At 70.3% G+C, this 56,080-nt stretch carries 56 protein-coding genes and 1 pseudogene (2 of these 57 only partly in view); 33 read left to right on the top strand and 24 right to left on the bottom strand.

Annotation, left to right across the window (positions count from 1 at the left end; all coding sequences use genetic code 11):
- Both FHR32_RS36815 and FHR32_RS36810 read right to left on the bottom strand, forming a co-directional pair.
- Positions 1-921 carry the 5' portion of a glycoside hydrolase family 113 protein gene (locus tag FHR32_RS36815; RefSeq protein WP_184759135.1) on the bottom strand. 21 nt of this gene lie to the left of the window's left edge, so only the first 921 of its 942 coding nucleotides appear in the window; the start codon lies at positions 919-921; its stop codon lies beyond the left edge, outside the window.
- A 13-nt stretch (positions 922-934) separates the two neighbouring features.
- The gene (locus FHR32_RS36810; protein WP_184759134.1) at positions 935-1,531 is read right to left on the bottom strand and encodes a TetR family transcriptional regulator; all 597 of its coding nucleotides are present in this window, start codon (positions 1,529-1,531) and stop codon (positions 935-937) included.
- Positions 1,532-2,108: 577 nt separating this feature from the next.
- On the opposite strand from FHR32_RS36810, the gene FHR32_RS36805 reads away from it, so the two are divergent.
- A complete protein-coding gene (locus FHR32_RS36805; protein ID WP_184759133.1) occupies positions 2,109-2,594 on the top strand; it encodes a GNAT family N-acetyltransferase in 486 nt (161 codons plus the stop codon).
- A 368-nt stretch (positions 2,595-2,962) separates the two neighbouring features.
- Here the strand turns inward: FHR32_RS36805 and FHR32_RS36800 are convergent, their stop codons facing one another.
- A complete protein-coding gene (locus FHR32_RS36800; protein ID WP_221466738.1) occupies positions 2,963-3,430 on the bottom strand; it encodes a helix-turn-helix domain-containing protein in 468 nt (155 codons plus the stop codon).
- Between the two features lie 403 nt (positions 3,431-3,833).
- On the opposite strand from FHR32_RS36800, the gene FHR32_RS36795 reads away from it, so the two are divergent.
- The gene (locus tag FHR32_RS36795) at positions 3,834-4,121 is read left to right on the top strand and encodes an iron-sulfur cluster assembly accessory protein (RefSeq protein ID WP_184759132.1); all 288 of its coding nucleotides are present in this window, start codon (positions 3,834-3,836) and stop codon (positions 4,119-4,121) included.
- Positions 4,122-4,375: 254 nt separating this feature from the next.
- Here FHR32_RS36795 and FHR32_RS36790 read toward each other — a convergent pair whose 3' ends face one another.
- The 8 genes from FHR32_RS36790 to FHR32_RS36755 form a co-directional block, all read right to left on the bottom strand.
- Positions 4,376-6,691: a phosphoketolase family protein gene (locus FHR32_RS36790; protein WP_184759131.1), complete on the bottom strand. Its 2,316-nt coding sequence runs from the start codon at positions 6,689-6,691 to the stop codon at positions 4,376-4,378.
- A 244-nt stretch (positions 6,692-6,935) separates the two neighbouring features.
- Positions 6,936-7,220: a DUF427 domain-containing protein gene (locus tag FHR32_RS36785; RefSeq protein ID WP_184759130.1), complete on the bottom strand. Its 285-nt coding sequence runs from the start codon at positions 7,218-7,220 to the stop codon at positions 6,936-6,938.
- 273 nt (positions 7,221-7,493) lie between these two features.
- On the bottom strand, positions 7,494-8,171 hold the full coding sequence (locus FHR32_RS36780) for a phosphatase PAP2 family protein (RefSeq protein ID WP_184759129.1): 678 nt from the start codon (positions 8,169-8,171) through the stop codon (positions 7,494-7,496).
- Between the two features lie 53 nt (positions 8,172-8,224).
- On the bottom strand, positions 8,225-10,825 hold the full coding sequence (locus tag FHR32_RS36775) for an ABC transporter permease (RefSeq protein ID WP_184759128.1): 2,601 nt from the start codon (positions 10,823-10,825) through the stop codon (positions 8,225-8,227).
- Positions 10,813-11,475, bottom strand: coding sequence for an ABC transporter ATP-binding protein (locus FHR32_RS36770; RefSeq protein WP_184759127.1), 663 nt, complete (start codon positions 11,473-11,475; stop codon positions 10,813-10,815). The genes FHR32_RS36775 and FHR32_RS36770 overlap by 13 nt, the downstream gene beginning before the upstream one ends.
- Positions 11,472-12,125 (bottom strand): ABC transporter ATP-binding protein, encoded by a 654-nt coding sequence (locus FHR32_RS36765; protein ID WP_184759126.1) that lies wholly within the window; start codon positions 12,123-12,125, stop codon positions 11,472-11,474. The genes FHR32_RS36770 and FHR32_RS36765 overlap by 4 nt, the downstream gene beginning before the upstream one ends.
- Positions 12,125-12,640, bottom strand: coding sequence for a hypothetical protein (locus FHR32_RS36760; protein WP_221466737.1), 516 nt, complete (start codon positions 12,638-12,640; stop codon positions 12,125-12,127). The genes FHR32_RS36765 and FHR32_RS36760 overlap by 1 nt, the downstream gene beginning before the upstream one ends.
- 147 nt (positions 12,641-12,787) lie before the next feature.
- Positions 12,788-14,086, bottom strand: a complete 1,299-nt coding sequence (locus tag FHR32_RS36755; RefSeq protein ID WP_184759125.1) for an MFS transporter — start codon at positions 14,084-14,086, stop codon at positions 12,788-12,790.
- Between the two features lie 120 nt (positions 14,087-14,206).
- On the opposite strand from FHR32_RS36755, the gene FHR32_RS36750 reads away from it, so the two are divergent.
- Complete coding sequence (locus tag FHR32_RS36750) at positions 14,207-15,520, top strand: sensor histidine kinase (RefSeq protein ID WP_184759124.1); 1,314 nt, start codon at positions 14,207-14,209, stop codon at positions 15,518-15,520.
- Here FHR32_RS36750 and FHR32_RS36745 read toward each other — a convergent pair.
- A complete protein-coding gene (locus tag FHR32_RS36745) occupies positions 15,515-16,204 on the bottom strand; it encodes a response regulator transcription factor (protein WP_184759123.1) in 690 nt (229 codons plus the stop codon). The two genes, FHR32_RS36750 and FHR32_RS36745, sit on opposite strands and share 6 nt — an antisense overlap.
- 192 nt (positions 16,205-16,396) lie before the next feature.
- Here FHR32_RS36745 and FHR32_RS36740 point away from each other — a divergent pair, with 192 nt between their 5' ends.
- On the top strand, positions 16,397-18,469 hold the full coding sequence (locus tag FHR32_RS36740) for a catalase (RefSeq protein ID WP_184759122.1): 2,073 nt from the start codon (positions 16,397-16,399) through the stop codon (positions 18,467-18,469).
- A gap of 179 nt (positions 18,470-18,648) precedes the next feature.
- Here FHR32_RS36740 and FHR32_RS36730 read toward each other — a convergent pair whose 3' ends face one another.
- The 3 genes from FHR32_RS36730 to FHR32_RS36720 all read right to left on the bottom strand — a co-directional run bounded on the left by FHR32_RS36730 (position 18,649) and on the right by FHR32_RS36720 (position 21,203).
- Positions 18,649-18,921 carry a WhiB family transcriptional regulator gene (locus tag FHR32_RS36730; protein ID WP_221466736.1) on the bottom strand — a complete coding sequence of 91 codons (273 nt, stop codon included), beginning with the start codon at positions 18,919-18,921 and terminating at the stop codon, positions 18,649-18,651.
- Positions 18,922-19,155: 234 nt separating this feature from the next.
- On the bottom strand, positions 19,156-20,814 hold the full coding sequence (locus tag FHR32_RS36725) for a catalase (RefSeq protein WP_184759437.1): 1,659 nt from the start codon (positions 20,812-20,814) through the stop codon (positions 19,156-19,158).
- 158 nt (positions 20,815-20,972) lie between these two features.
- Positions 20,973-21,203 (bottom strand): Rho termination factor N-terminal domain-containing protein, encoded by a 231-nt coding sequence (locus FHR32_RS36720; RefSeq protein WP_184759121.1) that lies wholly within the window; start codon positions 21,201-21,203, stop codon positions 20,973-20,975.
- Between the two features lie 193 nt (positions 21,204-21,396).
- On the opposite strand from FHR32_RS36720, the gene FHR32_RS36715 reads away from it, so the two are divergent.
- Positions 21,397-22,038, top strand: a complete 642-nt coding sequence (locus tag FHR32_RS36715; protein WP_184759120.1) for a response regulator transcription factor — start codon at positions 21,397-21,399, stop codon at positions 22,036-22,038.
- A 142-nt stretch (positions 22,039-22,180) separates the two neighbouring features.
- On the opposite strand, the gene FHR32_RS36710 is transcribed toward FHR32_RS36715, so the two are convergent.
- Positions 22,181-22,936 (bottom strand): hypothetical protein, encoded by a 756-nt coding sequence (locus FHR32_RS36710; RefSeq protein WP_184759119.1) that lies wholly within the window; start codon positions 22,934-22,936, stop codon positions 22,181-22,183.
- Between the two features lie 111 nt (positions 22,937-23,047).
- Between FHR32_RS36710 and FHR32_RS36705 the strand changes: the two genes are divergently transcribed.
- The 21 genes and pseudogenes from FHR32_RS36705 (at position 23,048) to FHR32_RS36620 (ending at position 38,375) form a co-directional block, all read left to right on the top strand.
- Positions 23,048-24,052: an AAA family ATPase gene (locus tag FHR32_RS36705; protein WP_184759118.1), complete on the top strand. Its 1,005-nt coding sequence runs from the start codon at positions 23,048-23,050 to the stop codon at positions 24,050-24,052.
- Positions 24,049-25,008: a DUF58 domain-containing protein gene (locus tag FHR32_RS36700; protein ID WP_184759117.1), complete on the top strand. Its 960-nt coding sequence runs from the start codon at positions 24,049-24,051 to the stop codon at positions 25,006-25,008. The genes FHR32_RS36705 and FHR32_RS36700 overlap by 4 nt, the downstream gene beginning before the upstream one ends.
- A complete protein-coding gene (locus FHR32_RS36695; protein WP_184759116.1) occupies positions 25,005-25,952 on the top strand; it encodes a VWA domain-containing protein in 948 nt (315 codons plus the stop codon). Before FHR32_RS36700 ends, FHR32_RS36695 begins: the two co-directional genes overlap by 4 nt.
- 32 nt (positions 25,953-25,984) lie before the next feature.
- Complete coding sequence (locus tag FHR32_RS36690; RefSeq protein ID WP_184759115.1) at positions 25,985-26,611, top strand: class I SAM-dependent methyltransferase; 627 nt, start codon at positions 25,985-25,987, stop codon at positions 26,609-26,611.
- Positions 26,612-26,699: 88 nt separating this feature from the next.
- Positions 26,700-27,260 (top strand): RNA methyltransferase, encoded by a 561-nt coding sequence (locus FHR32_RS36685; protein WP_184759114.1) that lies wholly within the window; start codon positions 26,700-26,702, stop codon positions 27,258-27,260.
- Positions 27,261-27,340: 80 nt separating this feature from the next.
- Entirely contained in the window at positions 27,341-28,138 is a 798-nt protein-coding gene (locus FHR32_RS36680; protein WP_312882871.1) for a glycerophosphodiester phosphodiesterase family protein, read from the top strand.
- Between the two features lie 40 nt (positions 28,139-28,178).
- Positions 28,179-29,531, top strand: a complete 1,353-nt coding sequence (locus FHR32_RS36675) for an MFS transporter (RefSeq protein ID WP_184759112.1) — start codon at positions 28,179-28,181, stop codon at positions 29,529-29,531.
- Between the two features lie 146 nt (positions 29,532-29,677).
- Complete coding sequence (locus FHR32_RS36670; protein ID WP_012892001.1) at positions 29,678-30,022, top strand: RNA polymerase-binding protein RbpA; 345 nt, start codon at positions 29,678-29,680, stop codon at positions 30,020-30,022.
- Positions 30,023-30,294: 272 nt separating this feature from the next.
- Positions 30,295-31,098, top strand: coding sequence for an isocitrate lyase/PEP mutase family protein (locus tag FHR32_RS36665; RefSeq protein ID WP_184759111.1), 804 nt, complete (start codon positions 30,295-30,297; stop codon positions 31,096-31,098).
- 126 nt (positions 31,099-31,224) lie between these two features.
- Positions 31,225-31,668: a type II toxin-antitoxin system PemK/MazF family toxin gene (locus tag FHR32_RS36660; protein ID WP_184759110.1), complete on the top strand. Its 444-nt coding sequence runs from the start codon at positions 31,225-31,227 to the stop codon at positions 31,666-31,668.
- 78 nt (positions 31,669-31,746) lie between these two features.
- Complete coding sequence (locus FHR32_RS36655; RefSeq protein ID WP_184759109.1) at positions 31,747-32,289, top strand: RNA 2'-phosphotransferase; 543 nt, start codon at positions 31,747-31,749, stop codon at positions 32,287-32,289.
- A 300-nt stretch (positions 32,290-32,589) separates the two neighbouring features.
- Positions 32,590-33,351 (top strand): DeoR/GlpR family DNA-binding transcription regulator, encoded by a 762-nt coding sequence (locus tag FHR32_RS36650; protein ID WP_184759108.1) that lies wholly within the window; start codon positions 32,590-32,592, stop codon positions 33,349-33,351.
- Positions 33,348-33,848 carry a 1-phosphofructokinase family hexose kinase gene (locus tag FHR32_RS36645; protein ID WP_312882870.1) on the top strand — a complete coding sequence of 167 codons (501 nt, stop codon included), beginning with the start codon at positions 33,348-33,350 and terminating at the stop codon, positions 33,846-33,848. The genes FHR32_RS36650 and FHR32_RS36645 overlap by 4 nt, the downstream gene beginning before the upstream one ends.
- 114 nt (positions 33,849-33,962) lie before the next feature.
- Entirely contained in the window at positions 33,963-35,027 is a 1,065-nt protein-coding gene (gene mtlA / locus FHR32_RS36640; protein ID WP_221466734.1) for a mannitol-specific PTS transporter subunit IIC, read from the top strand.
- A 3-nt stretch (positions 35,028-35,030) separates the two neighbouring features.
- Positions 35,031-35,339 (top strand): PTS sugar transporter subunit IIBC family protein, encoded by a 309-nt coding sequence (locus FHR32_RS43540; RefSeq protein ID WP_221466733.1) that lies wholly within the window; start codon positions 35,031-35,033, stop codon positions 35,337-35,339.
- The gene (locus tag FHR32_RS36635) at positions 35,320-35,793 is read left to right on the top strand and encodes a PTS mannitol transporter subunit IIA (RefSeq protein WP_312882869.1); all 474 of its coding nucleotides are present in this window, start codon (positions 35,320-35,322) and stop codon (positions 35,791-35,793) included. Before FHR32_RS43540 ends, FHR32_RS36635 begins: the two co-directional genes overlap by 20 nt.
- Complete coding sequence (locus FHR32_RS47490; protein ID WP_345004722.1) at positions 35,790-36,641, top strand: alcohol dehydrogenase catalytic domain-containing protein; 852 nt, start codon at positions 35,790-35,792, stop codon at positions 36,639-36,641. Before FHR32_RS36635 ends, FHR32_RS47490 begins: the two co-directional genes overlap by 4 nt.
- Complete coding sequence (locus FHR32_RS47485) at positions 36,536-36,820, top strand: MDR/zinc-dependent alcohol dehydrogenase-like family protein (protein ID WP_345004746.1); 285 nt, start codon at positions 36,536-36,538, stop codon at positions 36,818-36,820. The genes FHR32_RS47490 and FHR32_RS47485 overlap by 106 nt, the downstream gene beginning before the upstream one ends.
- A gap of 60 nt (positions 36,821-36,880) precedes the next feature.
- Positions 36,881-37,165 (top strand): HPr family phosphocarrier protein, encoded by a 285-nt coding sequence (locus FHR32_RS36625; protein ID WP_184759107.1) that lies wholly within the window; start codon positions 36,881-36,883, stop codon positions 37,163-37,165.
- 107 nt (positions 37,166-37,272) lie between these two features.
- Positions 37,273-37,405, top strand: a pseudogene (locus tag FHR32_RS45270) (poly(ethylene terephthalate) hydrolase family protein); the annotation flags it as partial.
- A 226-nt stretch (positions 37,406-37,631) separates the two neighbouring features.
- A complete protein-coding gene (locus tag FHR32_RS36620; RefSeq protein WP_246468394.1) occupies positions 37,632-38,375 on the top strand; it encodes a DUF3152 domain-containing protein in 744 nt (247 codons plus the stop codon).
- Positions 38,376-38,380: 5 nt separating this feature from the next.
- On the opposite strand, the gene FHR32_RS36615 is transcribed toward FHR32_RS36620, so the two are convergent.
- The gene (locus FHR32_RS36615; protein ID WP_184759105.1) at positions 38,381-39,268 is read right to left on the bottom strand and encodes a LysR family transcriptional regulator; all 888 of its coding nucleotides are present in this window, start codon (positions 39,266-39,268) and stop codon (positions 38,381-38,383) included.
- Positions 39,269-39,395: 127 nt separating this feature from the next.
- On the opposite strand from FHR32_RS36615, the gene FHR32_RS36610 reads away from it, so the two are divergent.
- Positions 39,396-40,337, top strand: a complete 942-nt coding sequence (locus tag FHR32_RS36610) for a quinone oxidoreductase family protein (RefSeq protein ID WP_184759104.1) — start codon at positions 39,396-39,398, stop codon at positions 40,335-40,337.
- Positions 40,338-40,395: 58 nt separating this feature from the next.
- On the opposite strand, the gene FHR32_RS36605 is transcribed toward FHR32_RS36610, so the two are convergent.
- Positions 40,396-41,457, bottom strand: a complete 1,062-nt coding sequence (locus FHR32_RS36605) for a LacI family DNA-binding transcriptional regulator (protein ID WP_221466732.1) — start codon at positions 41,455-41,457, stop codon at positions 40,396-40,398.
- A gap of 322 nt (positions 41,458-41,779) precedes the next feature.
- On the opposite strand from FHR32_RS36605, the gene FHR32_RS36600 reads away from it, so the two are divergent.
- Both FHR32_RS36600 and FHR32_RS36595 read left to right on the top strand, forming a co-directional pair.
- A complete protein-coding gene (locus tag FHR32_RS36600) occupies positions 41,780-43,756 on the top strand; it encodes a glycoside hydrolase family 32 protein (RefSeq protein ID WP_184759103.1) in 1,977 nt (658 codons plus the stop codon).
- Positions 43,757-44,160: 404 nt separating this feature from the next.
- The gene (locus tag FHR32_RS36595; RefSeq protein WP_184759102.1) at positions 44,161-45,924 is read left to right on the top strand and encodes a PD-(D/E)XK nuclease family protein; all 1,764 of its coding nucleotides are present in this window, start codon (positions 44,161-44,163) and stop codon (positions 45,922-45,924) included.
- A gap of 181 nt (positions 45,925-46,105) precedes the next feature.
- On the opposite strand, the gene FHR32_RS36590 is transcribed toward FHR32_RS36595, so the two are convergent.
- The 5 genes from FHR32_RS36590 to FHR32_RS36570 all read right to left on the bottom strand — a co-directional run bounded on the left by FHR32_RS36590 (position 46,106) and on the right by FHR32_RS36570 (position 51,605).
- Positions 46,106-47,092, bottom strand: a complete 987-nt coding sequence (locus FHR32_RS36590; RefSeq protein ID WP_184759101.1) for an ABC transporter permease — start codon at positions 47,090-47,092, stop codon at positions 46,106-46,108.
- Positions 47,089-48,045, bottom strand: a complete 957-nt coding sequence (locus tag FHR32_RS36585; RefSeq protein WP_184759100.1) for an ABC transporter permease — start codon at positions 48,043-48,045, stop codon at positions 47,089-47,091. Before FHR32_RS36585 ends, FHR32_RS36590 begins: the two co-directional genes overlap by 4 nt.
- Positions 48,042-49,577, bottom strand: a complete 1,536-nt coding sequence (locus tag FHR32_RS36580) for a sugar ABC transporter ATP-binding protein (protein WP_184759099.1) — start codon at positions 49,575-49,577, stop codon at positions 48,042-48,044. Before FHR32_RS36580 ends, FHR32_RS36585 begins: the two co-directional genes overlap by 4 nt.
- A gap of 56 nt (positions 49,578-49,633) precedes the next feature.
- Entirely contained in the window at positions 49,634-50,713 is a 1,080-nt protein-coding gene (locus tag FHR32_RS36575) for an ABC transporter substrate-binding protein (protein WP_184759098.1), read from the bottom strand.
- Positions 50,714-50,837: 124 nt separating this feature from the next.
- The gene (locus tag FHR32_RS36570) at positions 50,838-51,605 is read right to left on the bottom strand and encodes a DeoR/GlpR family DNA-binding transcription regulator (RefSeq protein ID WP_184759097.1); all 768 of its coding nucleotides are present in this window, start codon (positions 51,603-51,605) and stop codon (positions 50,838-50,840) included.
- A 136-nt stretch (positions 51,606-51,741) separates the two neighbouring features.
- Here FHR32_RS36570 and FHR32_RS36565 point away from each other — a divergent pair, with 136 nt between their 5' ends.
- Positions 51,742-51,906, top strand: coding sequence for a hypothetical protein (locus tag FHR32_RS36565; RefSeq protein WP_184759096.1), 165 nt, complete (start codon positions 51,742-51,744; stop codon positions 51,904-51,906).
- A 46-nt stretch (positions 51,907-51,952) separates the two neighbouring features.
- Complete coding sequence (pgi, locus tag FHR32_RS36560) at positions 51,953-53,584, top strand: glucose-6-phosphate isomerase (RefSeq protein WP_312882868.1); 1,632 nt, start codon at positions 51,953-51,955, stop codon at positions 53,582-53,584.
- Between the two features lie 49 nt (positions 53,585-53,633).
- Here pgi and FHR32_RS36555 read toward each other — a convergent pair whose 3' ends face one another.
- Positions 53,634-54,083 (bottom strand): hypothetical protein, encoded by a 450-nt coding sequence (locus FHR32_RS36555; RefSeq protein ID WP_184759094.1) that lies wholly within the window; start codon positions 54,081-54,083, stop codon positions 53,634-53,636.
- Positions 54,084-54,357: 274 nt separating this feature from the next.
- Here FHR32_RS36555 and FHR32_RS36550 point away from each other — a divergent pair, with 274 nt between their 5' ends.
- Positions 54,358-54,882, top strand: a complete 525-nt coding sequence (locus FHR32_RS36550) for a MarR family winged helix-turn-helix transcriptional regulator (protein WP_184759093.1) — start codon at positions 54,358-54,360, stop codon at positions 54,880-54,882.
- Between the two features lie 212 nt (positions 54,883-55,094).
- Positions 55,095-56,080: the 5' portion of a CHAP domain-containing protein gene (locus FHR32_RS36545; protein WP_184759092.1), read on the top strand. Its footprint extends 76 nt past the window's final position; 986 of the gene's 1,062 nt are visible here — the first part of the coding sequence; the start codon lies at positions 55,095-55,097; the stop codon falls past the right edge of the window.

Genomic DNA, 56,080 nt, shown 5'->3' with positions numbered 1-56,080 from the left:
CGCCATCGCGTGGAACACCTCCTTCGGCTCCCAGCGCTTCTGGTCGAGCATCCTGACCACGCCGTAGGAGGCGATGTCCTTGTCCCCGACGTGATGGAAGCCCGCGAAGGTGAACCAGAGCGCGGTGTCCACTCCCTCCGCCTCGAAGACGTCCAGCAGTTGGGTGAGATAGCGCACCTGCTCACCCTCGTCCGGCACGGCGTCCTCCGGCACCTGCCAGGCCATGCCGCCCCGCTCGCCCGCGCCCCGGTAGGCGCAGGTGCCGAACTCGGTCACCGCGACCGGCTTGCCGTGCTTGAAGTGCCCGCGCAGCTCCTCCTGGAAGGCGTCGGCATTGTAGGCGGCCCGGTAGGCGTCGACGCCGACGATGTCGAACGGGTCCCAGTCGACGGACTCCCACGGGGCCGCCGCATAGGTGACCGGGCCGCCGAAGCGGGCCCTGACGGTGTCGGCGCTCTCGGCCAGAAAGCCGTTGAGCCGCTCCAGGACGGGGCCGAGGGAGGTCCACCACTCCAGGTCGGCGGTGGTCATCGCCTCCAGCCGGTCGCGGTATGTGGCCCCGGGGATGAAGCCGGCGCCGAACGCGCTGATCTCGCACCCGGCCACGAAGACCACCTCGGCCCCGCTGCGTCGTAGGGCCTCGGCCCGCTCGGCGCAGTCGGCGAAGAACGAGAGCATCGCCTCGGGCGGGAGGTCCACGGGGAAGGGGGCGAACCAGACCTCGAGTCCCGCGGCGGCGGCGAGCTCGGCGGCGAGGCTCAGCCGCGCGGGATCACCCCCGGAGATCCGTACGGCGTCGCAATGCAGCTCACCGGCGATGACGCCCATGTCGTGCCGGACAGCGTCGGGGTCGAACACCTTGCGGGTGATGTCCTGACCGGGGAGGAAGCCGGTATCGTAGTTGATCCCTCTGGCGCGCATGTCACGGTTCTCCTTATCGATTGATGCCGTGTCCCAGCAGGTCGAAGGCGAGCTCGACGTCTCCGGCCAGGCGGTGGCCGGCCTCTTCCAGTGAGGCGCCGGAGACCAGTCGGCGGAAGAACGTCTCCTGGAGGGTCAGCAGGGAGGCGGTGATCTGCGCGGCCATCAGAGCGGCCATCAGCCCGTCACTGTCTTCGGCCAGCACCCGTGCCAGTGCCTGGCGCTGCCCGTAGAGCAGGTCGTTCGCACCGCTGCTGAGCGCGGGGCTGTCGAAGATCACCCGCATCTGGACGATCAGTGCGTCCCTGTCCACCGCCGCCGCGGGCTCGGCGGCGAATGCCCGATAGTGCGCCCGCAACGCCTCCAGCGGCGACTGCCCGGGGGGCCGCGCGGCGACGATCCCCGCCAGATCCTCCTCGCCCACCCCCTGCAGGACGAGCGACTCCTTGGTCGGGAAGTATTTGAACAGCGTCACCTTCGCCACCTCGGCGGCCTCGGCGATCTCGTTGATCGTCACCGCGTCGAAGCCGCGCTCGGCGAACAGCCGCAACGCCGCCGCGGCGATCCGCCGCCGCGTCTGCTCCTTCTTCCGCTCCCGCAGACCTGTCATGCGAGCAGCATAAACATGAACCGGGTTCAAAAACAAACCAAGTTCACTTTTTTGTAGCGGACAAGGCTGAGCCGTGACACCTCAGATTCAGCGGTGGGGCCGGCAGTTCGGCATCATGCCTGTTGCGTCTCATTGAGAATGAGGCACGGAGACGCGCTCACCTGCTGTGCCTCAAGTTGAATGAGACGTGTCAAGGGAGGACCGTCTCACTGATCATGAGGCATACCCTGGTTTCGCCGGCGGCGGCCGGATTGACAGGAAGGTGGCGCGCTTTGCGGCAAGACGCACGCAGGATAGGCCCGGATGCGGTGGCTGAGGCGGCCGAGGTGCCCACCCGGTGTCGAACAACCTGACACCGAGTAGCCGATCGACCATTCGCATTCGGAGCTTTCGCCGTAGAACGCGATATTCTTGTACGCCTGGCGACCAGCCTCGGCCTTCCAGGTTGAACAGCCCTCGCACGCAGACGGCGCCAGCCTCGCGCGGCCGCGGCTTGCCGTCGTTGGTGTGCTTCGGCAGGCGAGGATCGCCCGGCAGCCACTCCTCGTACTCCTCAGCCCATGACACCCACGTCTTCATGTCGCGGGAGAAGACGCCCTTCGGACGGCGGGCGCGCGAGTCAGGCATCGGGTTCACGACGATGGCCGAGCTCGGCGACACGGCCGACCACCGGCGAGCGCTCTACAACCTCAACAGGACGTGCTCGGCCTACATCCCGGACCGGGGAGGGTTCTACACGTACGACGAATACGTCGCCCAGCGCATCGAGGTGCCCACCTTTGACCCGGGCGGCGTCATCCTCGCGACCCGCGAGGGCGCGTGGATCGGAATGTCCACGACTTCCCTGCACCCGACCAAGGGGTACGCGTTCAGCGAGATGACCGGCGTGCTCGGGCCCTACCGCGGGCAGGGTCTGTCGCTGGCGTTAAAGCTAATGGCGATCCGTTTCGTCCGGTCATCGGGCTACCGGTGGCTCGCGACGTTCCACCACCCGCGTAATGCGTCCGCGATCGCGATGAATCGGCGCCTCGGCTTCGTCGACCAGATCAGCGAGGAGTCGTAGGCGAGACAGTCGAGATCAAGAGATCGTGCCGTTGCGTGCCCGGTCGGACGGGGAACCACGGTCACTCACGGGGATGCATGATTACTCCCCACGTCCTGACCCGCATCCCTCACGGCGACCACCAGATCATCTACGCGGGCTCCGGAGTCCCGGCCGTCACCACTGACGCCGGCACCTGGTTCGCCCCCGGCACCCGCGCCATCCGGGTGCCCGCCGGATGCGTCCACGCCCACCGACCCCGCCTCGCCGCCCTCTGCGGCCTCCTGTACAACAACCCCGCAGACCCGCGCGCTCCGGCCGCCTTGGCAACCACAGCAGGAGCCGGTGAACGACCCTGTCTGGGCTGGGGGGCGCCACCCGGTGCAGCGCTACGCGCGGGCCACCACCTGGCAGGAACTGGTCGACGGCCGCTGGATCGCGAGCAGATTCCAGTACCGGTCCTGCAGCACCGCGGGCCGCGGCGTCCACGCGTCGAGCAGGTGCCGCAGCTCCGGGGTGACCGCGGCACCGCGCGCCCCGCCGACCCGTGGCGGATTGAGACCGGCCAGCAGATACAGGTGCGCACGCTCGGGCTCGGTCAGGCGCAGCGCCCCGCTGATCGCGTTGAGTACCTCGGGCGAGACGTTGATGTCGCGGCCCTGCTCGAGCCAGGTGTACCAGGACACGCCGACCCCGGCCAGCACGGCGACCTCCTCACGCCGCAGACCCGGTGTCCGGCGCCTGCCCACCGTCGCCATCCCGACGTCACCGGGCGTGAGCCGCGCCCGGCGGGTGCGCAGGAATTCGCGGAGCTGCTCGCGGCGACGCCGCGTCACCGCAGGGGATCCGCTGGTCATACGCCATGGTAACAACGGCCGGAGTGCCGCTCCTGTAGGGCGGGGTCGGGTCCGCGATCACTGCGGCCTGGTCATGGCGGAGCTCGACGGCGAACGGTACGAGATGTGGGCCGCCTCCTGCGGCGGCCGCGGTGATCCAGTCGTCGAGCAGGTGGCCTTGACGCTGGGGCATCATGACGGCGAAGCCTCGTACATGACGGGCCGAGGATAGACCCTGGACTAATCCTTGAAGATCGTAGGTCCGCAGTCCGGTATATCCGCCGTCCGGCGATCCCCCGGGATCACACCGGATTCCCGCCCCGTCGCCCGAGGACTGTCCGAACGCAGACCGGAGAGATGGTTGGGTCGCTTCAGAGCGGGCAAGGGCGTAGAAATCCCAACCCGATCCCGACAAGGAGTCACAATGCTTACATTGACGGACACCGCAGCCCAGGTGATCCGGGACCTCAGTTCTCAGGTAGCGGACTCCACCGACACAGGTGTCCGCATCTCCTCACAGGCTGACGGCACAGGATCTCTTCTGCTCTCGGTCGTGGACGGCCCGGAGGCCACCGACAAGGTGGTCGAGACGGAAGGCGCGAAGATCTTCCTGGACGCCACCGCCGCGGACATGCTCGACGACAAGTCCCTGGACGCGGACATCGACGAAGGCGGATCGGTGGCCTTCCTCGTCACCGAACAGCGTCCCTGACATGGATCCCCGGCAACGCCGGGAAAACGCGCGGCCCCGGCCTCTGAGCGGCCGGGGCCGCGCGCCTGACTCCCGGCGGGTGTTGATGCCCTCATACCCAGATGGCGGGCTCAACCGGATCACCTCCGGCGAGCCGTCTCCCGCAGAGGTGCGAGCTCCTCTCGCGCACCGCCCGGCCACACGCGTCCGCTCGCCGGCCTGTTCCCTCACAGCCCCTTTCCCGCTACGGCCATCCCCCGACCCGGTACAGCGACTCAGTACGGCCAGGTCCAGTCGCGGATCTCCGGCCGGTCCTCGCCGTACTCCCGGGTGTGCATGCGGGCGCGCAGGCGCTCGTCCTCCATGTGCTGGCGCAGGTGCGCGGCGCTGGCGCCGAGGCCGGGCACCCGGTCGATGACGTCCATCACCAGGTGGAAGCGGTCGATGTCGTTGAGCATGACCATGTCGAACGGCGTGGTGGTGGTCCCCTCCTCCTGGTAGCCGCGCACGTGGATGTTGTCGTGGCCGTGCCGGCGGTAGGTGAGCCGGTGGATCAGCCAGGGATAGCCGTGGAAGTTGAAGATGATCGGCTTGCCGGAGGTGAACACGGTGTCGAATTCGGCGTCGGACATGCCGTGCGGATGCTCCGACGGGGGTTGCAGCCGCATCAGGTCGACGACGTTGACCACCCGGACCCTCAGCTCGGGCAGGTACTCGCGCAGCAGCGCGGCGGCGGCGAGCGTCTCCAGCGTGGGCACGTCGCCGGCGCAGGCCAGCACCACGTCGGTCTCGGTCCCCGCGTCGCTGGAGGCCCACTCCAAGATGCCCAGGCCCCGGGTGCAGTGCGCGACGGCCTCGTCCATCGGCATCAGGTCGAGCACCGGCTGCTTGCCGGCCACGACGAGGTTGACGTAGTCGCGCGAGCGCAGGCAGTGGTCGGCGACCGAGAGCAGGGTGTTGGCGTCCGGCGGCAGGTAGACCCGCACCACCTCGGGCTTCTTGTTCATCACCACGTCGAGGAAACCGGGGTCCTGGTGGCTGAAGCCGTTGTGGTCCTGACGCCACACGTGTGACGACAGCAGATAGTTGAGCGAGGCGACCGGCCGCCGCCAAGGGATCTTCTTCGATGACTCCAGCCACTTGGCGTGCTGGTTGAACATCGCGTCGATGATGTGGATGAACGCCTCGTAGCAGTTGAACAGGCCGTGGCGGCCGGTCAGCAGGTAGCCCTCCAGCCAGCCCTGGCACAGGTGCTCGCTGAGCACCTCCATGACCCGCCCGTCCGGGCCCAGGTGCTCGTCGGTCGGCAGCGTCTCGGCGTCCCAGGCGCGGTCGGTGGCCTCGAAGACGGCCGACAGCCGGTTGGAGGCGGTCTCGTCGGGGCCCATCAGCCGGAAGGTGGCGGGATTGGCGGTGATGACGTCGCGCAGGAAGCGGCCCAGGACCCTGGTGGGCTCGCTCGACTGCGAGGCCGAGGACTTGACCTCGACGGCGTAGTCACGGAAGTCGGGAAGGACGAGCGGCTTGAGCAGCTCACCGCCGTTGGCGTGCGGGTTGGCGGACATCCTGCGCGGCCCGTCGGGCACCGTGCGCAGGATGTCCGCGACGGGCTGGCCTCGCTCGTCGAAAAGCTCCTGGGGCCGGTAGGAGCGCATCCACTCCTCCAGCATGGCCCGGTGGTCGGCGTTCTGGCGGACCTCGGAGAGCGGCACCTGATGGGAGCGCCAGGTGCCCTCCACCGGGAGGCCGTCCACCACGCGCGGGCCGGTCCAGCCCTTGGGCGTGCGCAGCACGATCATCGGCGGCCGCTCTGCCCGGCCGTCCTTGAAGGCGGCGATCTCGTCGAAGACCTCGTCGAGGGTCTCGGCCATCAGCGGGTGCATGACGGCCGGGTCGTCGCCGGAGACGATGTGCGGGCGGTAGCCGTACCCCTCGATGAGCTTGACCAGCTCGTCTTCGGGGATGCGGGCCAGCACGGTCGGGTTGGCGATCTTGTAGCCGTTCAGGTGCAGGATCGGCAGCACGGTGCCGTCGTGCTCGGGGTTGAGGAACTTGCCGGAGTGCCAGCTGGCCGCCAGCGGCCCGGTCTCGGCCTCCCCGTCGCCGATCACGCAGGCCACCACCAGGTGGGGGTTGTCGAAGGCGGCGCCGTAGGCGTGGGCCAGCGAGTAGCCGAGTTCGCCGCCCTCGTGGATCGAGCCGGGCGTCTCGGGTGCGACGTGGCTGGGGATTCCGCCGGGGAAGGAGAACTGCCGGAACAGCCGCCGCATGCCCTCGGCGTCCTGGGAGATGTCCGGGTATTTCTCGGTGTAGGAGCCTTCCAGCCAGGCATGGGCCACCGCCGCCGGGCCACCGTGCCCGGGCCCGGCGATGTAGATCATGTCCTGGTCGCGCTCCCGGATGACCCGGTTGAGATGCGCGAAGCAGAAGTTCAGTCCCGGGGTGGTGCCCCAGTGTCCGAGCAGCCGGGGCTTGATGTGCTCGGGACGGAGCGATTCGGCCAGCAGCGGGTTGTCCATGAGGTAGATCTGGCCGACCGACAGATAGTTGGCCGCCCGCCAGTAGGCATCGATGTGTGTGAATGCATCCATACCTCGGACAGTTCCTCCAGCGCGGGATTCGAACCCTGTGAACCGCCGCCTCTGTGCCACCGGGGCACGCGGCGATCATGGCAACCCGTACCGCGCCGGAGCCCGGCGGCTCCGGCAGGCCCGACCGGACGGGATGGCCGAGAGCTCGCCTGAGGCGGTCGAGGACACGGTGGTCCCGGCGGCCCGCCTCCGCACGGCCACGCCCCCGAGGCCGACCTGGTCCCCTGAGCCCGCGGGAGACGTCTCAGCCGGTGACGTCCACGCCCTTCCAGAAGGCCACGTGGTCCTTGATCTGGGCGGCCTCGGGCTTGGGGTCCGGGTAGTACCAGGCGGCGTCGGGGTTGTCCTTGCCGTCGACGTGCAGGGTGTAGTAGCTCGCCGTCCCCTTCCAGGAGCACACCGTGGTGGTCTCCGACGGCTTCAGATACTGCGAGGACACCGATTCGATGGGGAAGTAGTGGTTGCCCTCGACGATCCGGGTGTCGTCGCTCTCCGCAATGATCTCGCCGTTCCAGCGCGCAGTTGCCATGAACCCAGGCTGGCACATCCGCTTCTCCGGCGCGCACCGGGGTTCCGATCACGTGATGTTCGACGCCCAGAGTGAATACCTGCGTGCCCGGGGGTACCGGGTCGTCACCTGGGACCTGCGCGGCCACGGTCTGTCTCGCCCGGCCGGTGTTCGGTTCACCGCAGAGCAGGCGATCGCGGACCTGTGCGCGGGCCATCCGCCTGGCCACGGTCAGCGATTCCAGGTGCCCGCCGAAGCGGGTCGACCCCACCCGGCGCGCCGTAGATCATTCCGTTAGGACCCGCCACCCGTCCGGGGGGGTGTGAAACGCGGTGGCCGCCCCGGCGGCCTCGGGTGCTCGATCCGGGCCGCCCAGTGCTCGACGGTCTCGCGGTAGACGATCACCGGGTATGTCGCCGCCGTGGTCAGCAGGATCGAGCCCACGGTGTCGGTCGGGTAGTGGGCGCCCAGGTAGATCCGGGCGAGCATCTGCGCGACCACGATGATCGCCCCGACGGCCGCGGCCGGGCGGAACCAGCGGGTCCCGTGGGCCAGCAGGGCCACGGCGACGGCCACCGACAGGGTCAGGCAGACGTGCCCGCTCGGGTAGCTGCCGCTGCCGAGCTCGGGCGTCAGCAGGTAGGCGGCCGGGGGCCGGGGGCGGCCGACGAGCGCTTTGAAGATCGGGCTGACGAGCCAGCCGGCGGCGATCACGGTGAAGGTGAGTACCGCGAGACGGACCCGGCCGAGGACGGCGAGCAGCCCGACGAGGACGGCCACGAGGACCAGCCCCGCGAACGTGCCGAAGACGACGTTCAGCACCTGCGCGATCGCGGTCGGCCAGGGGGCGCGCACCCGCCGGACCGCCTCGCTGACGGCCAGGTCGGCATGCGTCCACCCCGGGGTTCTCGCCACCAGCCCGAGCGCCACGCCCAGGAGCAGCAGCGGGAGCGACGTCCGCAGGACTCTCATGATCATCGGTCCCTTCCCGGTCGTGGCCTGGACGGGCGCACCACCTCGCGTGTTCACAGGTCGCGCAGGATGGCCAGGGGCGGCCGGCGGGCGGCCCGTACGGCTACCGCCCCCGCCACCAGCACGGCGGCGAGGCCCAGCGAGGCCACGGCGCCGAGATAGCCCCAGGGCACCGCGAGCCGGCTGGGCGGCGGGTCGAACACCCCCGACAGCACGGCGACGAGCATGTGCGACAGGGTCCATCCGATTACCCCGCCGAAGAGAGCCGCACCGGCGCCGACGAGTGCGACCTCGGTCCAGACGAACGCGCCGAGCTGCCGGGGCCTGGCTCCGAGCAGATTGGCCAGGGCGAAGGTACGGCGGCGCTCGGTGAAGCCCAGGATCAGCAGCAACCCGGTGGCCGCCACCGCGAGGGTCAGGCCGTAGGCCAGCTCGATCGTGGTCAGGCCGCCGAGGTCCACGGCGGTGAGGCTGGAGCCGACGGCCCGGCGGGAGGTGTCCAGATCGGTGATCTTCACCGCCGGGCCGAGCCGGGCCCGTAGCCGGTCGGCCACCACGTGAGGCGCGGTGCCGTCGGTGGCGACCAGCACGACCGCGGCCGTGTCACCGGTCTGCGCGGCGATGTAGGAGGCGTTCGCGACCAGGAAGCTGTCACGCGGGGCGGTGGGGAACTCGGTGACGACCCCGGCGTAGTGGAAGGGGATGACCTTGCCGCTCTCGGTGCGCAACCGGAGCAGGTCCCCGGGACGGAGCTGGAAGTCGTGGACGGTCTCCTGGCTGACCAGGATCGCGTCGGGCTGCCTGGCCAGCCGCCCGATGAGGTCGGCGGCGGTGCCGCCGACGAAGTAGGCGTCCTGCAGCCGGGTCGCGGGCAGGATCGTGCTGGGGCGGACGCCGTACAGGTCCTGCAGGTCGGAGCCGACGTAGGCGAAGCGGTGCTGGAGCGGCTCGGCGTGGGCCACCCCGGGGACGGCTTCGACCTGCGGCACGCTCGCACCGGTGACGGTGACGTCGGCGCCGTTGGTGAGCTCCGCGTCGACCAGGGCCTGCTGCTGGTAGGTGGCGTCGAAGACGGCGGTGGAGACGGCGAAGACGACGGCGAGCGCGGCCAGGGCCACGGTCCTGCTGAGCGCTCCGCGCTGCCGCTGCAGGGTGGCGGCGACGGTGCCCGACAGGCCGCCCGCGAGCGGCGCGGCGAGCCGCTGGACGACCGGCCTTCCCGCTCCGAGGAACATGGTGGTCAGGCGCCAGATCAGCAGCCCCGCGCCGATCCAGAGCAGGGCGGGCCCGGTGAACGCCCAGTAGTCGACGGAGATCTGCGGGACGCCCTCGGGAGCGAGGACCAGGTGGTAGCCGGCCTGGCTGGTGATCGAGAACACCACGGCCGAGGCGACCAGCAGCCACAGGTCCAGCCCGTAGCGCATCCACGCCGGTGACCGGGAGACACGTCCGAACGATCGGCGGCCGGCGGCCACCGTGCCGGCACGGGCGTCGCGCACGGCCGGAAGCAGCACCGTGGCGGCGGAGATGAGCAGGCCAACGACGACGGCCGCGACGGCCCATCCCGTCGTCGCGACGGGGGTCGCACCGGGAGCCGCCGAGCCGTACAGCGTCCACCGGGTCAGCATGGCCAGGCCGAGCCCGGCCAGCGCGCCCGTGACGCCGACCACCGCCGCCTCGGCCGACGCGAGCCGCAGGAGCGGCCCGAGCGAAGCCCCGCGGGTGCGCAGCAGTGCCTGCTCCGCGCGGCGCCGGGGCGCCCCGGAAGCGGTGATCATGGCGGTGAGGAGAGCGGCGAGGGCCGCTCCCGGCAGGCCGAGGAACAGGAACAGGATCTGGGAGTACAGCGCGTCCTCGCGGGCGGCCCCGAGCGCGGCGCCCAGATTGTCACCCACCAGCCCGGCCCCGGCGAGGCGGACCTCCAGGTTACGCGCGGCCCCGGTGACCTGGTCGTAGGCGGCGGCCGGGTCGGCGGGGAGCCGGTGGTCGATCCGCACGTGGAACTGGGTGCGCACGTGATCGCGGGCGAGCGGGTCGAACAGACGATGCCAGGTCGCCTCCGGCAGCAGCAGGACGTTGTCCGGGGGCGCCTGGGGCTGGGCACCGACCGGCGCGCCCACCTTCTGGAAGAGCGAGTCGGCCTGGGGAAGCTCGACGATGCCGTCGACCCGCACCTGGGCGTCGGGGAGGCCCGCCCGGTGGACGGTGACCATGCTCCCGGGGACGGCGTGCAGGTTGGCGGCGGTCTGCTGGGGCAGCAGACCGCCGGTGGAGGCGCCGGTGAGGAAGCGCAGCTCACCGGGGAAGGTGACCGCGTAGTCGGCGGGCAGGCCGAGCGTCTGGCCCGGCCCGGTCGTCAGCGTCTGGCCGCCGCTCCTGGCCTCGAACCCCTCCACCCGCGCGAAGCCGACCTCCTTGGACGTCCCGGGCAGGGCGGCGGCGACGGTGGCGGGCGGGCTGCCCGGCTCCACCTCCACCTGCCAGTCCACCGGCACGCGCTGGACGGAGCGGGCGGTCATCGTCGCCTTGGCCGCGGTGAGGAACATGCCCAGCGACGCCAGCAGCGCGACGGCCAGGGCGATGCCCGCCGCCGCGCCGACTAGCCTGCCCGCACGGCGGTGGAGCAGTCCTCTGAGCCAGATCAGCGAGAGCATGGCGCGTCCTTGCGAAGAGTGCCGTCATGCATCTCCCAGTGCCGGGAGATGCGCTCGGTGATCAGCAGGTCGTGGGTGGACACCAGCAGGGCCGCGTCCAGCCTGACGGCCGCCTCCACGAGCAGGTCGATCACGTGTCCCGCCATGGCGGAGTCGAGCTGACCCGTGGGCTCGTCGGCGAGGATCAGCCGGGGCGCCGCGGCCAGCACCCGGGCGACGGCGACGCGCTGCGCCTGACCGCCGGAGAGCTCTTCGGGCAGTTTGCGGGCCAGGGACCCGATGCCCACGTCGCGAAGGGCGCGTGTCGCCGCCGCCCGGGTGTCCGTCTCCGTCCGCCCGGCGACGAGCAGCGGCAGCGCGACGTTCTCGAGGACGTCCAGCGGGGGCAGCAGGCTCGGCCCCTGGAAGATGAGGCCGATCCGGCCGTGTGGCTCGTCGTCCAGGGCGGGCCAGGAGACCTGTCCGGCGGTGGGCCGGTCGAGGCCGGCCAGGAGGTGCAGGAGGGTGCTCTTGCCCGATCCGGACGGGCCGGTCACCGCCACCTGCGCACCGGGCTCCAGCGAGCAGGTGATCCCGTGCACGGCGACCACCGCGTCGACGCCCTTGCCGTAGGTGCGGGCCACGTTCTCGCAGCGTACGAGCTCGGTCATGTCACCCGCCCGTCCCTCAGGGTCACGGTCCGGTCGGCGAGACGGCGTACGGCGAGGCTGTGGGAGGCGACGACCACCGCGGTGTCCCCGGCCGCCTGGTCGCGGATCAGTTCCAGCACGGGGGTCTCGGTGTGCTCGTCGAGTTCCCCCGTGGGCTCGTCGGCCAGCAGCAGCGCGGGCTTGTTGGCCAGCGCGACGGCGAGGGCCGCGCGCGCCGCCTCCCCGCCGGACAGCCGGCTGGGCCAGGCTCCGGCCCGTCCCGCCAGGCCCATCCGCTTGAGGATCCCGTCACGCCAGTCCGGATCGCGGCGTTTGACGAGCCGCTGGGCGAGGTCGACGTTCTGGGCCACGGTGAGGTGTTCGATCAGGTTGCCGCTCTGGGACAGCACGCCGATCAGCTCGGCCCGGCGGGCGGCCTTGACGGGTTCGGGCTGGTGGCTGATCCGCTGACCGGCGACCCGGATGATCCCCCCGTCGGGGTCGTCCAGTCCGGCCAGGCAGGCGAGCAGGGTCGACTTGCCCGACCCGGACGGCCCGACGATCGCGACCATCTCACCGGGTGCGACGTCGAGCGAGACGCCCCGCAGGGCCAGTGTCTCCTCCTCGCCCGATCGGTAGAACCGGTAGACGTCGACGGCCTCGAGGATCATCACAGCCACCGGAAGGAGTTCGACACGGTCATCCAGGGGTCGACGTTGTCGGCGTTCACCGGTCCGGACAGCGTGAGCACCCCCTCGTGGCCGTGGCCGAAGAACTCGTAGCGCTCCACCTGGTCACGCACCACCTTGCCGGTCACCGGGTCGGGCTCGCTGTCGGTCCGGTAGACGGCCCGGACCGCGGAACCGCCGTCCCGCTTCACCGTGTCGACCTTCTTGAGCTCGAAGTTCTTCCCCTGGGCCGTCAGCTCCGGCACTTCCCGCGCTCGCGCGGAGGCCTCCGTCGGGGCCGAGGCCGCCGCGACCACCTCGACCTTGACGCTGTTGAGCTTGTCGGTGAAGGCCGCCCCGGTCGCCGTGTCGGTCCGCGCCCAGCCTTCCGGCACCTTCACCTCGTAGGAGCCGGCGGTGTTCCGATAGGGGACGAAGGCGGTGTTGTCCGGGATGTCTCCCGGCGGATTCGACTCGGTGGGGGCCGGAGCAGGGGGCGCGGTCAGGGCGCCCGCCACGGAGGAAGGCGGGACGGAGGACTGCCCGCTTCCGCAGGCGGTCAGGGCGAAGGCAGTGGCGACGCCGACCAGGACTTGACGGTGTATGGCCGTACTCCTTGATAGGAAATCTGGGGCCAGGCTATGAAAAGGCCGGTCAGCGCCCGCTCATCCTTCGGTTAGCGCGGCGCTTACCTTCCCCGGTCCTTGCTGTGGCCCGGACGCGCGGAGCAGACCGGCGCGGTCCAGTACGGCCACCGCCGCCGCGCAGGAGACGCCCAGCAGGGCGAGCCCGGCCCAGGGCAGGCGGGCCAGGCCACACCGGCCGGCCAGCTCCCAGACCGCGCCGGTCACCAGGCCGCCGGCGGTGATCGCGACGCCGGAGAAGGTGGCGTAGAGACCGTAGTGCGTGCCGACGAGACGGCCACGCGCCAGCGCGACGATCACCTCCATCTCGAACGGGCAGACGAGCGTCGTGCCCAGGGCCAGCAGCACCGCGGCCAGCAGGATCGGGAGGATGCCGATCGTCTCGGCGAGTTCCTCGCCGCCGAAACCGGCGGGGGCGGGCGAGGCGACGACCACCAGGGGGACGAAGGCCAGCCCCATCACGAGCAGGCCCCACGCCAGGGACCGGCCGGGTGACCACCGGCCGCGCGCCCACGCGGTGACCCGGTTCTGCCCGGCGATCACCACCAGCGCGGACAGCGCGAACATCTGCCCCATGCCGATGTCCTGCTCCTCGGCCAGGGCGTGCTGCATGGCCAGGGAGAGCGCCAGGTAGACCTGGAACGGCAGCACGTAGGCCCCGGTCATGGCGGCGGCGAAGACCATGAGCCGGCGGTTGCGCACGACCTGCCGCCAGCCGGCCGCCGGCTCTGGCACGGCCGGGACCGCACGGCACGCGGGCAGCGCCGTGGCCTGCAACACGGTGAGCGCCGCGAACAGGGCGGCGGCCGTGAGCGCGACGGCGCGGAAGTCCGCCCCGGACAGGGCCAGTCCGGCCAGGGGCCCCAGCAGCAGACCCGCCTGCCCGGCGACGTTGAACAGGCCGAACGCCTCCGCCCGGCGCTCCCCCGCCTCGCCGGCCAGATACGTGCGCACTCCGGGGTCGAACAGCGCGCCGGCGAACCCGGTGGCGGCCGAGGCGACGACCAGCGCGGGAATGGAGTCGGCCACCCCGAGCAGCGCGAAGCCCGCCGTGCGCAGGGCGCAACCGGCGACGATGGCCCCCTTGCAACCGAACCTGTCCGCCAGGCCGCCGCCGACCAGGCACATGGCCCGCTGGCTGACGTTGCGCACGCTCAGCACCAGGGCCAGGGCCCAGGCGGCGTATCCCAGCCCCTGGGTGAGGTGCCCCGCCAGATACGGCATGAGCATGTTGAACCCCAGCTTGATCGTGAACTGGTTGAGCAGGAGCAGCCGCACCCGCGTGTCGAAGGAGCCGAACTGCCGCCAGGCACCGAACACAATGCCTCCCCGTAATCATGTGAACACAATGAGTAGTGGAGAGGCTATGGACGGATGGGCCAGCGGCGGTACAGGGCGGGGTTAGCGTGACGCTTACCTTGGTCCTGCGACCCTGGTGAGGTGACCGCCGAAACCGGGCAGGACGGCATCCCACTGCGCCGCCGGGTGCTCACTGTGATCATCGCCGTCACGGTGCTGGCCGTGGCGTTGTTCGCGATCCCGCTGGCCCTGTCGGTGCGGCAGCTCTATCGCGACGAGACCGTCACGGCGCTGGAGCGCGACGCGGCCTGGATCGCCGCCGTCCTCCCCGACGACGTGGCGCTGAATCCACGGACCCCGTTCGCGCTTCCCCCCACGGTCTCGGCCGACCTGACCGTCGGCGTCTACACCGTGGACGGACGCCGCCTGCTGGGCGCGGGGCCGGCGGCCTCCGCTCTCGCCAGACGGAGCCGGGACGGGCACGTGCGGGAGGCGGTCGAGGACGACTTCCTGGCCGTGTCCGCGCCCATCCCCTCCGACGGGAGGATGGCGGCGGTGGTCCGGGTGGCCACGCCGTACGACAGGGTGGAGGACCAGGTGCACCGGACGTGGCTGCTCATGGCCGCACTGGCCGCCGTCGTGCTCCTGCTGGCCATCGTCCTCGCCGTCCGCCAGGCGGCCCGGCTCGCCGCCCCCCTGGAGGAGCTCACCGCGGCGGCCCAGGCACTGGGCGGCGGCGACTTCAGCATCCGGGCGCCACGCTCGGGAGTGCGCGAGGCGGACGCCGCCGGCGAGGCGCTGGAGGCGACAGCGAACCGGCTGGGCCGGCTGCTGGAGCGGGAGCGGGCCTTCAGCGCCGACGTCTCCCACCAGCTCCGCACCGGGCTGACGGGGCTGATGCTCGGCCTGGAGTCCGCGCTGGCCAGGCCCACCGGTGACCTGGCACCGACGATCCGCACGGCCATCGACCGGGGCGAGCATCTGCGCACCGTCATCGAGGACCTGCTCCGGCTCGCCCGCGACAGCCGTACCGGCGATGAACCGCTCGACGTGCCCACCCTGCTGGAGGAGATCCGCCGGGACTGGCACGGACCGCTGGCCGCCGCGGGGCGCCGTCTGACCGTCACCGTGGATCCCGGCCTTCCCCAGGTCTCGGCGCGGCCGTCCGCCGTACGGCAGATCCTGCACGTGCTGCTCGACAACGCCACGACCCACGGAGGCGGCGAGGTCACCGTGGAGGCCACCGATCTGGGGACGGGCATGGCGATCGAGGTCGGCGACCAGGGCCGGGGGGTCGCCGACGAGGAAAAGGCATTCACCCGCCGCCGCTCGGCCGGTGACGGGCACGGAATCGGCCTCGCCCTGGCCCGCTCCCTCGCCGAGGCGGAGGGTGGCCGCCTGGTGCTGCGCCGCGGCTCGCCACCGCTGTTCAGCCTGCTGCTGCCGGAGTCATAGATCGGTCTCGTACCGGTAGCCCCGGCCGCGGACCGTGGTGATGCGCCGCACGTCCTCACCGTGATCGGCCAGCTTGCGCCGGAGCGCGAACACGTGCACGTCCAGTGTCTTGGTGGGACCGAACCAGTTGACGTCCCAGACCTCGTCCATCAGCTCCTCCCGGGTGACCACCTCCCCCGCCCGGGCGGCCAGCGCCACCAGAAGATCGAACTCCTTGGGCCGCAGCGCCACCTCGGTGGCGTCCACGTAGGCGCGCCTGGCGGGCAGGTCCAGCCGCAGCCTGCCGACCGCCACGCTCCGCTCCCCGGGCAGGGCCGCGCACCTGCGCAGATGCGCGCGCAGGCGGGCCATCAGCTCGGTCAGCCGGAAGGGCTTGGTCAGGTAGTCGTCCGCGCCCGCGTCCAGGGCGACCACCACCTCGAACTCCTGCGTCCTGGCCGTCAGCACCACGATCACCGTCTCGGGCAGCGCCGTCCGGAGCCTGCGGCACAGCGCCACACCCTCGACGTCGGGCAGGCCGAGATCGAGCAGCACCAGGTCCGGCGGCTCGTTTCCCGCCTCGTCGAGGGCGCGACGGCCGGTGTCGGCCAGAACCGCGCGGTAGCCGTGCACCCCCAGCGCCTCGACGAGCTCGGAACCGATGGCGGGGTCGTCCTCCACCACGAGCACACGGATCGCTGTCATGCGCCGATGGTAACCGCCCATTCACCCGGTGCCGGAAGCCCTGCTGCCGGACCTCGGCCGGAGAGCCACGGCGGCGAGAGAGGAAAACGACCGTAAAGGACGGGAGAGGTCTCACACCTTTCCCGGTGCGCCGGTGAGAGCCGGGTATAGCCGATCTGACGCATTTTCACCCGTTGACCAGCAGGGGGACTCATGACCAGTGACGGCCGCACGGACAAGGACCGGCAACTGGACGCGGTCCGGGTCGACTTCCAGGAGACCGTCCTGACCACCGATCAGGGCATCCGAGTGGACGACACCGACAACTCACTCAAGGCGGGCGAACGTGGCCCGACGTTGATGGAGGACTTCCAGTTCCGGGAGAAGATCACCCACTTCGACCACGAGCGGATCCCCGAGCGGGTGGTGCACGCCCGCGGGGCGGGCGCCCACGGCTACTTCGAGGCCTATGACGACTCGCTGGCCGCCTTCACCTCGGCGGCGTTCCTCACCACGCCGGGGCTGCGCACCTCGGTCTTCACCCGGTTCTCCACAGTGGCCGGATCGCGGGGATCCGCCGACACCGTACGCGACGTGCGCGGCTTCGCCGTCAAGTTCTACACCCCACAGGGCAACTTCGACCTCGTGGGCAACAACATGCCGGTCTTCTTCATCCAGGACGGCATCAAGTTCCCCGACTTCGTGCACGCGGTGAAGCCCGAGCCGCAGAACGAGATCCCGCAGGCCTCCTCGGCGCACGACACGCTGTGGGACTTCGTGCAGCTCCAGCCCGAGACCACCCACATGATGATGTGGCTGATGTCGGACCGGGCGCTGCCGCGCAGCTACCGGATGATGCAGGGCTTCGGGGTGCACACCTTCCGCCTCGTCGACACCGAGGGCCGGGCCACCTTCGTGAAGTTCCACTGGAAGCCCCGGCTGGGCGTCCACTCACTCGTCTGGGACGAGACCCAGAAGATCGCCGGCAAGGACCCCGATTTCAACCGCAGGGACCTGTGGGAGGCGATCGAGAACGGGGACTTCCCCGAATGGGAGCTGGGCGTGCAGCTCGTGGCCGAGAAGGACGAGCGCTCCTTCGATTTCGACCTCCTGGACGCCACCAAGATCATCCCAGAGGAGCAGGTGCCGGTGCGGCCGGTGGGGCGCCTGGTGCTCGACCGCAACCCCGACAACTTCTTCGCCGAGACCGAGCAGATCGCCTTCCATCTCGGCAACGTGGTGCCCGGCATCGACTTCACCAACGACCCGTTGCTCCAGGCGCGCCTGTTCTCCTACCTCGACACCCAGTTGATCAGGCTCGGCGGGCCCAACTTCTCGCAGATCCCGATCAACCGGCCGGTGGCCGAGGTGCGCAACCACCATCGTGACGGCTACGGCCAGATGACCGTCCCCCGCGGCCAGGCGAGCTACCACCCCAACTCCCTCGGCGGCGGCTGCCCCGCGGTGGGCGGCGAGGGCGCGTACACCCATTACCAGGAGCGGGTGGAGGGCCACAAGATTCGCAAGCGCAGTGAGAGCTTCGCCGACCACTACAGCCAGGCCACCCTGTTCTGGAACAGCATGGCCGACTGGGAGAAGGAGCACATCGTCGCGGCGTTCCGCTTCGAACTCGGCAAGGTAAATCACACCCACGTCCGCGAGGGCGTGATCCGCAACCTCAACAACGTCGACCACGATCTGGCCGTTCTGGTCTCCGAGGGTGTCGGGGTCGAGCCGCCGGCCGAACCCGCCACGCCCAACCACGGCCACGGCTCCCCCGCGCTCAGCCAGGCCCACGATCCGGCGAGGAGCGTCGCCACCAGGAAGATCGCCATTCTCGCCGCCGACGGTGTCGACGCCGCTCAGGTGGAGGCCGTGCGGGCGGCGCTCACCACGATGGGGGCGGTGTGCGAGGTACTGGCCGCGCGGGACGGCGCCGTACAGGGCGAGGGCGGCGAACAGGTCGCGGTGACCCGGGCACTGAGCACCACGGCCTCGGTACTCTACGACGCCGTGGTGGTGCCCGGTGGAGAGGCGAGTGTGGGAGTCCTGAGCGAGGACGGCGACGCCGTGCACTTCGTCTCCGAGGCGTTCAAGCACGGTAAGGCCGTCGGAGCCCTGGACGCCGGGGCGGAGCTGCTGCGGGTGGCCCGGGTGGGGACCTCCCCGCAGCCCGGTGTGGTCATCGGCGAGCGGGGAGCCACCGAGGACTTCACCTCGGCCTTCGCCGCGGCGGTGGCCGCGCACCGCCATCCCGCACGCGACACCCGGCGGATACCGGCGTGACGCCTGCCGTAGCGGACGTCGGACAGGAGATCGCCGAGGAGGTCTGGCAGCGGTTCCTCAGCGCACTCAGGCCGCTGCACGGGGCGGGGAAGCCGGGAGCCGTGCTGTTCCAGTTCCCGCCATGGTTCCCGATCGGGATTGAGGCCGCCCCCGCGCCGGCGAGGCCACCCCGCACGACGTCATCTGGCTCCGTGCTTCATCCCCGCCGCGACGGCCCTGCGCTCGTCAGGGGTGGTGCCTCCCCACACGCCGTACAGCTGGTGGGTGTTCACGGCGTAGTCCAGGCAGCGCAGCCGTACCGGGCAACGGCGGCAGACGGCTTTGGCCTGTTCGTACTGCTCCCGCCCGGGCCCCTCGGTGGACACGGGGAAGAAGAGCTCAGGGTCCTCGCTGAGGCAGGAGGCACGGCGGGACCAGTGAATGATGGGAACGACATTGCCCTGGATAGACATCTACGAGATCCAATGAAAGGGAGAAGCACGGCGGTTGACAGCTCGACTTCTGGATCGGGTGCCCGTAAAAAACACATTCATACCTTTTCGGGTGAAAAATAACCCGACTTTGACCTCGGCTTTTCACCCGGCTCCAGGTGCGGGATGCCGTACGGATCTCGGGCCGGCGACGCCCTCATGCCGCCTCCGGTCCCGGCCGGGGGAGAGTCTCCTTCCCCCGGCCGGGACCGGCCGTCACCCGACCGGCTGCGCCCGCTTGTTGGGGACGCCGTGGGTCATCTTCAGGCCGCTCACATCGCGCGGCCCGTTCTTGCCGAGATTGGACAGCCGGTCGCGCTCCTCCTCGCTCAGGACCTGGGTGGCCAGCGGCTCCAGGTGGGCGACGTCCTCGGGACCGATCCCGAGCCCCTCCCCGACACGCAGCCCGAGGTCGTCCTCGACCATCAGGAAGTGCCAGACCATACGCTCCTGGACCGGACGCACGGCCTGCGAGAGCATGGTGACGAGGTTCAGCACGAGATCGTCGCGCTCCCACCGCTCCATCAGCAGGTAGCGCTGGCCCGCCTGGGCGTAGTCGTTGGTCCTCGGGATGCGCTTGCGGGTCAGCCGCCCGGAGACGACCGGCCCCTGCTCGTCATAAGTGGGATACCGTCCCTCGCGCAGCCCTCCGGTGATGGACGGCTCGTAGTTGACGTGCGGGTTCTCCCCCTCGCCGTCGACGTGGTAGGTCATCTGGCCGTCGCGCTGGTTGGTGTGCACCTCGGCGTTCTTGGCCTGGTTGACCGGTAGCTGCAGGTAGTTCGGCCCCACCCGGTGGCGCTGGGTGTCGCTGTAGGAGAACGTCCGGCCCACCAGCATCTTGTCGTCGGAGAAGTCGAGCCCGTCGACCAGGACTCCGGTGCCGAAGGAGATCTGCTCGTTCTCGGCGAAGTTGTTGGCCACGTTCCGGTTCAGCACCATCCGGCCGACCGGCAGAGCGGGGAACTCGTTCTCCGGCCACACCTTGGTGTCGTCCAGCGGGTCGAAGTCCAGCTCGGGATGCTCCTCGTCGGTCATGATCTGCACCAGCAGCTCCCACTCGGGGAAGTCACCGCGGTCGATCGCCTCGTGCAGGTCCTTGGTGGCGTGGCCCAGCTCCTGGCCCTGTATGGCGGCCGCGTCGTCGGCGGTCATGCTCCGCACGCCCTGCTTGGGCATCCAGTGGTACTTCACCAGGCGGGTCACACCCTCGGAGTTGACCCACTTGTAGGTGTTGACGCCGAATCCCTGCATGTGCCGGTAGTCGGCCGGGATGCCCCGCGGGCTGAACAGGTTGACCAGCATGTGCATGCTCTCCGGCGTCTGCGACATGAAGTCGAAGATCCGGTTGGGCTCCTGCCGGAAGGTCACCGGGTCGGGCTTGAGCGAGTGGATCACGTCGGGGAACTTGATGGCGTCCCTGATGAAGAAGACCGCCAGGTCGTTGCCCACGAGGTCCCAGTTGCCGTCCTCGGTGTAGAACTTCACCGCGAACCCGCGCGGGTCGCGTGCCGCCTCGGAGGAGTCCCGGCCACCGATCACGGTGGAGAACCGCACGGCCACATCGGTCCGCTTGCCCGCCTCCTGGAACAGCTTCGCCCTGGTGTAGCGGCTGACCGGCTCGTCGCCCAGCTTGCCGTAGGCCTCGAAGTATCCGTAGGAGGTGACCCCGCGGGCGTGCACCACCCGCTCGGGGATCCGTTCGCGGTCGAAGTGACTGATCTTCTCCAGGAACTGGTAGTTCTCCAGGGTGGCCGGGCCCCGCGCACCGACCGTGCGCTGGTTCTGGTTGTCATAGACCGGATGCCCCTGACGGTTGGTCAGCACCGATCGCTCGTCACCCGGCTGGGGCCCCACGCCCGACACGTCCGTCATGATGATGCTTCCCTCCTTGCGGTGATCATTTCCGGCGTACCAGGACTTGCCGGTACGCATGACTTCCATATCCTCCAAAAAGCGGCTTATAGCATGAAATGAAAAGAATCTCCACAAGAGGGAAGCTCACGTGAACGACGCCCGGCAGGGTCCACCGGTCAGCGGGACTTGGCCGTGGCTTTCCGGTTGGCCTTCTTGATGGCGTCGACGAGCTGGTCCTTGGTCATCGTCGACCGGCCGCCGATGTCCAGGCGCTTGGCCACGTCGTACAGATGGTGCTTGGACGCCTTGGCGTCCACCCCCTCGGCGGTCTTCCCCGGCTTCGGGGTGTGCCTGGCCGCCTGGGCGTCGGAGGGACCCTTGCGTCCCTGTCGGGGTCGCCACGGCATCGGCCGGCAATCTCCGACCTGCGCCGATGTGCCGGACAGCGCGAGCAGCGGACTCGGCGTGGAAGCGGCGGATCTGGTGGCGGCACACCGGCCTCGAACCGTTTTCCGTTGGTCAACCGGACAGGCGGCCGGTGCGGCAGGCGGCGCCGGAGACGGTTTCCGGGCGCGGCGGGAAGCCCTCTAGGGTCGAGTCATGACGCTGCGTGTGGTGATCGCCGACGACGAGGACCTGATCCGTGCCGGCCTGAGGATCATCATCGATTCCGAACCCGACCTCACCGTGGTGGGTGAGGCCGCGGACGGAGCCGCCGTCATACCCATGGTCCGCGAGCTCCGGCCGGACGTGGTGCTGATGGACGTGCGGATGCCGGCAGTGGACGGCATCCAGGCCACCCGGCGGCTGACCTCGATGCCCGAACCGGCCAAGGTCATCGTGGTCACCACCTTCGAGAACGACGACTACGTCTACGAGGCCCTGCTCGCCGGGGCGAGCGGCTTCCTGCTCAAGCGCACCCGCCCCGACGAGCTGGTCCAGGCGATCCGGACGGTGTCCGTCGGCGACTCCCTGCTGTTCCCGGCCGCCATCCGCGGACTCGCCGCGCGGCGCCAGGACAACCGGGCCGTCCCCGGCCTCGACCGGCTGACCTCACGTGAGGGCGACGTGCTGCGGCTGATGACCCGCGGTCTGTCCAACGCGGAGATCGCCGCCGAACTGGTCGTCAGCATGGAGACGGTCAAGACCCACGTGGGCAACGTGCTGGCCAAGCTGGAGGCCCGCGACCGCACCCAGGCCGTCATCACCGCCTACGAGTCGGGATTCGTCTCCCCCCGCTGAGACGGCCCCTCCGTTGACATGGCCCTCCGTGGAAACGCCCCAGCTGAACCGGCCATCGGCGTCGCTCCGCCGAGCTCCCACGCCGCTGCGCGAGCGTTCTCGAACCGGCCCCGCCCACCCTCCGCGCGACACCCCCGCGGACCTAGATCGGCGAGCCCTCGTTCTCGTCACCCGGCTTCGGCCCCGGGGTCGCGGTCCCGCTCCGCGAGGGAGACGGCGACGCGGTGGGCCGTTCCGGCTCCGGCGTCGCGGGGACCGGCGGGGGGGTCGGCACGAACGTCGTCAGCGGCAACGGCCTCGGCAGCGGCTGGGCATCCTCGTCTTGGCGCAACAACAGCCAGGTCATCACGGCCAGCAGCACCAGCAACACGGTCAGCACGACCCCCGCGACGATCACCGACCGGCGGGTCTCGGTGGGCGGCGGCGCGGCCTTGGGCGGTGCGGGCAGCGCGGGCGAACGGTCGCTCACCCAGTAGGGCGCGAAGTCCGGGCCGTGCCGCTCGCCGATGAGCGTGCCGCTCACCAGCACCGGCTCCAGGAAACGCTCCGCCCCCGCCCGGTCCGGTTCGTAGGGCGTGGCCACCCAGGGCGCGCTGCCGCCGTCCATGGCCAGCACCTGGGGGATCGCGCCGACCACCGCGGTACGGCCGCGCGTCGCCCTGGCCATCCAGCCCCGCACGCTCGAACGGACGCTCGCCGCCTCGCGGATGCCGGTGACGAACCGGTCGCGGGCCACCGGGTCGAGCGCGGCCCCCCTGGTCAGCACCGCGACCGAGACCACCCTGCCGTCCGAACCCTGCCCGAGGTAGACCAGCCCCGCCGGCCCCACCCGCAGGCGGGCCTGGAGGACGAAAGGCCCCAGATGGGGCGGATCACCGTACTGGAGCGGACTGGCCACGCTGCCATGAAAGCATATGGCGACGATCACACAGCCCCCGTGTGGGTACTAACAGGAAAATACGCACCCGCAGGTTGTGCGGTCACGCATTTCGTTTGGTGGAATATCAACATGACCGTCGCCGAAGAACTGCCAAGCGAGACCGGTACCGGATTGCTACGCGAGGCCCTTGCCGAGGTCCAGCGGGTCATCGTGGGCCAGGATCACATGGTGGAGCGGCTCCTCGTGGCGCTCCTCGCACGTGGCCACTGCCTGCTGGAAGGCGTGCCGGGTGTCGCCAAGACCCTGGCGGCCTCCACGCTGGCCACCGTGGTCGGCGGCGCGTTCGCCCGCATCCAGTTCACCCCCGACCTGGTCCCCAGCGACATCGTGGGGACCAGGGTCTACCATCCCTCCCGCGAGGTGTTCGACGTCGAGCTCGGCCCGGTGTTCGTCAACTTCCTGCTCGCCGACGAGATCAACCGCGCCCCGGCCAAGGTGCAGTCCGCCCTGCTCGAGGTCATGGCCGAGCGGCAGGTGTCCCTGGCCGGGCAGACGCACCCGCTGCCCAAGCCGTTCATCGTGCTGGCCACCCAGAACCCGATCGAGTCCGAGGGCGTCTACCCGCTCCCGGAGGTCCAGCGCGACCGGTTCCTCTTCAAGATCCGCGTCGTCCATCCCAACGCCCATGAGGAGCTGGAGATCCTGCACCGGATGAGCGTGGCCCCTCCCACGCCCAGAGCGGTGCTCGACCCCGCACGGCTGATCGCACTGCAGGCGATGGCGGACCAGGTCTCGGTGCACCAGCTCGTCGCCGACTACGTGGTCCGGCTGGTGATGGCCACCCGCGCCCCCGGCGAGTACGGCATCACCGGACTGGAGGAGAACATCGAGATCGGGGTCAGCCCCCGCGCCACGCTCGGCCTCGTCGCCGCCGGACGTGGCCTGGCCCTGCTGCGGGGCCGTGACTACCTTCTCCCCGACGACATCCGCGACGTCGCCGTGGACGTGATGTCCCACCGGCTGATGCTCACCTTCGACGCGCTGGCCGACGGCGTCGACCCCGAAGACGTGGTCAGGCAGATCCTGGCCGCCGTCCCCCCTCCCCTGGTGGTGTGGAACCAGGGACCCCGATGACCACGCCCGTGAACACCTCCGAGCAGGCGTTGCGCCGACTCGAGCTGACCATCGTCCGCCGCCTGGACGGACTGCTGCACGGCTCCTACCAGGGCCTCCTCCCCGGACCGGGCAGCGAGTACGGAGACAGCCGGGTCTACGTCCCCGGCGAGGACGACATCCGCCGGATGGACTGGGCGGTGACCGCCCGCACCACGGTCCCGCACGTGCGGGACCTGATCGCCGACCGGGAGCTGGAGACCTGGGCGCTGGCCGACCTGTCGCCCAGCATGGACTTCGGCACCGCCGCCATGGAGAAGCGAGACCTGGTGGTGGCCGCGATCGGAGCGGTCGGCTTCCTCACCGGCCGCATCGGCAACCGCTTCGGCGCCTACGTCCTGCACGACGAGCACATCCACCGCATGCCCGCCAGGGGCGGCCGTTCCGCCCTGTACGGCCTGCTGCACTCCCTGATGGACGCCCCCCGGGGACGGCCGGTCGCCGACGCCCCCGACCTCGCCGAGGCGATCGAGGTGCTCGCCTCCGCGCGGCGGCGCCGCGGCATGCGGGTGATCGTCTCCGACTTCCTGGACGCCGAACCCACCCTCGACCCCGGCCTGGAGCTGCCCTGGGAGCGGCCGATCCGCCGCCTGGCCACCCGTCATCAGGTGCTGGCCATCGAGGTGATCGACCCCCGCGAGCTGGAGCTGCCGCCCGTGGGACTGGTCAGCCTGACCGATCCGGAGTCCGGGCGGAGCCGCCAGATCCAGCTCACCCCCAAGGTTCGCGCGGCCTACGCGCAGGCGGCCGCCGTCCAGCGGGCGACGACCCAGATGGCGCTGCGCCGCTGCGGGGTGGCGCACCTGGTGCTGCGCACCGACCGTGACTGGATCTTCGACATCGCCCAGTTCGTGTTGCGGCAGCGGCGCATGGCACACCTGACGCACCGGCACCCGACCTCAGGAGTGACGCGGTGACCTTCCTCTCTCCGGCCCTGCTGTGGTTGTTCGCCGTGCTCGCGCTGGTCGTGGCGGGCTATGTGGCCGCCCAGTTCGCCCGGCGACGCTACGCGGTGCGCTTCACCAACCTGCCGCTGCTGGCCCTGGTGGCCCCCGCGGGACCGGGCTGGCGACGGCACGTCACCCCGGCCCTGTTCCTGCTGATGATGAGCCTGCTGATCGTCGGCGCGGCCCGGCCCGCCGACTCGGTGCGCGTGCCCCGTGACCGCGCGACCATCATCATCGCGCTGGACGTCTCGCTGTCGATGGAGGCCGCCGACGTCCAGCCCAACCGGATCACCGCCGCCAAGGAGGCCGCCCAGAAGTTCGTCAGGGACCTGCCGGAGCGCTTCAACGTCGGAGTGGTCGCCTTCGCCCGCTCCGCCTCGGTCGTGGTCTCCCCCACCACCGACCACCAGGCGGTCGCCACCTCTCTCGGCAATCTGACCACCAGGGCGGGCACCGCCATCGGTGAGGCGGTGTTCAACTCCCTCGACTCGATCCGCTCCTTCGACCAGCAGGCGGTCACCGACCCGCCGCCCTCGGCGATCGTGCTGCTGTCCGACGGGGACAACACCTCGGGCCGGTCGGTGGCCGAGGCGATCGACGCGGCGACGAGCGCGCGCGTGCCGATCTCCACGATCGCCTACGGCACCCAGGACGGCACCGTCTCGATCGACGGCCGCGACGTGAACGTCCCGGTGAACAAGGCGACGCTGCAGTCCCTGTCCGGGGGCACCTCCGGCCGGGCCTACGAGGCGGAGTCGGGCACCCAGCTGCGGGAGGTCTACGAGCAGATCGGCACCTCGCTCGGCTACCGGACGGTCAACCAGGAGATCAGCCAGTGGTTCGTCGTGGCGGCGCTCCTGACCGGCCTGCTGGTCGCCGCGGCGGGCCTGCTGCTGGGATCGCGGCTGCCCTGAGCCGGTCTCGGCCATTGGTAACGTTCTATGACGTGGCACATTACTTCGAGGAGCGTCCCGAGACCGCCAGCCGTCCCGGCTCGGTCACGCTCGTGCTCCCCGACCTGCATCTGAAACTGGAGACCGACAGCGGGGTCTTCTCCCCCGAACGGATCGACCAGGGCACCCGGATCCTGCTGGAGACCGTCCCCCCTCCCCCGGCCGGCGGTGACCTGCTGGACCTGGGGTGCGGATACGGGCCGATCGCGTTGACAATGGCCTCCCGCGCGCCCGGAGCGACGGTCTGGGCGGTGGACGTCAACCGCCGGTCGGTGGAGCTGTGCGCCAGGAACGCCCGGGCCGCCGCCCTTGACAAAGTAAGGTCGGTGCATGTCGACGAGGTGCCGCCCGAGGTCCGCTACACGACCATCTGGTCCAACCCGGCGATCCGCATCGGCAAGGCGGCGATGCACGAGATGCTGACCCGCTGGCTGTCGCGGCTCACCCCCGACGGCATCGCCTACCTGGTGGTCCAGAAGCACCTGGGGTCGGACTCCCTGCAGCGCTGGCTGAACGAGCGGGGCTGGCCCACGGACCGGATGGCCTCCCGGTCCTCCTACCGGGTCCTGCGGGTGCGAGCCCGGCCGGACGTGCCCGGCACGGCGGATCCGGCGCGGTGAGCCCCGCGCATCGAGCCATGCGCGGGGAGTGGAACGGCGGGCGAGGCACGGGCCTCCCGCGAGACGATCGAGAAACGGTGAACGAACGATGACTGCAAACCCGCGCAGGCAGCTGCGGCCGACCGACGTCAAGCGGCTCAACCGCACCTGGCGCAGGAACACCGAGGGCAGGCTCGCCCTGATCGTGGAGTCGGTCACCGGCCCGTTCAACATCGGCTCCATCTTCCGTACGGCCGCCGCCTTCGGGGTGGAACGGATCTGGCTGGCGGGCAACGCCACTCCCCCCACCAACCCCAAGGCGCAGAAGACCGCTCTGGGCACCGACCGCCTGGTGGCCTGGGAGGAGCCGGTCCCCGTGGTGGAGGCCGTACGGGCCGCCAAGCAGGACGGGTTCACCGTCGTCGCGGTGGAGCTGACCGGGGACGCGGCGCCGCTGCACGAGGCGGAGCTCGGCGGTGACGTGTGCCTGGTGGTGGGCAGCGAGGACCACGGCTGCTCCCCCGCGCTGCTGGAGGCCGCCGACGGCGTCTGCTACATCCCGCAGGTCGGCCGGGTGGGCTCGTTCAACGTCGCGGTCGCGACCGCGATCACGCTGGCCGAGGTCCGCCGCCGGGAGTGGTCAGGCAAGGAGCCGCCCGCCGGGGACTGAGGGCGATCTGGGATCCCGTGACCCAAACGTTCATCTCCGCGCGATGACGAGCCATGCCCACACCGGGCATACTCCTGCACGTGCAGCGTCGCTACCCCTTCCTCGACCATCCCGGCCCGCTCGCCTTCGCCCACCGGGGCGGGGCGGCCGAGGGCCGGGAGAACACCCACACCGCGTTCGCCCGCGCCGTGGAGCTCGGCTACGCCTACCTGGAGACCGACGCGCGCGCCACCGCCGACGGGGTGCTGCTGGCCTTCCACGACCACACCCTGGACCGGGTGACCGACCGGCGTGGCCGGATCGCCGACCTGCCCTACCGCCTGGTGCGTGAGGCGCGGATCGGCGGCGTGGACGAGATCCCGCTCATGGACGACCTGCTGGGCTCCTGGCCGCAGGTCCGCTTCAACATCGACATCAAGGAATCCGCGGCCATCGGGCCACTGGCCGAGACGGTCAGGCGGACCAACGCCTACGACAGGATCTGCCTCACCTCCTTCTCCGACGAGCGGCTGGCCCGCGCCCGCGCCGTGATCGGCCGCGAGGTGTGCTCCGCGCTCGGGCCGCGTGGCGTCGCGGCTCTGCGGGCCGCCGCCGCCACCTCCGGCTACGGCCGCCTGCTCGCCCACCTGGCCCGTGCCGGGGTGCCCTGCGCACAGGTCCCGCTGGGCTTCCGCGGCCTGCGCGTCACCACCCCCTCCCTGGTCCGTACGGCGCACGCCCTCGGCATGCAGATCCACGTGTGGACCGTCAACGACACCCGGGAGATGGAGCGCCTGCTCGACCTCGGCGTGGACGGTGTGATGACCGACAACATCTCCGGCCTCCGCGAGGTTCTCCAGGCGCGCGGCCAGTGGCACCCCGGCCGGCTCGCCGCCTGAGCCGTACCTCCCCGTCCCCCCAGCGAACCGAGGACCGCCCATGACCGCCGAACAGGTCGTCGAGGACTCCCCCCAGACCCGCCGCGAACAGCGCGGCTGGTACTTCTACGACTGGGCGAACTCCGCCTTCAACTCCACGGTCCTGACGGTCTTCCTCGGTCCGTACCTGACGACGATCGCCGAGACCGCCGCCCAGGGCCGCCCGTATGTGGACGTGCTCGGGTTCGACGTGCGGCCCAGCGCCTACTACTCGTTCGTGGTGGGCGCCGCGGCCATCCTGCAGATCATCCTGATGCCGGTCGCCGGCGCCCTGGCCGACCACACCGGCCGCAAGAAGGAGCTCATGGGGCTGTTCGCCTACCTGGGCGCCGGGGCCACGATCTGCTTCTGGTTCGTCGCCGACGGGCGCTACCTGCTGGGCGGCGCGCTGTTCGTGATCGCCAACCTTGGTTTCGCCGCCGCGTTCGTCATCTACAACTCGTTCCTGCCGGAGATCTCCACCCCGGACGAGCGGAACCGGGTGTCGGCCCAGGGCTGGGGATTCGGCTACCTCGGCGGCGGCCTGCTGCTCGCCGTCAACCTCGCCCTCTTCCTCGGGCACGAGTCGCTCGGCGTCTCCGAGGGTACGGCCGTGCGCATCTGCCTGTCCTCGGCCGGAGTGTGGTGGGCCGGGTTCACCGTTATCCCGATGCTGCGGCTGCGTAACCGGCGTGCCCTCGTCTCGGGCGCCGAGAACGCCGCCCAGGCCGTGGCCGGGAGCTTCCGGCAGCTCGGCCGTACGGTCAGGGAACTGCGCCGCTACCCGCTGACGCTGGGCTTCCTGCTCGCCTACCTGATCTACAACGACGGAGTGCAGACCGTCATCTCCTTCTCGGCCACCTACGCCGACAAGGAGCTCGGACTGAGCCAGACCGTGCGGATCGCGGCGATCCTCATGGTGCAGTTCGTCGCCTTCGGCGGCGCCCTGCTGCTGGGCCGCCTGGCCGCCTCCTACGGGGCGAAACGTGTCGTGATGGGCGCGTTGGTCGGCTGGACGGCCGTGGTGGGCGTGGCCTACTTCCTTCCCAAGGGGTCGGCGCTGCCGTTCTTCGCGCTCGGATTCGCCATCGCCATCGTGATGGGCGGCACCCAGGCCCTGTCGCGGTCGCTGTTCTCCCACGTGATCCCGGCGGGCAAGGAGGCCGAGTACTACAGCCTGTATGAGATCAGCGACAAGGGCTCGACCTTCCTCGGCTCGTTCACCCTCGGCCTGGCGCTCCAGCTGACCGACAGCTACCGTCTCGGCATCATCTCACTGGTGATCTTCTTCGTGCTCGGCTTCGTCCTGCTGGCCGCGATCAACCTGCCCAGAGCCATCCGGGCCGCCGGGAATCCGGTGCCGGAGCGCATCTGAGCACCCCTCCGAAAGGGTCCCATCGCAGACCGGGTCAAGAAGCGCGATTGGATCACCCCATGTGTGGGAATCCACACACGGTATCAAGCGTTGTACGCCGTGGGAGACAAACCCCTCACGACGGGGCCCTCAGGAGGCATTGAGACATGGGCGAGCGTGCGCTACGCGGTACCCGACTCGGGGCGACCAGCTACGAGAACGACCGCAACACCGATCTGGCTCCGCGCCAGGAGGTGTCCTACACCTGCCCGAAGGGCCATCGATTCGACGTCCCACTGGCCGCCGAGGCTGAGATCCCGGCGACCTGGGAGTGCCGCATGTGCGGCGCGACCGCGATCCGGGTCGATGGTGAGCTACCGGAGGCCAAGAAGGCCAAGCCCCCGCGGACACACTGGGACATGCTGCTGGAGCGGCGCACAATCGAGGACCTGGAGGAGGTGCTCAACGAGCGCCTGGCGATTCTACGCGCCCAGCGCCGTAAGAGTGCCTGACCGACTCAGGAGACCCTCGGTTCCCGGAAAGGGAGCCGGGGGTCTTCGCTGTGGCGTGCCCGGGCCGTCCCAGGGTGGCGAACGCGAGACGCGGAAGGCCGGGCCTCCGGGTGCGCCCTGGAAGTGGACCAGCCGATCGCTCCGATGGTGGACCTCCCCGTCCGCCCACCGGCTTTTCTAGGATCGTTTCACCTCATCCCCTCCACGGCCGGGACCGGGAGGTTGAGGACCACACGAGACCGTTCCGCGTTCCCGCCCTCTGGAGGCACCTGATGAACACGGCGACCATCGAGAGAGCGACGGCCCTGCGGGCGCTGCACGTACCGGGCAACCCGCTGGTACTGCCCAACGTCTGGGACGCCGCATCGGCCCGTACCGTCGAGTCCGCCGGATTCCCGGTGGTCGCCACCGGGAGCGCGGCGGTCGCCCCGGTGCTCGGATACGACGACGGAGAGGTCGCCCCGGCCGAGGAGATGCTCGCCGCGATCGCCCGGATCGTCCGGGCGGTCGGCATCCCCGTGACCGCCGACCTGGAGCGTGGCTACGGGATGGAGCCGGCGGAGCTGGTGGAGCGGCTCGCCGCCACCGGCGCGGTCGGCTGCAACCTTGAGGACTCCGATCCCCGCACCGGCAAGATGGTCGACGCCGACGAGCAGGCCGCGTTCCTCGCCGCCGTCCGCGCCGCGGCCTCGGAGGCGGGCACCGGTCTGGTGATCAACGCGCGCGTCGACACCTACCTCCACGGCGAGGGGCCCCCGGATGAGAGGCTCGCCGAAGCGGTCCGGCGCGGGCGCCGCTATCTGGAGGCCGGGGCCGACTGCGTCTATCCGATCTTCGCCTCCGAGGCCGGAGTGATCCGTTCCCTGGTGGGAGAGATCGGCGGCCCGATCAACATCGCGTTCCACCCCGGCACGCCGTCGCTCGAGGAGCTGGCCGGTCTCGGGGTGGCCCGGGTGAGCTTCGGTCCCGGCCTGCACCGCGCCGTACAGGCCTACACGACGCAGATGGTCGCGGCCATCAAGGCCGGCCAGAGCCCTTATGACCCGGACCTCCCGGCAGCCATGGCCGCACGCTGAAGCTCACCAGCGGGGACACGCCCGTGTCGGAGGCTGTGCGGGCCCGGTGAGCTCCTGACGCCCGTGCGGCCGTTCCGAGGCGGCTCCGGACGGTGGCGTCTCCCCCGCGTCCCCTAGGATGTCCAGATGCGCGATCTTGGTGAAGACCCTCGGCCGTCCCGGGGCGTGGTCCGCGAGGTCCACGGTGTCGACCGGGCGGCGACCCTGGCCTACTCCCCCGATCTGGACGGGCTCGCCGACCCGGGTGAGATCGTCTGGGCCTGGGTCCCGTACGAGGAGGACCCGAGCAGGGGCAAGGACCGGCCGTTGCTGGTCGTAGGCCGTCACGGGCGGAGACTGCTCGCGATGATGCTGTCCAGCCGCGGCGGCGACGGGGATCCTCGCGAGTGGCTGGAGATCGGCGCCGGCCACTGGGACCGGGACAACCGCGTCTCCTACCTGCGTCTGGACCGGGTCTTCGAGCTTGACGAGGACGACCTCCGGCGCGAGGGGGCGGTCATGGGCCGCGAGCAGTTCGCCCGCGTGGCCGCCGTCCTGAGAAGGACTCAGGGCTGGGCGGTCGACGGCTAGAACGGCCACGGGGATCGAACTCGTGGTGCGTGCATATCCGCTGGAAAAACGCGGAAAGAGCCAGCATGCTGGGGTCTCATGGACGACAGACGCCTCATCCGGGTCTCCAAATTCCTGTCCAGGCATCTGCGCCACCAGCCCGGACGTATCGGGCTGACGCTCGATCCGGCGGGCTGGACGGAGATCGGCCCTTTACTGGCCGCCGCCGCGCGGCACGGCTTCCCGATCACCCGCGAGGAGCTCGCCCAGGTGGTCGCCGGCAACGACAAGCGGCGCTTCGCCGTCCAGGACGACCGGATCCGCGCCAACCAGGGCCACTCCGTCGCCGTCGACCTGGATCTCCCGGTGGCCGAGCCGCCGGAGTTCCTGTTCCACGGCACGGTGGGTGATCGCCTCGCGGCGATCCGGGATACGGGGCTGCGTCCGATGAGCCGGCATGCGGTGCATCTGTCTCCCGACCGCGAGACGGCGACCCGGGTGGGTGCGCGGCGCGGCAGGCCGGTCGTCCTGGTGGTGCGCTCCGGGGACATGCACCGGGCCGGTCACGAATTCCGGATCAGTGCCAACGGAGTCTGGCTTGTCGGCCACGTCCCGCCCGCCTCCATCGCCTTCCCCGGTTGACGCTCCCGCGCCGCCACGTGCTGACCGGGTCGGACGCAGCGGGGTGACCGCGACGGAAGACACCGGGTGAGAACGGCGCCGGAGGCGGCATCCACCCCTGACAGAGCCCCGGGCGATCGCCCGGGGCTTTTTCTGTCCTCTTTCCGGCCGGAGCCTTCGTGCCGGAGACGCGCGGCCGTCGTCCGCCTCCCTGCCGCGAGTAAACCCCTGCGAAACAGAGCACCCGACTCCATTGACCTTCCAATACATACGGGTGTAAACACAGATGAAACAACATTGAAACGGTGGTGAATCAACAGCATGTACGCCGAGGAGCGGCAGCAGGAGATCCTGCTCCGCGCACGGGCCGTCGGGCGCGTGGATGTGGTGACGCTGGCAGAAGAGTTCGACGTCACCACCGAGACGGTCCGCCGCGACCTGACCGCGCTGGAGCGGGCAGGGGTGGTCCGGCGCGTGCACGGCGGCGCCATCCCGGTGGAGCGGCTGGGTTTCGAGCCCGCGCTGGCCACCCGGGACGAGGTGATGACCGAGGAGAAGGAACGCATCGCCAAGGCCGCCCTCGGCGAACTGCCGGAGGACGGCGCGATCATCATCGACGCCGGGTCAACGACCGCCAGGCTGGTCCAGGCCCTGCCCGTGGACCGGGAGCTCACCGTCATCGTCAACTCGCCTCCGCTGGCCACGACGCTGGCCACCCGCCCGAACCTCACGGTGATCATGCTGGGCGGCCGGGTCCGCGGGCGGACCCTGGCCACCGTCGACGACTGGGCGCTGCGACCGCTCGCCGACATCCACGTGGACGTGGCGTTCATGGCGGCCAACGGCTGCTCGGTCGCCAAGGGACTGACGACGCCGGACCCGGCCGAGGCCGCGATCAAGCGGGCGATGATCAACGCGGCGGAGCGGAGCGTGCTGCTCGCCGACCACGCCAAGTTCACCTCCACCTACCTCGCGCGCTTCGCCTCGGTGGCCGAGATCGACGTGGTGATCAGCGACACGGGACTGGACGCCGGGCTGGCGGCCGAACTGGCCTCGGCCGGACCCGAGGTGATCCGCGCGTGATCGTGACGCTGACCCTGAACCCCAGCCTGGACCGGACGATCGAGATCGGGTCGCTGACCCGGGGAGCCGTCATCCGCGCCGCCGCCGCACATCTCGACCCGGGCGGCAAAGGGGTGAACGTCTCCCGGGCGCTGCTGGCCAACCGGGTCGCCTCCTGCGCGGTCATCCCCTTCGGCGGTGATCAAAGACGCCAGCTGGTGGACCTGCTCGCGTCCGAGGGCATCGACATGATCACAGTCCCGGTGGCCGGGCCGACCCGCTCGAACGTCACGCTGGCCGAACCCGACGGCACGGTCACCAAGATCAACGAACCTGGCACGGCTCTGTCCGCCGCCGAACTGGACACCATCGCGGATGCGGTGCTCGGCGCCGCGACCTCGGCCGGCTGGGTGGTCGCCTCCGGCAGCCTCCCCCCCGAGGTCCCCGGCGACATCTCCCGTGACCACGTCCGCGTCACCACGGCCGATCCCGCCCTGCCGCTGCGGTCCGGGGGCTGACAGCGGCCCGCACTCACCCCCTGGCCGGCCCCTCCATCCGCCGGTCGCCCCGGAAGGAGCACCAGCACATGTTCCGAGTACACCCCCACCGTCCAAGGGACCGGTGCGCGAGCGATGATCCAGCGTTTCGGCGGGCATCTCGCCGGAATGATCATGCCCAACATCGGCGCCTTCATCGCGTGGGGCCTGATCACCGCGCTCTTCATCCCCACCGGCTGGCTGCCGAACGAGGACTTCGCCGCCCTCGTCGATCCGATCATCAAGACCCTGCTGCCCATCCTGATCGGCTACACCGGCGGGCGGATGGTCCACGGCCAGCGTGGCGCCGTGGTCGGCGCCGTCGCCACGATGGGTGTGGTCGTCGGGTCGGGCATCCCGATGTTCCTCGGAGCGGTGATCATCGGCCCGCTGGCGGCCTTCATCCTGAAGCTGGTGGACGACTTCACCGCGGAACGGATCAAGGCCGGTTTCGAGATGCTGGTGGACAACTTCACCGCCGGCGTCGTCGGCGGCGCGATGGCCCTGGCCGGCGTCAAGGCCATCGGCCCGGTCGTCGGCACGGTCACCGACGCGGCGGGCGACGCGGTCGCCTGGCTGGTGAGTCACAACCTGCTGCCGCTGGCCTCGGCCCTGATCGAGCCCGCGAAGGTGCTGTTCCTCAACAACGCCATCAACCACGGCGTGCTGGGCCCGCTCGGCGTCGCCGAGGCCGTGCAGCACGGCAAGTCGATCCTGTTCATGTTGGAGTCCAACCCGGGTCCGGGCCTGGGCCTGCTGCTGGCCTACCTGCTCTTCGGCCCCCGGTCGCTGCGTCCCAGCACCCCCGCCGCAATGATCATTCATTTCCTCGGCGGTATCCACGAGATCTACTTCCCCTACGTGCTCATGAAGCCACGGCTGATCCTCGCGGTGATCGCCGGCGGAGCCTCGGGAATCCTCGTCTTCATCGTCACCGGCGCCGGGCTCGTGGCCACACCGTCGCCCGGCAGCATCTTCGCCTACCTCGCGGTGACTCCCAAGGGCGGCTGGTTCGGCGTCATCGCCGGCATCGTCGTGGCCACCCTCGTCTCCTTCGCCGTCGCCTCGGCGCTTCTGGGCTTCGGCAGGGGCGCCAAGGACGAGCCGGAGCAGGGGACCCCCGCGGAGACCGAACCCTCACCCGTCGCCAATGAGGCGTGACCGATGGCCAGCATCGAGAGCAAGGACATCCACAAGATCGTAGTGGCGTGCGACGCGGGGATGGGCAGCAGCGTGATGCTCGCCACCCAGCTCCGCAAACAGCTCAAGGGGCTGCCGGTCCGGGTGGAGCACACCCCCGTCAACTCGATCCCGGCCGACGCCGACGTCGTGCTCTGCCACGTGGGCCTGGCCGACCGGGCCAGGGCGGGCGCCCCCGGCACCGTGCTGGTGCCGTTCCAGGTCTTCATCGGCGACCCCGCGGTGACCAGGCTGATCGCCACTATCAAGAGTGGTGGGACCGTCCATACCTGACACGGCCCCCCTCCCCCTCGATCCGCGGGCCGTACGGCCGGCCGCCTCCGCCAGGGACCGGGATGACGCGATCCGGCAGTGCGGCGAGGTCCTGCTCGCCGTCGGCGCGGTCGAGAGCGCCTACATCGGCACCATGCTCGAACGCGAGCGCTCCGTCTCCACCTATGTCGGCGAGGGTGTCGCCATTCCGCACGGCACCCTGGCCGCCAAGGACACCGTCCGCCATGACGCCGTCTGCGTCGTGCGCTTCCCCGGCGGCGTCGACTGGGACGGTGAGGAGGTGACGGTCTGCATCGGCATCGCCGCCCGGGGCGACGGGCACGTACGGCTGCTCGCCGAACTCGCCGAGATCCTGCTCGACCCGGACCGCGCCCGCGCTCTCCGCGAGGCCACGGAGGTCGCCGAGGTGATCCGGCTGCTGCAACCGATCGAAGAGGGAGAAGAGCTCCGGTGAAGGTCGCCCGTTTCCACGCCCCCGGTGACATCCGCGTCGAGGAGGCGGCCGAGCCCGTCGCCGGCCCCGGCGAGGTCAAGATCCGGGTACGCAACTGCTCCACCTGCGGCACCGATGTCAAGATCTTCAAGCACGGCCACCACCACATCAAGCCGCCCCGGGTCATGGGACACGAGATCGCGGGCGAGGTGGTCGACGCCGTCGACGCCGTCGGGTGGGCCCCGGGAGACCGGGTACAGGTCATCGCCGCGATCCCCTGCGGGAACTGCCAGGAGTGCCGGCGCGGCCGGATGACGGTCTGCCCGAACCAGGAGTCGATGGGATACCACTACGACGGCGGCTTCGCCGAATACATGGTCGTCCCGGCGAAGGTCCTTGCCGTGGACGGCCTCAACCGCATCCCCACCGGTGTCGGCTTCGCCGAGGCGTCGGTGGCCGAGCCGCTCGCCTGCGTGCTCAACGGCCAGGAGCTGGCCCGCGTCGGTGAGGGCGACGACGTGGTGGTCATGGGTTCGGGTCCCATCGGCTGTCTTCACGTGCGGCTGGCGCGCTCGCGGGGTGCGGCACGGGTGTTCCTGGTCGACATCAACGCCGAGCGGCTGGAGACGGCCGCCGGGCTGGTCCGGCCGGACGCCGCCGTTCACGGCGGGGACGTCGTCGAGCAGGTGCTCAAGCTGACCGAAGGACGGGGGCCGACGTCGTCATCACCGCCGCGGCCTCCGGGGCGGCGCAGGAACAGGCACTGCGGATGGCCGCGCGCCAGGGCCGGATCAGCTTCTTCGGCGGCCTGCCCAAGAACGCCCCGATCATCGGCTGCGACTCCAACCTGGTGCACCACCGCGAACTGACCATCGTCGGCGCCAACGGGTCGAACCCGGCCCACAACGTCCGGGCCCTGCGGCTCATCGCCGACGGCGCGGTCCCGGTCTCCGACCTGATCACCCATCGGCTCCCGCTCTCGGAGGTCCTTTCGGGCATCGACATCGTCAGCCGGGGCGCGGCCATCAAGGTCACCGTCGAACCTTGACCCCCTTCGTGGTCCTTATGAGAACAACGCTCGTGAAAACTCATGGAAGGAGAACCGGAGATGCCGGAGAGGACAGTGGTCGTCGCCTCACGCACGGGCCTCCACGCCCGGCCTGCGAAGATCTTCGTGCAGGCCGCGGCCAGGCTGGGGGTGCCGGTACGCATCCGTGCCGGTGACGGCAGGCCGGTCCCGGCCAACAGCATCCTTGCCGTGCTGTCCCTCGGCGCCGTACAGGGGACCGAGGTCACCCTCGACGCGGAGGGGCCGGACGCGGAGGCGGCGCTGGCCTCACTCGCCGAACTGCTCGCCCGCGATCTCGACGCGGAAGAGGGCTCCGGTGGCTGAGAGCCGCTCCATCCCGCCCGCCGGGGTGCGACCGGTATCGGCGGCGGGACGGAGGAGAGCGATCACATCAGGCCGGTGAGTCCCCCGAGCAGCCGCCGGAGTCCCCAATCGCCAAATACAGCGTCTCCTGGCTGAAGCGCTTCGTCGACGACGACATCCGCTACGAGCAGTTCCTGTGCCCGGCTCCTCGGGGCGACAGGAACATCTCCGATGTACCAGGACGCCTGCCCCCATTCCTAGACCGGACAGCCCTGGCCCCGTAACGCAAGGGTGCCCGGACCGTCCGGGCCTGCCGACGGCCGCCGCCGTCGGCAGGCCCCGTGGGCGGGCCTCCGGCCCTCTGCCTGATCACGTTCTCCCCCGTGATCGACAACAACGGCCGAAGCAATAAGGTTTACGGCCTATGTTGAGGAACGTAAAGGGTTATGACCTTAAGACCGTTGTGTGGGTTATTGCCCTGCTTATTTTGGCTTCGCTGCTGGTCGGCGGCGGTGCCGTGCTGAACGGTTACCCCACGCCGGCCTCCGGCGGATCCGCACAATCCCCCGACCGGCCCACGCCCTCCGAGGTCGCCCTGCCCGCCGTCTCGGTGACGCCCACCCCGCCGCCCGAGCCGACGCGGACATCCGGACCCGAGCAGACGTTCCTCATGGCCAACGGGCGGCGCCAGCCGGCGAGGGTGACCGTGCCGAAGGCGGCGAGCGGTCGCTACGCCGTCGTCCCCGGCGACGCCCGTCCCCCCGCGGGCCGCGCGGGCAAGGTGATCCGGTACGTGGTCGAGGTCGAGCGCGGCCTGCCGTTCGACGGGCGCGAGTTCGCCGACGAGGTGCACCGGATCCTCAACGACCGGCGGAGCTGGGGATTCCGGTTCCAGCGGGTGGCGCGCGGCCCCGTGAAGATCAGGGTGTCGCTGTCCAGCCCGGCGACGACGGACCGGCAGTGCCTGCCCATGGTCACCCTGGGCACCCTGTCGTGCTGGAACGGCAGGCGCGCGACCATCAACGCGGTGCGCTGGAACGAGGGCGTGCGCGGCTACGGCCGCGACGTGGCCACCTACCGGGAGTACGTCATCAACCACGAGGTCGGCCACGGCCTCGGCCACAGCCACGAGTCCTGCCCCGGACAGGGCAAGCGGGCCCCGGTGATGCTCCAGCAGACCAAGTCGCTGTACGGCTGCCGCCCCAACGCCTGGCCGTCGCCCCGGCGCTGAGGGGCTCAGCCGACGGCGGCGAACCGCTTGGCGCAGTGGGCCCGGAGCTCGCCGACCAGCTCGCGGACGACGGCCGAGTTCGCCATCTCGGAGGTGGTGACGTAACCCACGCGCCGGATCGGCGGGGCCGCGTCGAGCTCCTCCATCGCGACCTTGGGTGGCGCGTCGACAAGGGTGAGACGGGGGACGATCGCGCTGCCGAGACCGTAGCCGACCATCGAGAGCACGACCCCGTCGTCCTCGACCTGGATGTCGCTCGGCGGGATCCACGCCTGCCTGTCCAGCCACCGCTTGGTCTCCACCGAGCAGTTCTCGTGCCAGTCGATCATCGGCAGGCTGCGCGGATCCGGGTGCCCGGCCGGATAGGCGAGCACGTACGGCTCGGCGAACAGGTCCCTGCCGACCAGACCGGCGACTCTGGAAGGAAACGTGACGATGCCGAGATCGGCCCGGCCCTCCAGTACCTCCCCCGCGATCCCCCTGCCGATCTCCTGCACGATCCGGACATCCACCGTGACCTTCGGGTAGCGTCGGGCGAACCGCGCGAGCACCATGGGCAGCAGGTGGAAGGCCGCGCTGCGGAACGCCGCGACCTTGATGTTGCCTGTCGTCTCCCCCGTCGACGCCGCGTGCGCCTCGGCCCTCATGACGTCCATGAGGCGCAGGATCCGCCTGGCGTGCCCGACCGCCGCCGTGCCCGCGGCCGTGGGCCGGGCACCGTTGCGCCCACGCTGGAAGAGCACCATGCCGATCTTCCGTTCGGCGGCGCGGACGGCGTAGGAGACCGCCGACTGGGTGAGGCCGAGCCGGATCGCGGCGGCGGAGAAGGAGCGTTCCCGCTCCACGGCGGCCAGAATGCGCAGCTCGCCGGCCGTCAGATCCTCGTGCGTCATGGGGAGACGTTATATGAACGCCGCTCATGGAAGAACTGGTCCCCGTCCACGTTGCCCCCTGATTCCCCGGTCCGCGCCTTCCTAGGCTGACGGGCACAGCAGGTCATCGAAAAACAGGGGGTATCCCATGCGCGCCATCCAGATCACCCGTATCGGCGGGCCCGAGGTCCTGACCGAGGTCGAGTTGCCCGATCCGGTGCCGGAGCCGGGCCGGCTCCTCGTCGAGGTCGAGGCCGCGGGAGTGAACTTCGCCGACACCGAACGCGTCGCCGGAACCTACCTCCCCCCGGACCTGCCGTTCGTCCCCGGTGGGGAGATCGTCGGACGCACAGCCGACGGCCGCCGCGTCATGGGCCTGGCCCGGCGCGGTTACGCGTCCAAGGCCCTCATCGACGACGAGGACGTCGTCGAACTGCCGGAGGAGATCGGCGCGGGCGAGGCGCTCGCCCTGCTGGTCCAGGGCCTGACCGCATGGCATCTGATCCGCTCGGCGGCGCGTGTGCTGCCGGGGGAGCGCGTCGTGGTCAACTCGGCGGCGGGCGGCGTGGGGCACCTGGCGGTCCAGCTCGCCGGGGAGTTCGGGGCGGGCCGCGTGATCGCCACGGCGTCCAGCGAGGAGAAGCAGGCGCTGGCGCTGAGTCTGGGCGCGGACGTGGCCGTGGACGGTGAGGCGGAAGGCTACGCCGAGCGGGTGATCGAGGCCAACCTGGGCCACCGCGCCGACGTCGTCCTGGACGCGGTCGGCGGCCCGGTGTTCGACGCCGCGCTCGGCGCGGTGGCCGACTTCGGCCGCCTGGTCAGCTACGGCACCGCCTCCCACCAGAGCCCCTCTCCGATCGATGTGGACCGCCTCACGGAGCTCAATTTCTCCGTGACCGGCTTCTGGGTGCGGCCTGCCATCCGGCTCCCCGGAGGCTATCGGGAACCGTTGAAGGAACTGCTCGATCTCACCGCCTCCGGACGGTTGCGGCCGATCGTCGGCGGGGAGTACGCGCTCTCAGACGCCCGCCGGGCCCACGAGGACATGCTCGCCCGCCGCACGACGGGGAAGGTCGTTCTGCGCCCTTGAGAGCGCCGACGGACTCGTGGACACCTTCGCCCACGACCCGGACCTGACCCGTACGGCTTCAGCGAGCGGTATCACCCCTACCCGGCCGAGGCCGGGTGATCTCGCCGGATCCGCGTGCGACGTACCGGGTCGGCAGCACGACGTGGCGCTCCGGCCCCTCGTAGCCGTCCAGACGCGAGAGGAGCAGTTCCGAGGCGCGGCGGCCCAGTGCCTTCGGGTCCTGGGCGATCACCGACAGCGGCGGGCTCAGCAGGTTCGCCAGCTCGAAGTCGTCGAAGCCGACGTGCGCGACGGTGTGCTGCAGCCCGAGGTCCTGCAGCGCGTACCGCGCGCCGATGGTGAGCAGGTTCTGGCTGGTCACCAGGGCGGTGGGCAGCGTGTCGCCGGTGAGGACCTCACGGGCCGCCCGTTCTCCGGCCGCCTCGCCGTGGAGGTCCCGGCGCACCCAGCCCTCCCGCAGCGGGCAGGCCAGCGCGGCCATCGTCGCGACGAATCCCTCCCATCGCCGCTGGGCGGTCCACAACGAGACCTGATCTCCGAGAAAGGCGATCTCGCGATGCCCGAGCGCGTGCAGCCGCCGGACCGCGTCGCCGACGCCCCCGGCGTTGTCCACCGTGACGGTGTCGACGCCGTCCAACTCGGCGGCCCGGTCCACGCACACGATCGGCATGCCTTGCCGCCGCACCGCCTGCAGTTCGTCGTTGACCTGGCCGGTGGGTACCACGATGAGCCCATCCACCCGTCTGGCGTGGAAGGCCCCGAGCAGGCTCCGTTCCCGCTCGGGATCCTCGTCGCTGCTGCCCGCCAGCAGCAGCAGCCCGAGCTCGCTGGTGACGTCCTCGACGGCCCGGTGCAGCAAGGAGGAGAAAGGGTTGGCCACGTCTTCGAGGATCAGTCCGACGGTGCGCGTCCGGCGGTCCGACCGCCGCAGGCTGCTCGCGGTCGGATCATGCCGGTAACCGAGCTGCTTCGCGGCCTCCGTCACCTGAGCGGTCAGCACGGGGTCGACGGGAGTGCCGTTGATGACCCGGGAAACGGTGGCCAGCCCCACGCCGGCCAGCGCGGCGACGTCCTTCATCGTCGGAGGTCGCCCCGTTGCCCGCCCACGTTGTGCGGCCACTTGTCGTCTCCTTCGGTACCGGCCGGCCGTGCGCCGCCCCGTCATTTTCCGATGTCCCGCGAGCGGCTGTCCAGTACACCGGAATTTTCCGGGGCACCGCCCCTGGACTTTTCCAGAGCGTCCCTCAATACTTGCCAGCGGATCGAGGAAACGTTTCCTTAACCTGTACGCAACAGTGCCGCAGAACTCCGGCGGCCCTCCGTGGCGGTCCCGCGTGCCCAACGGTTTCCGCCTGCCCGCTGCTCCCGCTTTCGCCCCGGCGACAACGTCACGTTACCGACCTGCCGGTTCTCTCCTGCCTTCACCCCCGAAGGGAAGATCGATGCGTCGAGCGTCACCTCCGCAGCTCGTCCTCATACTCCTCACCACGCTGGCCTTACTGGTCCCCGGCATCTCTCCCGCCTTTGCCGGCGACCCGGCCGACTACCCCGAATACCCGTACCCCACAACCAGCGAGGGTGCCTACGACGAGCCCTATCGGGGCCAGTTCCACTTCAGCCCGCGCGGCGGCTGGATGAACGACCCCAACGCCCCGCTGTACTACAAGGGCATGTACCACCTGTTCTTCCAGCACAATCCGCACGGGCTCGGCTGGGACACCATGCACTGGGGACACACCACCAGCCCCGACCTCGTGCACTGGACCCAGCAGCCCATCACGCTGGAGCCAGGCGTGCATCCCGGTGACCTGTGGTCCGGGGCCGGCGTGGTGGACAAGGACAACACCTCCGGACTGAAGGCCGGCAAGAAGGACGACCCGATCGTGGTGTTCACCGGCACGAACGGGGTCACCATCAACTACAGCACCGACGGGGCGAAGACCTTCACGTCCTACGACAACGGGCGCAAGGTGGTGACCCCTCGCGGGGAGAGCCGTGACCCCAAGGTCTTCTGGCACCAGGCGACCCGTAAGTGGGTGATGGTGGTCTGGTCCAACGAGGGCGGCAACGGAGTCGACATCTACACCTCCCGCAACCTGCTTGACTGGACGTTCGCCAGCCGCTTCGCCGCCGACTGGCTGTTCGAGTGCCCGGACATGTACCCGCTGCCGCTGGACGGCGGCCGCACGGTCAAGTGGGTGCTCAACGACGCGAGCATGGAGTACGTGGTGGGCGACTTCGACGGCACCCGGTTCGCCACCACCTGGACCGCGCCGCAGCGCATGGACCGAGGCAGGAACGATCCCGGCGGCACCGTCTACGCGCCGCTGACCTTCAACAACATGCCGAAGAACCGGATCGTCCAGATCGCCTGGCAGCCCGGCAACCGCGGCGGCTCGTGGACCGGCAACGCCGGCTTCCCCACCGAACTGAAGCTCCGCACCTTCTCCGAAGGCATGCGCGTCGTCCGCAACCCGGTCCGCGAGATCTCCGGTATCCGCACCAAGGGCCGCTCCTGGTCACAGCGGACGATCACCGAGAGCCCGGCCTCCAACCCGCTCACCGGGATCGCCGGTGACACCTACGAGATCACCGCCGAGTTCGACGCGGCCGGTGCCACCGCGTCCGAGTTCGGCCTGCTGCTGCACACCCGCGCCGACGGGAGCTACGACCGCAAGGTCGCCTACAACCGCGCCGACCAGACGCTGTACGGCGCGCCCCTCGCACCGGAGAACGGGCGCGTCACGATGCACCTCCTCGTCGACCGCGGCCAGCTCGAGATCTTCGGCAACGACGGCAAGCTGTCCTACAGCGACAACGTCAACTTCACAGCCGGGCCTGACAGCCAGGGCATCTCGGTCTACGCCACCGGGGGCAAGGTGAAGCTGGTCTCGCTGAAGTATCACGACCTCGAGCGCATCTGGCCGCCGTCCACCCCCGGCACCAACCCCGGCAGCAATCTCGCGGGGCCGTGGCGCCCGGTCGGCGGCACCTGGACCAGCCTGGCGGACGGCAAGACGGGCACCACGTCCGGTGGCAACGCCTTCTATCTGAGCAGCCAGACCGGCTCGGACTTCACATACGAGGGAGATCTCCGTCCTGAGGCGCCCGGCGCCGCCGCGGCCCTCACCTTCAGGGCCAGCGCCGACCTGGCCACGCACTACACCGCCAACATCGACACCGGCGGCTTCGTACGGCTGTGGCGACCGGGCGCCGTGCTTGCCGACTATCACACCACCATCACACCGGGCACCTCGTATCACCTCAAGGTGGTCGCTTCCGGGCCGCGCATCCAGGTGTACTTCGAGAACAGCGCAGAACCGGTGATCGACGTGACGGACACCGCCACCGCCAGCGGTTATTTCGGCATCAACGTGTGGAACAGCACCGGCACGATCCGCAACGCCACCGTCAGCTGACGCCTCCGTACATCCCCGATCATTCACCTGCTCCCGGGCCCCGGGAGCAGGTGAATCACTCCAGGGTGGAGGCGTGGACGCCCGCCCTCCCTTTCCGTTGGCCCACACGGCACCGCATCACATCGGCGTGCGTCTGGCCGAAAGATCGTTTCATCACCGCGCACCGGCGGTTCGACGCTCCGATCGCGGTGGCGCCGCGTGTGGAGACGCCGGCGTTGGAGGGGTTCTGCCGGGTGGTCGCGTCAGGCGGTGAGGTTGACGTAGTAGCGGGAGTAGAGAGACGAGTAAACAGGACTCGGAAGTGCTGGACTCCAGGACCCCTGGACAACATCCAGGAAGAAATCAAGCAAATGCTGACTCTCCGTATTTAAGGTGGCCTTTATGCAAAGCAGCCAGGAGGCGACATGACCCTCCGGTCGGAACTCATCGGAAATCCGGACATCATCCGGCTGTCCGCCAGTATGCTCGACCGCCGTGAGGGTGACTGCGGTGACTTCGCCGCGGCCAAGGCCCGCCCGGACGTGCGGCCGCAGGTCTTCGAGCGGCGGCGTTTCGCCCCCTGGGAGAGCTTCCCGCTCGGCCTGGTCATGCGGGCGCTGGACGCCGTCGAGTTCGACGGCGCCGACGTGGAGGGAGCGGTCAGACGTGCCGTCGAGGACAACCGCGACCCGGTGCATCCCGGGGCCGCGCGCTGGATCCTGCACGCCTGCCGCACCTACCTGGAGACGGCCGAGAGCCTGGCCGCGGAGGGGGGCGGCCTCCGCCCGGAACGCCATCCACGGATCGTCCAGCGGAGCGGCTCGTCCGCGGAGATGCGGGCCCTGACCGCGTGGGGCCGCTGGTACGGCTCGCCGGACGGCGCCGTGGTGGAGTTCCGCCGGATGCGGCTGCGACGGCCGCTGGGCCGGGCCGACGACCCGGCCACGCTGGCGATGGCCTACGTGGCCGCGGCCGGCGACCGGGCGGTGGGCGGCACCCAGGACCTCTACCGGAGCGTTCCCGTCCCGGTCCGCGAGCCCGGCGCGGACCCGGCGCGGGTGCGGGTGGTCGAGGTCGGTCTCACCGACGGCACTGCGGCGGTGCTCGTGGACGCCGCGCCGGAGGACGTACGGCGCGCCTATCTCGCCTCCGCCAGACCTGTGGCCACCGGTCTGCTGGCCGGTGGTCACAGGTCACCCGGTGGCGACTGCGCGGACTGCAAGCTCCGCGCCTCGTGCGGCACGCTCCCGAGGACGCCGGGGCTGCTGGGCCTGCCCGACCGGGGCACCCACCGGCGCACCTGGTCGATCACGACGTCCCGGCAGTACCAGATCTGCCCGGCGCAGGCGCATATGCGCGACCTCCGGCTGCCCGCCGACGACTCCGAGAGCACGGCGGTCCGGCGCGGGCTGCTCGTGCACCAGTGGCTGGAGACCGTACACAGCCGCCCCGGAGCGGGCCCGTGCACATCGGACGACCTGCCCGACCCCGAGACCGGCGACCTCGCGTGGGCCGGGTCGTCGGTGAGCCGGGACGACTACCGCCAGGCTTGGCCGTACCTGCTCCAGCACCTGCGTGTATGCCCGCTGGCCGACGGCGAGGTCACCCAGGTCACGCCCGAGCCCCGGGTCGCCGCCTACGACACCGACGCCGACGTCCTGGTCATCGCCAACCCCGATCTGCTCCGCCGGGTGGACGGGCGCCTGGTCTACCGGGAGCAGAAGACCTCCGCGGTGCACCCCGGCATCACCGCCGAGAACGCGCTGGAGCTGGTCCCGCAGCTCGCCCTGGCCGTCTGCCTGATCGCAGACGGCGCGTTCGGCGACACCGGCGGGCTGGTCGAGATGGAGCAGCTCACCCCCGTGTCGGGCGAGGTCATCACCTTCGACGTCGCGGAGCCGGAAGTGCTCGCGACCGCCCGGGCCGTCGTGTCCGACCGCGTCCGCGCGTGGCACCGCGACACCGACTTCAGTCCGGCCCCCGGTCCGTGGTGCCGTGTCTGCCCGGTGACGCGCTGGTGTCCGGACTCCTTCGACGCCGGTGACGGCGCGCCGCTCGTCCTGGACGGCCTGGTGATCGACCCTGTCACCGGCGAGATCCTGCGGGCCTCCGGCCTCGCCGGCAGCCGGGCCGCGGCGGTCGCGGAGGCGATCGCCACCCCCGTCACCGACGACGAGCCCGCTCTCTGAATGACGGTGGCCGCCCGCAACGGCTGCCACGTCCGCGTGGCGATGCACACCACCACGCCGGCCGGGCGGGAGGCCTAACCCGAGTTCATCGAGAGGCTGCGGACCTCCGTCCGGGACGGCGACGGCGCCTGACGGCACCCCGGCGACGTCCCAGACGGAGGTCCCAGACGGAGGGGCTTGATCACTCGATCCGGCGCGCCCCGCCGAGGAAGCGGTGCGCGATCACCACGAGGGCGAGGAAGAGCCCGCTCACCACCTGCTGGAAGGAGGCGTTGAGGTCGCCGACCTGGTTGATCAGGTTCTGGATCACCCCCAGGAGCAGCGCCCCCGCGATCGTGCCGCCGAGGGCTCCCGAGCCGCCGGTGAGCAGGGTGCCGCCGATGACCACGGCCGCGATCACGTCGAGTTCCAGGCCGATGCCGAGGATGGTCACGCCCGAGGAGAGCCGGGCCGCGTTCAGTGCCCCGGCCAGGCCCGCCAGCAGTCCCGACATCAGGTAGACGGCGACCTTCGTGCGCGCGACCGGAACGCCCATGAACCCGGCGGCGTCCTCGCCGCCACCGATGGCGTAGACGTTCTGCCCGAAGCCGGTGCGCTGCAGCAGGACCATCGCGGCGACCAGCAGGACGGCGGCGACCAGTACGGGGTATCCGGTGTTGAGGACGGAACCCTGCCCCAGCTTGGCGAAGAGCGGATCCCTGACCAGGTAGGTCGCCGCGCCCTCGTCGGAGATGGCCAGCATCAGGCCGCGGGCGCCCAGGAGACCGGCGAGGGTGACGATGAACGGCGCCATCCCGGTCCTGGCGATGATCAGGCCCTGAGCCAGGCCGAACAGCCCGGACACCGCAAGCGGCAGGGCCAGTGCCACCAGGAACCCGTACTGCGAGCCGTACGCCGCCAGGACACCGCTGAGCACGAAGATCGACCCCACGGACAGGTCGATGCCGCCCGAGATGATCACGAAGGTCATGCCGATCGCGATGATCGCCAGGAAGGACGACGAGGTGGCGATGTTTCCGAAGTTGGCCACGGTGGCGAAGGAGTCGAAGGTCAGCGAGCCCACGACCAGCAGGACTCCGAGCACGATCAGCGCGCCGTGCTGCCGGAACAGGCGCCCGGCGCGCTCCCTGGCCGCCTCTGTCTCCGGCGGAACCGTCGTGAGGGTCATCGGCGCTCCCTGGCGGCGTAGACGGCGGCGAGGATGATCACAGCCTGGGCCATCTGGGTCCAGGACTGCGGCAGGTTGTGCTTGATCAGGGTGGCCTGGAGCAGCTGCATCAGCAGTGCGCCCATCACCGTCCCGAGCACCCGCACCCTGCCGCCCGTCAGCGAGGTGCCGCCCACGACCACCGCGGTGATGGCCGACAGTTCCATGAACAGGCCGAGGGAGGTGGGGTCGCTGGCCTGGAGCCGGGAGCTGGCGAGGATCCCCGCCACCGCGGCGAGCACGCCGGAGACGACGTAGACGAGAAGCAGGATGCGCCTCACCGGCAGACCGGCGAGTTCGGCGGCGATCCGGTTCCCGCCCACCGCGACCACCTGCCGGCCGAAAGTGCTCTTGCGGACGACGAACAGCACCACAAGGGTCAGCGCGAGCGCCACCAGCACGACGAGCGGCACGCCGAGCGCCGACTCGCTGCCCAGAGCGGTGAGCGTCGGGTTACGGATCTCCTTCAGCTGCGGCAGCAGCACATTGGCCAGCCCCCGGATGCCGACCAGCAGAGCGAGGGTGGCGACGATCGGCTGCACGCCGACCACCGCGACGAGCGTGCCGCCCACCGCGCCGGCGACCGCCCCCGCGAGGATCGCCATGAGCATCGCCGGCCACGCGCCATAGCCGAGATACAGGGCGATCATCGACGCCGACAGCGCCATGACCGAGCCCACCGACAGGTCGATGCCCTCGGTGCCGATCACCAGCGCCATGCCCAGCGAGACCACCACGATGGGGGCGACCTGGACGAACTGGGTGCGGAAGTTGCCGACGGCCAGGAAGTTCGGCGTGAAGGCCGCGTTGAACAGGACGAGCGCGACGACGGCGGCGTAGACGCCGTATCTCTGCAGCCACGCCAGCAGCGCCGCCCGCTCGAATGCCGGCCGGGCCGTGGTCGCCTCGGTCATCGGACGCTCTCCTCGGGCCGCGCGATCATCGACATGATCGCCTCCTCGCTCACCTCAGGACCGCGCAGCTCGCCGGCCACGGTGCCGTCGCGCAGCACCACGACCCGGTCGGAGCCCTCGACGATCTCCTCAAGGTCGGAGGAGATGAGCAGGACGGCCAGGCCGTCCACGGCCAGCTCGTCGATCAGCATCTGCACCTCGGCCTTGGCGCCGACGTCGATGCCCCGGGTGGGCTCGTCCAGCAGCAGAACCTTGGGGTTCATGGCCAGCCAGCGGGCGAGCAGTACTTTCTGCTGGTTGCCGCCGGACAGCTCGGCGACCGGCTGGTGCGGGCCGGCCGCCTTGATCTGCAGGCGTTTCATGAAGGTCTCCACGATCCTGTCGATGCGCCGGTCGGAGACGATCCCCGCTCGAGACAGCCGGGGCAGCGCGGCCAGGGCGATGTTCTCCCGCACCGACAGGGTCGGCACGATCCCCTCGGCCTTGCGGTCCTCGGGCAGCAGGCTTATCCCGGCACGGATCGCGACGGGCACCGAGCCGGTGCGCAGTGGGACGCCCGCCACGACGACCTCGCCCGCCTCCAATCTGAGCGCGCCCGCGATCGCCTTGGCCGTCTCGCTACGGCCCGCGCCGAGCAGGCCGCCCAGTCCGACGACCTCACCTGGTCGCAACGCGATGGAGACGCCGTCGAGCAGGTGCCTGCGGGTGAGGCCCGTCGCGGTGAGAACCGGCGGATCTTCCTCGCCCTGCCCGTGGGAACCGCTGAACTTGGTGGCGCCCTCGGCCCGGACCTCGGATATCTTGCGGCCCAGCATGAGCGAGACGAGGCGCAGGCGCTCCAGTTCGGCCAGCTTGCCGGTGTGGACCAGCCTGCCGTCGCGCAGGACGGTGACGCGGTCGCAGATCTGGTAGAGCTCGTCCAGCCGGTGGCTGACGTAGATCACCGAGCGGCCCTGGTCTCGCAGCCCCCGGATCACCTCGAACAGCCTGCCCACCTCGCGCGGCTCCAGCGAGGAGGTGGGCTCATCCATGATCACCACCTGGGCGTCGACGGAGACGGCGCGGGCCAGCGCGACCATCTGCTGGGTGCCCATGCCCAGGGAGCCGAGGGGACGCCGCACATCGACGTGGACGCCGTACCCTTTGAGGGTCTCCCTCGCCTGCTCGTGCATGGCCCCGAAGTCGATGAGCCGGAACCGGCCCCTGGGCTCGCGCCCGAGGAACAGGTTGCGGGCCACGCTCATCGACGGGACGAGGTTGACCTCCTGGTAGATCGTGGAGATGCCGGCCCGCTGGGCGTCGAGCGGGTTGGAGAAGCTCACCGGCTCGCCCCGGTATCTCACCTGGCCGGCGTCGGCCTGGTAGACCCCGGTGAGCACTTTGATCAGCGTCGACTTACCCGCGCCGTTCTCCCCCACCAGGGCGTGCACCTCTCCCCCGCCGAGCGTGAACGACACGTGGTCCAGGGCACGGACGCCGGGAAACGCCTTCACCACCCCGGCGGCCTGGAGGACTTGGCCGTTGCCTGCCACTGGGCTCCCTTCCCGAAGGGTCCGGGGCGGCGCCGCCCCGGACCGATCTCCGATGATCAGTAGGCCTCGGCGATCGAGTCCTTGGCGTTGCCCTTGTCGTACTCCCGGTCGGAGATGACGACCTTCTCCGGGATGCTCTCCCCGCCGGCGAACTTCTGGGCGGTCTCGAAGGCCAGCGCCCCGAAGCGCGGGTTGGACTCCACCACCGCGTACAGCCAGCCGTCGGCGATGCCCTGGACGGCGCCACGGGTGCCGTCGATGGAGACGATCCGCACCTCGCCCGGCTTCTTGCCCGCCCCCTTGAGCGCGGTGACGGCGCCCAGCGCCATCTCGTCGTTCTCGGCGTAGAGGCCGTTGATGTCGGGGTTGGACTGGATCAGCTGCTCGGTGACCTGCTGGCCCTTCTCACGGGCGAACTCGCCGGTCTGCTCGAAGGTGATCTCGATGTCCGGGGCGGCGGCCTTGATCTGGTCCTTGAAGCCGTTGGTCCGCTCGGTGGTGACGTTGTTGCCGGGTGCGCCCAGCAGGATGGCCACCTTGCCCTTGCCGCCGAGCGCTTTGATCATCTGGTCGGCCGCCCGCTTGCCCTGCTCGGTGAAGTCCGACCCGATGAAGGTCAGGTAGTCCTTGCAGGCGGTGGCGTTGATCTTGCGGTCGATCGTGATGATCGGGATCTTCTTGGCGGCGGCCTGCTGCAGGACCGGCTCCCACCCGTCGGAGTTGAGCGGGGCGATCACGAGTAGCTGCGCACCCTGCGCGATGAGCTGCTGGACGTCGCTGATCTGCTTGGAGAACTGCGACTGGGCGTTGGTGACCTTCAGGTTGGCGATGCCGAGCTTGGCCGCCTCATCCTTGATCGACTTGGTCTCGGCGATCCGGAAGGGGTTGGCCTCCTTCTCCGACTGGGAGAAGCCGACCACGGCCGTCTTCAGGTCGAACTTCTGGGCTCCGAAGGCGTCGATGGTGCATCCGGCTCCCGCCGGAGCGGTCGGGGTCTGGACGACCTGTCCGCCCTGGGTGCTCGCGCCGGTCGGCGCGGCCGTGGACTCCTCGGACTTGGCGCAGCCGGACGCGACGAGGACGGCGACGGCCAGCAGCGCGGCGACTCTCCCCGAACGGCTCGTGAGCAGGGTCATGGTGCCCTCCTGGGCAAGACGATGGAACGTCGATGGGCTCGATGGTCATCCCGCCAGGAAACAAAATCGTAAAGAAAAGGACATCAGTAGGTCACGATTGATCAGATTCGATCAGATTCGGTCACTAGATCCGGGCGACGTGGATCCGCACACCCCGGCCGGCGAGATCGTCCAGCACTTCACGCGGCGCCTCGTCGTCGGTGACCAGGTGCGTGATCTCCTCGGTCGGCACCGTCTGCACCATCGTGTCCAGGCCGACCTTGGTGTGGTCGACCAGCACGACCACCTCCTCCGCGGCCGCCGCCAGCGCCCGGTCCACGCTCGCCACCTGCATGTTGGGGGTGGACAGCCCCCGCTCGGCGGTCAGCCCGTTACCCGAGATGAAGGCCCTTCGCACCCGCAGGCCCGCCAGGGAACGCTCGGCGGCGCTGCCGACCAGGGCGTGGATGGGTCCCCGCAGCGTGCCGCCGGTCATGACGACCTCGACCCGGGGGGAGTCGGCGAGCGCCTGGGCGACCAGGAGGGAGTTGGTCACCACGGCCAGCTCGGTCACCCGCGACAGCCGCCGGGCGAAGTCCTGTGTGGTCGTGCCCGCGCCGACCACGATCGCGTCGCCGTCCTCGACGAGGGAGACCGCCAGGTCCGCGATGGCCCGCTTCTCGGCGGCGGCCATCTGCGTCTTCTGCGAGTAGGTGGGTTCGCGTGACAGCTCTCCGGGGAGCGTGGCCCCGCCGTGGTGCCGGTTGAGCAGCCCCTCCGCCTCCAGCGCGCGCAGGTCGCGCCTGACCGTCACCTCCGACGACTGCACCGACTGGGCCAGCTCGCGCAGGGAGACGGCGCCGTTGGCGCGGACCAGCTCGAGGATGCGCTGACGGCGCTCGGCGGCGAACACGGGACGACGATACTCCGCCGGGCCCGAAGTCTCTCCCCCACTTTTCACATCAACCTCATTTGCCCTGGACCAAGTGATCTCACTCGATCATAATCGGTCATAGAGCGACAGTGCTGGTCGCCACCGGGGTTCCGGCATGCCTTCGTACGGCTCGCGCGCGCCGGGCATCGTCGTCGGTGCCGGCCAGACCGCGACGCCGGTCACCGGCACGCTCGGCATGACGATCCACAACCGCGAACCGCCACCGCCGCAGGGCAAAGATTCGGCCCATGCAGTGCGCGGGATCGTCTCGATCGGGTAGTGCGTCACGAGATGATGTGATCGGTTTGACAGCGCGAGGAGGACACGTGAGCGGCGATATCACCCAGAGCCGGGAATGGGCGGCCCTGGCCACCGACCACGACGCCGTGGCCGGCAAGCACCTGCGGGAGTTGTTCGCCGAGGACCCCGGCCGCGCCGAGCGGATGTCACTGACCGCCGGCGACCTGTACCTCGACTATTCCAAGCACCGTGCCACCGCCGAGACCGTCAAGCTGCTCGTGGCGCTGGCCGAGCGGGCCGGGCTGCGCGAGCGCATCGACGCGATGTTCGCCGGCGAGCACATCAACGTCAGTGAGGACCGCGCGGTGCTGCACGTCGCGCTGCGCATGCCGGCCGACGCCAAGCTCGTCGTCGACGGCCAGGACGTGGTCGGCGACGTGCACGCGGTGCTGGACAAGATGGGCGAGTTCGCCACACGGGTGCGCTCGGGCGAGTGGAAGGGCCAGACCGGCCAGGCGATCAAGACGGTCGTCAACATCGGCATCGGCGGCTCCGACCTCGGGCCCGCGATGGCCTACGAGGCGCTGCGCGACTTCGCCGACGCGGGCATCACCGCCCGGTTCGTCTCCAACATCGACCCCGCCGACATCACGGGCACGATGAAGGGCCTCGACCCGGCCACCACCCTGTTCATCGTCAGCTCCAAGACCTTCACCACGCTCGAGACGCTCACCAACGCCAAGGTCGCCCGGGCCTGGCTGGTCGACGCGCTCGGTGAGAAGGCCGTCGCCAAGCACTTCGCCGCCGTTTCCACCAACGCCGAGAAGGTCGCCGAGTTCGGCATCGACACGGCCAACATGTTCGGCTTCTGGGACTGGGTCGGTGGCCGCTATTCCTACGACGGCGCCATCGGCCTGTCCCTGATGATCGCCATCGGCCCGGAGCGGTTCCGCGAGATGCTCGACGGTTTCCACACCGTCGACGAGCACTTCCGCACCGCGCCGTTCGCGGCGAACATGCCGGTGCTGATGGGCCTGCTCGGCATCTGGTACAACGACTTCTTCGACGCCGAGACCCGGGCCGTCCTGCCCTACAGCCAGCGGCTGCACCGCTTCCCGGCCTACCTGCAGCAGCTCACCATGGAGTCCAACGGCAAGTCGGTGCGCGCCGACGGCAGCCCGGTGACCGTCCAGACCGGCGAGATCTTCTGGGGCGAGCCGGGCACCAACGGCCAGCACGCCTTCTACCAGCTCCTGCACCAGGGCACCCGGCTGGTGCCGGCCGACTTCCTCGGCTTCGCCGAGCCGCACGAGGACCCGGACGGCATGCATGACCTGCTCACCGCCAACCTGCTGGCGCAGACCTCGGCGCTGGCCTTCGGAAAGACCGCCGAGGAGATCGCGGCCGAGGGCACGCCGGAGAGCCTGGTGCCGCACAAGGTGATGCCTGGCAACCGGCCCACCTCCACGATCCTCGCGCCCCGCCTGACCCCCTCGGTGCTCGGCCAGCTGGTCGCGCTGTATGAGCACATCGTCTTCGTCGAGGGCACCATCTGGGGTGTCGACTCCTTCGACCAGTGGGGCGTGGAACTCGGCAAGAAGATGGCGATGGACCTGGCCCCCGCCCTCACCTCCGAGCAGCCGCCGGACTCCGCGCCCGACGAGTCGACCGCCGCGCTCGTGCGCAGGTATCGCGAGCTGCGCGGAAGGGCGGTCTAGCGGTCCACGGCGGGCGTGCCGCTCCACCGGCGCCGCCGCGTGAAGGGGCCTACTTCCCCCTCGGGCGGTTGCTCCACTTCGGCTTGCGGAACAGGTCGCGGCGTTCCAGAAGGTAGGCGAGTTTCGAGGCCGCGATCCGGACCGTCTCCTCGTGCCGGTGCCGTTTCTCGGGGACGACGGCGCTCCAGCGTTCGAGCAGGCGGGCCATCTCGTCGGCGACCTCGCCGATCACTCGGTAACGGGTGCTGAAGGCGTAGAGGTCGCCGTGGACCTCGTTCACCAGGTCCTCGTCGACGCGCCGGGTCAGCGGCCTGATCTTCTTGAGGATGTCGGCGTCCATGGCCGGGGTGACCGGGGCCCGGCGCGCGTCTCCCTCGGGGACCATGATGAGCGCACGGATCCGGGTGACGGCCAGAGTCCGCTCGGGCTGCGGGGTCGAGGGGTGCTCCGCGAGATCCAGAAGGCGGCGGAGAGTCTCCTGTGTCCTGTCGTCGAACATGGAAACCCGTCCCACCCCTCGCGTATGCCGTAAACGTGCGATCACATGCTATTCGACCAGGCCGGGCCCGTTTCACGGCGTACGCGGCGAAACGGGCCCGGCTGGAGCGTCACGATCCGGCTTACGCGGGTTGGACCCGGCCGGCTTGGCGTGTGTGGAAGGCGCGGCCACGAGGATCGCGGTGACGATCACGGCATAGGATGAAGTTGCAACACATATTATGCGCAACACACTGTCTGCGCCATACAGGTTATGACGGAAGGGTGACCGCCACATGCCGAACGAGGGTCGCGAACGGCTGGTCCAGCAGGTGGTGACCGAGAGTCGGAGGCATTACGCCGCCTACACGCTGTTCAACCAGGCCCTCGCCGACCATCTGGGGCTCCACCCCACCGACCTGCAGTGCCTCAGCCTGCTCTCGCTGGAGGCGGAGCCCCTGACCACGGGAGAGATCGCCAAGCTGACCGGTCTGACCTCGGGATCCGCCACCCGGCTGGTGGACCGGCTGGACAGGGCAGGCCTGGTGGTCCGCCTCAGCGACCCCGGTGACCGCAGGAAGACTCTGGTCTCACTGGCCCCCGAGCGCGTGTCGGAGGTGGACGACGCCTGGGACACTCCCGGCGACGCCTTCGTCTCGGTCCTGGACGACTTCACGGACGAGCAGCTCGCCGTCATCGGCGACTATCTCCACCGGACCTCCGCGGTGGGCGCCGAGCAGGCGGCCCGCCTGGCCTCCGGCTCCGCGGACACACGGCGCACCACCCGCGGGCTCTCTGGGAAAACAGCCGATCAATCATAAAGGATCGGATACGCCGGGTCCCCGTCATTGCCGAATCCGGTATTCAACCACCTTGCGGAGTGGTCATTTAATCAAAATGACCGACTTTTCACCTTTCCACTGAATAAAGTCCGTCATTATCGGGCGGCTACCACCCTTCCTGGAAGGGCGGGAGAGAGTGGACGGGGTGGCTGACGGCCATGGATCCGATCGGTGACGATCTCCTCAGAGTCATGGAGCCGCAACTCGGCTACAAGGAGCAGTCCGGTCAGCACACCACATTCGGCCAGTGGTACGCGACCAACGTGGTGAAGGACCCCCAGTACAGGACGGCCCCCTGGTGTGACATGGTCATCGCCTGGGCGGCGGGAAAGGCGGGGGTCGAGGACTTCGTCGGGCAGTTCGCCTGGACCCCCTCCCACGCCCGCTGGTTCGAGACACAGGACGCGTGGTCACAGAAGCCGGAACCCGGGGCCCTGGTCTTCTTCGACTGGTCGGGCGGCAAGGACATCAAAGGCATCGACCATGTCGGCCTCGTAGAGAGAGTCGACGGTGGAACGCTCCACACCATCGAGGGCAACGTCGACGGGATCTGGCTGAAACGCAAGACGCGCGACGAGAGCAAGGTCGTCGGCTACGGGCTGCCGCGCAAGGTCAAGCAGCATCTGGAAGGCGCCTCCTCCGCCAAGGACTCGGCCGTCGCGCGGACGACCGGGCTGAGCGAGATCCGGCCGGCCCCCGCCCCCGGCCCCTCGGCCGGCCGCCCGGAGACGGCCGTACTGGAGGCCGCGCCGGCCGCGGCACTGCTTCTCCTCGTTCTCTGCATTCTCTGCGTGACGTCCGTCCTGGCCAGACACCGGTCCCGCGCCTCGGCGGCAGGACGGTCCCATCTCTCACCGGATGAGCGATCCCCCGTTCCGGCGGCAGAACGGCCCCGCGTCCCGGCGGCAGGCCGGCACCGCAGGCAGGACTCCGGCGTAGAGGCGGACGTGGCGGCGGCCCCCGTGCCGGACGGCGACGACCTGCCGGCCGTCCCCACCTGGCGGCCCGCGCCCAGACAGGCGGTGCGGCACATGCGCCGGCGGACGCCCACGGCGGCAGCCGGACGGCCGCGTGGGGACGGGGGGGAACACGCCCTCCGCGATGGAGCGGCGCCGGAGCCGTACCACCACCGGCGCCTGCGGTTCACCGGTGAGGGCGTGCCTCCCGGCAGAGCCAG

It is taken from the genome of Streptosporangium album (assembly GCF_014203795.1).
GTDB lineage: Bacteria > Actinomycetota > Actinomycetes > Streptosporangiales > Streptosporangiaceae > Streptosporangium > Streptosporangium album.
Note: the sequence above shows the minus strand (reverse complement) of the source record. Positions and strands in the feature narration are given on the sequence as shown.

What these genes read in the sequence shown, in the direction of transcription:
- FHR32_RS36610 (WP_184759104.1), top strand. Translation starts at nt 39,396, where the DNA reads ATGCGCGCCATCCAGATCACCCGTATCGGCGGGCCCGAGGTCCTGACC.
- FHR32_RS36675 (WP_184759112.1), top strand. Translation starts at nt 28,179, where the DNA reads ATGACCGCCGAACAGGTCGTCGAGGACTCCCCCCAGACCCGCCGCGAA.
- FHR32_RS36790 (WP_184759131.1), bottom strand. Translation starts at nt 6,691, where the DNA reads ATGGATGCATTCACACACATCGATGCCTACTGGCGGGCGGCCAACTAT.
- FHR32_RS36800 (WP_221466738.1), bottom strand. Translation starts at nt 3,430, where the DNA reads ATGACCAGCGGATCCCCTGCGGTGACGCGGCGTCGCCGCGAGCAGCTC.
- FHR32_RS36770 (WP_184759127.1), bottom strand. Translation starts at nt 11,475, where the DNA reads ATGACCGAGCTCGTACGCTGCGAGAACGTGGCCCGCACCTACGGCAAG.
- FHR32_RS36785 (WP_184759130.1), bottom strand. Translation starts at nt 7,220, where the DNA reads ATGGCAACTGCGCGCTGGAACGGCGAGATCATTGCGGAGAGCGACGAC.
- FHR32_RS36565 (WP_184759096.1), top strand. Translation starts at nt 51,742, where the DNA reads ATGCCTTCGTACGGCTCGCGCGCGCCGGGCATCGTCGTCGGTGCCGGC.
- FHR32_RS36555 (WP_184759094.1), bottom strand. Translation starts at nt 54,083, where the DNA reads ATGTTCGACGACAGGACACAGGAGACTCTCCGCCGCCTTCTGGATCTC.
- FHR32_RS36625 (WP_184759107.1), top strand. Translation starts at nt 36,881, where the DNA reads ATGCCGGAGAGGACAGTGGTCGTCGCCTCACGCACGGGCCTCCACGCC.
- FHR32_RS36665 (WP_184759111.1), top strand. Translation starts at nt 30,295, where the DNA reads ATGAACACGGCGACCATCGAGAGAGCGACGGCCCTGCGGGCGCTGCAC.
- FHR32_RS36745 (WP_184759123.1), bottom strand. Translation starts at nt 16,204, where the DNA reads ATGACAGCGATCCGTGTGCTCGTGGTGGAGGACGACCCCGCCATCGGT.
- FHR32_RS36595 (WP_184759102.1), top strand. Translation starts at nt 44,161, where the DNA reads ATGACCCTCCGGTCGGAACTCATCGGAAATCCGGACATCATCCGGCTG.
- mtlA (WP_221466734.1), top strand. Translation starts at nt 33,963, where the DNA reads ATGATCCAGCGTTTCGGCGGGCATCTCGCCGGAATGATCATGCCCAAC.
- FHR32_RS43540 (WP_221466733.1), top strand. Translation starts at nt 35,031, where the DNA reads ATGGCCAGCATCGAGAGCAAGGACATCCACAAGATCGTAGTGGCGTGC.
- FHR32_RS36730 (WP_221466736.1), bottom strand. Translation starts at nt 18,921, where the DNA reads ATGTCTATCCAGGGCAATGTCGTTCCCATCATTCACTGGTCCCGCCGT.
- FHR32_RS36720 (WP_184759121.1), bottom strand. Translation starts at nt 21,203, where the DNA reads ATGCCGTGGCGACCCCGACAGGGACGCAAGGGTCCCTCCGACGCCCAG.
- FHR32_RS36740 (WP_184759122.1), top strand. Translation starts at nt 16,397, where the DNA reads ATGACCAGTGACGGCCGCACGGACAAGGACCGGCAACTGGACGCGGTC.
- FHR32_RS36590 (WP_184759101.1), bottom strand. Translation starts at nt 47,092, where the DNA reads ATGACCCTCACGACGGTTCCGCCGGAGACAGAGGCGGCCAGGGAGCGC.
- FHR32_RS36650 (WP_184759108.1), top strand. Translation starts at nt 32,590, where the DNA reads ATGTACGCCGAGGAGCGGCAGCAGGAGATCCTGCTCCGCGCACGGGCC.
- FHR32_RS36655 (WP_184759109.1), top strand. Translation starts at nt 31,747, where the DNA reads ATGGACGACAGACGCCTCATCCGGGTCTCCAAATTCCTGTCCAGGCAT.
- FHR32_RS36550 (WP_184759093.1), top strand. Translation starts at nt 54,358, where the DNA reads ATGCCGAACGAGGGTCGCGAACGGCTGGTCCAGCAGGTGGTGACCGAG.
- FHR32_RS36810 (WP_184759134.1), bottom strand. Translation starts at nt 1,531, where the DNA reads ATGACAGGTCTGCGGGAGCGGAAGAAGGAGCAGACGCGGCGGCGGATC.
- FHR32_RS36705 (WP_184759118.1), top strand. Translation starts at nt 23,048, where the DNA reads ATGACCGTCGCCGAAGAACTGCCAAGCGAGACCGGTACCGGATTGCTA.
- FHR32_RS36725 (WP_184759437.1), bottom strand. Translation starts at nt 20,814, where the DNA reads ATGACGGACGTGTCGGGCGTGGGGCCCCAGCCGGGTGACGAGCGATCG.
- FHR32_RS36775 (WP_184759128.1), bottom strand. Translation starts at nt 10,825, where the DNA reads ATGCTCTCGCTGATCTGGCTCAGAGGACTGCTCCACCGCCGTGCGGGC.
- FHR32_RS36765 (WP_184759126.1), bottom strand. Translation starts at nt 12,125, where the DNA reads ATGATCCTCGAGGCCGTCGACGTCTACCGGTTCTACCGATCGGGCGAG.
- FHR32_RS36670 (WP_012892001.1), top strand. Translation starts at nt 29,678, where the DNA reads ATGGGCGAGCGTGCGCTACGCGGTACCCGACTCGGGGCGACCAGCTAC.
- FHR32_RS36780 (WP_184759129.1), bottom strand. Translation starts at nt 8,171, where the DNA reads ATGAGAGTCCTGCGGACGTCGCTCCCGCTGCTGCTCCTGGGCGTGGCG.
- FHR32_RS36700 (WP_184759117.1), top strand. Translation starts at nt 24,049, where the DNA reads ATGACCACGCCCGTGAACACCTCCGAGCAGGCGTTGCGCCGACTCGAG.
- FHR32_RS36615 (WP_184759105.1), bottom strand. Translation starts at nt 39,268, where the DNA reads ATGACGCACGAGGATCTGACGGCCGGCGAGCTGCGCATTCTGGCCGCC.
- FHR32_RS36585 (WP_184759100.1), bottom strand. Translation starts at nt 48,045, where the DNA reads ATGACCGAGGCGACCACGGCCCGGCCGGCATTCGAGCGGGCGGCGCTG.
- FHR32_RS36575 (WP_184759098.1), bottom strand. Translation starts at nt 50,713, where the DNA reads ATGACCCTGCTCACGAGCCGTTCGGGGAGAGTCGCCGCGCTGCTGGCC.
- FHR32_RS36805 (WP_184759133.1), top strand. Translation starts at nt 2,109, where the DNA reads ATGTCGCGGGAGAAGACGCCCTTCGGACGGCGGGCGCGCGAGTCAGGC.
- FHR32_RS36660 (WP_184759110.1), top strand. Translation starts at nt 31,225, where the DNA reads ATGCGCGATCTTGGTGAAGACCCTCGGCCGTCCCGGGGCGTGGTCCGC.
- FHR32_RS36715 (WP_184759120.1), top strand. Translation starts at nt 21,397, where the DNA reads ATGACGCTGCGTGTGGTGATCGCCGACGACGAGGACCTGATCCGTGCC.
- FHR32_RS36685 (WP_184759114.1), top strand. Translation starts at nt 26,700, where the DNA reads ATGACTGCAAACCCGCGCAGGCAGCTGCGGCCGACCGACGTCAAGCGG.
- FHR32_RS36795 (WP_184759132.1), top strand. Translation starts at nt 3,834, where the DNA reads ATGCTTACATTGACGGACACCGCAGCCCAGGTGATCCGGGACCTCAGT.
- FHR32_RS36600 (WP_184759103.1), top strand. Translation starts at nt 41,780, where the DNA reads ATGCGTCGAGCGTCACCTCCGCAGCTCGTCCTCATACTCCTCACCACG.